We start from the raw sequence: 57,671 nt of genomic DNA, 5'->3' as shown, positions 1-57,671 counted from the left end.
CGGACTCCGAAGACAGCTTCCCCTTGCCGACGCTCGCGCCGATCCTGCACCGGGTCCGCGACGAGCTCATGCACGGCCGCGGCTTCGTCCTGATCCAAGGGGTTCCCGTGGCGGAGATGACCGAGCGGCAGTGCGCGAGGGCCGCGCTCGGCCTGGCCCGCCATGTCGGCGCCGTCGTCCCGCAACCCCCTGACGCACAGCCCCTCATGCACGTCCGCGACACGGGCGCCGACCCGTCCCGCGCGAAGAGCTACCAGCACAGCGGCCGGCTCGGCTTCCACAGCGACCCCACGGACGTGGTGGCTCTCCTGTGCGTGCGCCCGGCGAAATCCGGCGGCCTCAGCGCGATCGTCAGCTCGGTGGCGGTGCACAACGAGCTCGTCCGCACCCGCCCCGACCTGGCGGAGCTCCTCTACCAGCCGTGGTGGCACGACCGGCGCACGGGCGACGGCCCGGACAGCTTCTACACCAAGCCGATCTGCGCGGTCCGCCCCGATGGCGGGGTGTCCGTCGCGTACGGCCCCGACTACCTGCGCTCGGCCCAGCGCGGCGCCACCGTCCCGCCGTTCACACCGGCGCAGGAGGAGACCATGGACCTTCTCGACCGCCTGACCAACGACACCCGCTTCACGCTCACCATGGATCTGCGGGCGGGCGACATGCAGTTCCTCAACAACCACGTCGTCCTGCACAGCCGCACGGCTTACGAGGACCACCCGGAGCCGCACCGCCGCCGCCATCTCCTCCGGGTCTGGGTCACCACGACCTGAGGGGTCAGCGTCGTGGACGGTCGAGATCGGCAGGGTCGAAGCTGACCGGGAACGGCACCGTCAGGTTCGCGACTTCGCCTGCCTTGTAGGCGGTCGGCGGGTCATAGCTGTCGCCGTTGAGCTCGTAGGCGTAGAGAGTCGGTCCTTCCTCCGACTCGACCCGCCAATAGCCCGGGATGCCCGCTGCTGCATACGCCGCGGCCTTGAGGCCTCTGTCCCTCATCTTGGTGCTCGGGCTGACCACCTCTACCGCGAGGATGATCTCTTCCGGCGAGAACATGAGAGGGTCGGTGTGCATCGCCTCTTCGGGCACGACGACAAGGTCGGGGATGTAGAAGTCCTTGTCCGTAACCCGTAGGTTAACGGTCGAAAGAGCCACCAGCTCGGACGGTGCTGCATCTCCGAGGATGAACAACAGCCGGGTGATGGCAAGTTGGTGCAGCTTTGTGGGGGCAGGGCTCACCAGTAGGCTCCCGTTGAAGAGCTCGTAGCGGTTCCCGTCGTCAGGGAGCTTGAGCAGGTCGTCGACTGTGTACGGCGGCAGAGGAAGGACAACCTTGCGCTCCGCGGTCGGTTCGATCGTCGCCATTGCGGTCACCCACCAAGTGTCGGGAACCTTGCCCTCGCTCACATGCTACTTGCCCAGATTTCCTTACCCTAAGTTGCTGGACGGGCACGGTGCGAAATCGGGCGATGGTGAAAGTTTCACCGATTTGGAGGCCTGGGGGAAAGCCCTTTCCGCTGCTCATCCGGGACATCGGCCTGTAATCCGGCGCCGGAGGGACACGTTGACATAGCCCGTCATTTGATGCGGACTCATGTCGTCAGATACCGTCGCCCCGCGGAGCGCTCCCCACCACCGGAATCCCCCGACCGGAACACGGAGATCGCACTATGCCCAAAGGACCCCACCGCTGGGCGCGGCGCGCCCTGGCTCTGCTGCTCTCCACCGCGATGATCTTCGCCATCCCCCTGGCCGGCTCCGCGTCGGCGCACGGCTCGGTCGTCGACCCCGCTTCCCGCAACTACGGCTGCTGGCTGCGCTGGGGCAGCGACTTCCAGAACCCCGCCATGCAGCAGCAGGACCCCATGTGCTGGCAGGCATGGCAGGACAACACCAACGCCATGTGGAACTGGAACGGCCTCTACCGCAACGGGGTCGGCGGCAACCATGAGGCCGTCATTCCCAATGGCCAGCTGTGCAGCGCCGGCCTGACCGAAGGCGGCCGCTACCGCTCCATGGACACGCCGGGAGCGTGGACGATGGCGAACCTCGCCGCAACGTTCAACATCCGCCTGAACGACCAGGCCAGGCACGGCGCGGACTACATCAGGGTCTACATCACCCACCAGGGCTACAACGCCCTCACCACGCCCCTGGGGTGGAACCACCTGGAACTGGTCCGCACGACCCCCAGGTACGCGCCCGGTGACGTGTACATGATCAACAACATCAGCAAGGGCTCGCGCACCGGCCGTCACGTGATCTACACGATCTGGCAGGCCTCGCACATGGACCAGACGTTCTACTTCTGCAGCGACGTCAACTTCGGCTGAGCCGTCAGGGGCGGGGGCGGGTCGAGGCGCGGATGTTGAGCTCTATCGGGTGCACGCGCTCAGTGCCCATAGGAGCGGACCCGGACAGCAGCTCGAACAGCAGCTCCGCGCAGCTCGCCCCCGCCTCCTTCGGGCGCAGGTCGATCGCGGTGATCGGCGGGTCCGCCTGGCGGGTGGCGGCGCTGTCCACGCACGAGGCGAGCTTCACCCCGGTCCCCCGCAACAGCTGCTCGATGACGCGCTCGACGTGGTGGAGCGTACCGTCGCGGCCCTGGAGTCGCTCCACTCGCCCGCCTGGGAGCCGACCCCGGCGTCGAGGGAGAGGTTCGCCGCGCTGCTGCCTGGGGTAGTGGCTTTTCGGGTACATGTGCATACCGAGAAGAGCATGTTCAAGCTGAGCCAGGACATCGACGCCGAACGGTACGCGCGCGTCCGCGCCTCGTTCGCCACCGGAACCCCAGGCTCGCCGACCTGATGGATGGTTCATGACTTTTCCCACCTTCACGTCGTCAGAAATCGATCCCCGAGCGCGCGGCAAGGAGCTCGGCACGCACCGGCGCAAGGCGATCATCGCCAACCTCGCCGGCTACTCAGACCTGTTCACCGTGGCGGGCGCCACCGCGGCGCAGGTCCGCGCGTGGGGCGAGCAGGCATTCGAGCGCAGCGCCGACTGGGCGCCGCACCTGGCGGAGGAGATCGCCGGGATCGCGGCCGGCGCCGGCCTGAAGCCCTGGCAGGTCGCCGTCGTCAACGCGCGCACCGAGATCCTGGCCGCCATCGACGCGACCGGTGAGGGGGAGTGCTCCACCTCCGTCGTGCTGCCCGGGACGGACCTGCCGCCGCGTACGGTGCAGACCTGGGACTGGCACGACCACCTGCGCGACGCGCCCATGCTCTGGGAGCTGGAGCCGCGCCCCGGGCATGTCGTGCGCACGTTCACGGAGGCCGGGGCGCTGGCCAAGATCGGGGTGAACACGGCCGGGCTCGGCATCCACTTCAACATCCTGCGCCACGACTCCGACACCGCCGACCTCGGCGTGCCCGTGCACCTGATCGCCCGCAGGATCCTGGACGAGGCCACCACGGTCGGGGAGGCCGCCGACATCGCCCGCTCCGCCACGGTGTCGGCGTCGACCGTGATCACAGCCGTGACCTCGTCGGACGCGGCCTCGATCGAGATCTCCCCGGCCGGTGTCGCCGTCATCCCGCCGGAGCCGGACGGCGTGCTGCAGCACTGCAACCACTTCCTCGACGCCGACCTGGCGGCAGGGGAGCGGCACGCCACCGACCGGCCCAGCACGTACGCCAGGCTCCAGCACCTGCGGGCCGGCACCGAGGGCCTGAAGAGCGACGACCACACCACGCGGGCGCTGGCCATGCTCAGCCACGGCCCCGACGACGCGCCCGTCTGCGCCCACCCCGACCAGACACAGCCGATCAACCAGCGGTGGGAGACCGTCGCGACGATCGCGCTGGACCTGCCCGCCGCGCGGCTGCGGGTGCACCAGGGCGGGCCGTGCCAGGTCACCGAGGCGACCTGGCAGACGTTCTGATCAGTGGAACGCGCCGATCCCGGTGAGCGCCTTGCCCAGGACCAGGGCGTGGATCTCGGAGGTGCCCTCGTAGGTCAGCACCGACTCGAGGTTCACGGCGTGCCTGATCACCGGGTACTCCAGGGTGATGCCGCTCGCGCCGAGCAGCGTGCGGCACTTCCTGGCGATCTCCAGAGCCTCGCGCACGTTGTTCAGCTTGCCGGCGCTCACCTGCTCGGGGGTGATCGTGCCCGCCTCCTTCAGCCTGCCGAGATGCACGGCCAGCAGCAGGCCCTTGCCCAGCTCCAGCGCCATGTCGGCGAGCTTCTCCTGGGTGAGCTGGTACGAGGCCAGCGGCCTGGCGAACACCTCGCGGTCGCCCGCGTACGCGATGGCCGTCTCCAGGCAGTCGAGCGCCGCTCCCATCGCCCCGAACACGATCCCGAAGCGCGCCTCGTTCAGGCAGCCGAGCGGCCCGGACAGGCCCCTGGCGCCCGGCAGCACGGCCTCGCCCGGCAGGCGCACGCCGTCGAGCACCAGCTCGCTCGTCACGCTCGCGCGCAGCGAGATCTTGTGCTTGACGTCGTTCACGGTGAAGCCCGGCGTGCCCGCCGGGACCAGGAAGCCCCTGATCCCCTCGTCCGTACGCGCCCAGACCACGGCCACGTCCGAGACCGAGCCGTTGGTGATCCACATCTTGGTGCCGTTCAGCACCCAGCCGCCGCCTTCGCGCTTGGCCGTGGTCCGCATGCCCGCCGGGTCGGAGCCGAAGTCCGGCTCGGTCAGGCCGAAGCAGCCGATGCGCTCGCCGGCCGCCATCGCGGGCAGCCACTCCTGCTTCTGCTCCTCGCTGCCGTACTTCCAGATGGCGTACATCGCGAGCGAGCCCTGCACCGACACCAGGCTGCGCAGCCCGGAGTCCGCCGCCTCCAGCTCCAGGCAGGCCAGCCCGTACGAGACCGCGCCCATGCCGGCGCAGCCGTACCCGTCGAGGTGCATGCCGAGCACGCCGACCGAGCCGAGCGTGCGGGCCAGCTCGCGCGCCGGCAGCTCCCCGGCCTCGAACCAGGCGGCGACGTGCGGGCGGATCTCCCGGTCGCACACGCGCCTGACCGTGGTCCTGATCTCCCGCTCCTCCTCGGTCAGCAGCGTGTCCAGGGCGAACAGCGCGGTCGGGGTGACCATCCGGACTCCTCTATTTTGGATCCAATATTGAAAATCCAATATGGCACAGTTAGGGTGCGTTGACCATGGACGTTCTGAATCTCATCGGTGGTCGCTGGGTCGAGGGGGAGGGCGAGGAGTTCGCCGACACCAACCCGGCGCGGCCCGGCGAAGTGATCGCGCGGGGGCGGTTCGCCTCCGCTGCCGAGGTGGAGCGGGCGGTCGCCGCGGCGCGCGCGGCGGCGCCCGGCTGGGCGGCGACGCCCCATCATGCCCGCGCGGCCGTGCTGGTCGCGGCGGCGGACCTCATCGACGCCTCGGCCGACGAGTGGGGCGCCGAGCTGGCCCGTGAAGAGGGCAAGACGTTGCCTGAGGCGGTCGCCGAGGTGCGGGGCGCGGCCCGGATCCTGCGGTACCACGCGGGCGAGGCGGACAGGGAGAGCGGCGAGATCTTCGCCTCCCCGCGACCCGGCGAGAACGTGCTGGTGGTCCGCAAGCCCATCGGCGTGGCCGGGCTGATCACGCCGTTCAACTTCCCGATCGTCATCCCCGCCTGGAAGATCGCCCCGGCTCTGGGCTACGGCAACACCGTCGTGTGGAAGCCGTCCTCGCTGGTGCCGCTGCTGGCGTACCGGCTGGCGCAGGCGCTGACGTCGGCGGGGCTGCCGGACGGGGTGCTCAACCTCGTGTACGGCGAGGCCGAGGTCGGCTCGGCCATCGTGGACCACCCCGGCGTGGACGCGGTCTCGTTCACCGGCTCCACCGCGGTCGGGCGGGCGGTGATCGCGCGCTGCGGCGAGCTGGGCAAACCCGTGCAGACGGAGATGGGCGGCAAGAACGCCTCCATCGTGCTCGCCGACGCCGACCTCGAGCACGCGGCCGAGCAGGTCTGCCTCGGCGCGTTCCGCTCGACCGGCCAGAAGTGCACGGCCACCTCGCGGCTCATCGTGGCCTCCCAGGTGGCGGACGAGCTGCTGGAACGGGTGGCCGACCGGGCCGCGCGCCTCGTGGTCGGCGACCCGCTGGAGTCCGGCGTCGAGATGGGGCCTCTGGTGAGCTCCGCCGCTCGTGACCGGGTGACCTCTGGGGTGGCGCAGGCCGTGGAGGAAGGGGCCAAGCCGCTGGCGGGCACCTCCCCGGTGGACGGGCAGGGCTGGTTCGTGCCGCCGACCGTGCTCGACCTGCCGGGCATCGGGGTGGACTACTGGCACACCGAGCTGTTCGGGCCCGTGGTGGGGGCGGTGCGGGCCTCGGGGGTCGAGGAGGCGCTGGAGCTGGCGAACCTGAGCGAGCACGGGCTGTCGGCGGCCATCTTCACCAGGGATCTGGGGGTGGCCCTGCGGGCGGTCGAAGGGCTGGACGTCGGTGTGCTGCACATCAATTCCGAGTCGGCCGGGACCTTCCCCTATGTGCCGTTCGGCGGGGTGAAGCAGAGCGGGTTCGGGCCCAAGGAGCAGGGGCGGGCGGCCCGCGAGTTCTTCACCCACACGATGACCGTCTACCTCGGGGCTCCGGCATGACAGGTGCCTTGTCGGGGCTGGTGGTGGCGGACTTCAGCCGGGTGCTGGCGGGGCCGTACGCCACGATGCTCCTCGCCGATCTGGGGGCCGAGGTGGTCAAGGTCGAGCGGCCCGGCACCGGGGACGACACCCGGGCCTGGGGACCGCCCTATGCGGCCGGCGGCGCGGCGACGTACTTCCTCGGCGTCAACCGCAACAAACGCTCGATCGCGCTCGACCTGCGGGCCGACGTGGAGGTGGCGCGGGCGCTGGCGGCCCGGGCGGACGTGCTGGTGGAGAACTTCCGGCCCGGCACGATGGACCGGCTCGGGCTCGGCTACGCCGAGCTGCGCGCGCTCAACCCCGGGCTGGTCTACTGCTCGATCACCGGGTTCGGCTCGGGGCCGGGCGCCGGGCTGCCCGGGTACGACCTGATCGCGCAGGCCGTCGGCGGTCTGATGAGCGTCACCGGAGAGCCGGACGGGCCCGGGACGAAGGCGGGCGTGGCGCTGGTGGACGTGATCGCCGGCCTGCACGCCGGGCTGGGCATCCTGGCGGCGCTCCGCCACCGCGACCGCACCGGCGAGGGGCAGCGCATCGAGGTCTCGCTGCTCTCCTCCCTCCTCTCGGCGCTCACCAACCACGCCTCGGCCTACGCCGCCGCCGGGGTGGTGCCCCGGGCGATGGGCAACCGGCATCCCAGCATCGTCCCGTACGAGGTCTTCGGGGCCGCCGACCGCCCGCTGGTGATCGCGGCCGGGAACGACCGCCAGTTCCAGGCCCTCTGCAAGGCGTTGAACCGCGAGGACCTCGCCGAGGACCCCCGCTACGCCACGAACGCGGACCGGGTCGCGGGCAGGGACGAGCTCGTCGCGGAGCTCAACGCGGCGCTGGCCGCCCGCACGGCCGACGAGTGGTTCGAGACGCTCACCGCCGCCGGGGTGCCCTGCGGCCCGATCAACGACCTGGCCGCCGCCTTCGCCCTGGCCGAGGACCTCGGCCTGGAGCCCGCCGTTCAGCTCGACGGCGTCGGCCAGGTCGCCAACCCCCTACGGCTCAGCGCCACCCCGCCCTCCTACCGCCGTCCGCCGCCCGAGCTCGGGCAGGACGATGCGTGGGTTCGTGAGATATTGGGGCGGTGAGTTCGGACGAGGCAGGACGCAGGCCGCCGACGGCCCAGCAGTTCGTGCTGGCCGAGCTGCGCCGCGCCATCACCACCGGCCGCCTGCGCCCCGGCACCCCCATCCGGCAGGATGCGCTGGCCGAGGAGCTGCAGGTCAGCCGCGTCCCCCTGCGCGAGGCGCTCAAGACGCTCGAAGGCGAGGGCCTGGTCACCTACAAGGCGCACAAGGGCTACTGCGTCGCCACGCTCTCGCTCGACGACCTGCGCGAGGTCTACCGCATCCGCGAGCTGCTGGAGGAGGAGGCCGTCCGCCACGCCGTCGCCCGTCTCTCCGGCGATGACCTCGACCGGTTGGAGTCGGTCCAGGAGGAGGTCGAGCGGGCCGCCGCGGCAGGCGACGTGCCGGCCATGGCGGCGGCCAACCGGCTGTTCCACATGACGTTGTTCGACTGCGCGGGCATGCCCCGCCTGGCCCGCCTGATCAGGACCCTCTGGGACACGACGGACGCCTACCGCTCGATGTACTACGGCGACGCGGGCAACCGGGAGCGGGTCGTCAAGGAGCACCGCGCCACCCTCGACGCCCTGCGCCGCCGCGCCGCCGACGAGGCCGTGACGACGCTCAACGTCCACCGCGATCATGCGGTCGCCGAGCTGGAGTCCCTCCTCGCCCGCCCCTCATGAGGGGGCGCAGTGGTCGCGGCAGCCGCCGAACCGGCCGGCGTCGGGCCTGACGAAAACGGGTCAGCCGGCTGCCCATGATGACCCGCTCACGGCTGGATGGAGTCCCAGAAGGCGCAGTGGCTGGCCTCCGCGGTGTCGACCGGATGGATGCCGCCGCGGCCCGGCGCCAGGCTGAGCACGTCGCCGGAGCCGCGGAAGCGCGGCCAGCGCGGAGCCTGGGCGGCGGCCGGCCTGCCGTCGCGGGCGAACGACGTCCAGTAGCCGGCCATGGCGTCCGACAGCCGCGTCTGCTCGGCGTCGAGCAGCCCGAGCAGGCCGGGGAACAGGTAGGTCAGCTCCGTCCCGTGCTGGGCGCCCTCCTCGTAGCCGGGCACGTCGTACAGGGGTGGCGCGGTCCGGTCGGCGAACTGGTAGGCGTACACCGGGACGCCGGCCTTGGCGAACAGGCCGAACGCCTTCTGGTGGCCGCACGTGGCGAGCGGGCCGGTGGCGTGGGTCAGGACGGTGGCCACCGCGATCCGCAGGTCGGGGTAGCCGGCGGCCGGGTAGCGGGCCAGGATCTGGTCGGCGTGCGCGCCGTAGGTGTCGCGCACGAACTTCTCGTACTGTGCCGCCGTGATCGGCTGCGGGTAGATCAGGGCGGCGTACAGGCGCATCTCGTCGAGCGTGTTGCCGAGCATGACGGGCACGCGGTTGAACCGGCCGCTCTCGAACGCCTCGCGGGGCTGGACGGGCAGCACCCGGTCGCCGCCCGCCACCGGGTAGGGGCTCCGGTCCTTGAACGCCTCCATCAGCGTCTTGACCGGCAGCGCCCGCAGGCAGGCGGCGGCCTCCGCGGCGCAGCCCACGGCCCCGGCGAACCTGGCGCCGTCGGCCTCCGCCTGCGCCTCGGTGCGCATGGGGAAGGAACAGACGTAGCTCTGCGCGATGGCCTTGTGGAACAGCCCGGCGGCGGTGGGGGAGGCGAGGCCGGCGCAGGTGTCGGCGGCTCCGGCGGACTGGCCGAACAGCGTCACGTTGCCGGGGTCGCCGCCGAACGCGGCGATGTTGCGCCGCACCCAGCGCAGCGCCGCCTGCTGGTCGAGCAGGCCGTAGTTGCCGCTCTGGTAGCGCTCGCCCGCTTCGAGCGCGGGGTGCGCCAGCCAGCCGAGCACGCCGAGCCGGTAGTTGACGGAGACGACCACGACGTCGCCCCTGGTCGCCAGCTTGGCCAGGTCGTAGCCGGCGGCGTTGCCGCTGACGTTGCCGCCGCCGTGCAGCCACACCATGACCGGCAGGCCCCGGCCCTTGAGCGGGCCCTTGAGCGGGGTGGTGACGTTGAGGTAGAGGCAGTCCTCGCCGTACGTCGTCCGGCCGCCGTAGACCTCGGCGATCTGCGCGCACTGGCTGCCGAACGCCGTCGCGTCCCGCACGCCCGGCCACGGCCTGGCCGGTTGCGGCGGCCGCCAGCGCAGCGCGCCCACGGGCGGCTCGGCGTACGGGATGCCGCGGAAGGCCCGGTGGTCCTGGAGCACCTCGCCTCTGACCACGCCCTTGTCGGTGCGGACCTGGGCCGATGGGGGCGAGTCCGCGGCGGCCGGAGTGGCGAGCATGGTCACGGAGAGCACTACCGCTGCGGCACGAACGAGTCTCACGAGGTCCCCTTCCAGCGAGAGCGATTACCGTACGTGAGCGCGCGCCCCCGACCGTACACGCGGAGGGGGCGTCGTACTAGTGGCTGATCCGGTCGGCCAGTGCGACCACGGCAGCCAGGAGGTCGGGGCCGGTCAGCAGGGCCAGGTCGTTGTGGTCCGCCCCGGCCACCGCGACGGTCGTGGCCGGGCCGCCGGCCGCCTCGGCGACCGCCCTGCTGAGGCGCGGGGGCACGATCGTGTCCCGCGCGCCGTACACGACCACGACCGGTGCCCTGATCTTGGCGAGGTTCTCCGCGACCGGGAAGCGGTCCCGCAGCAGCGGCCTGACCGGCAGGAACGGGTAGTTGGCCTGCCCGGCGGCGGCCAGGTCGGTGAACGGCGAGCGCAGCACGAGGCCGTCGGGCGGGCGCTCCAGGGCGAGCCGCGTGACCACACCCGCGCCGAGGCTCTCGCCGAAGTAGATGACGCGGGAGCTCGCCACGAGGTCGCGGGCCGCCAGCGCGTCGCGGTACAGCCCCTCCTCCGTCGGCGCGCCCGGGTTGCCGCCGTAGCCGCGGTAGTCCATGAGGAACACCCCGAGGCCGTGTTCCGACAGGGCGCGGACCAGCGGCGCGCGGTCCCGCCTGTTGCCCGCGTTCCCGCCGGCGATGAGGACGGTGACGTCGCGGGTGCCGGGCACGTACCAGGCCCGGAGGCGGAGGCCGTCCGCCGTGGTGAACGAGACGTCCCTGGCGCCCGGGATGACGACGGCGGCGGGCGGCGGCGCGGTTCGGTCGGGGAGGTAGATGAGCCGCCGTTGGCACACCCACAGGAGGGCCAGCAGCAGGACCAGCACCGCGACGACCACGAGAGCGGTCCGCGTCAGAGTCGTCACCGAATTTCTCCGAGGAGGCCCTGGCCTTCGGGCCAGGGCCACTGAGCACAACGAACGGGTCATTACCGGATTAGTGCCCGCTCCTCGGCGCCCCTCTGCATGCCAGGGAGCACTTCGGCATCAGCCAAGAGCCGGGCTGAGGACCTGTCGTCTCAGCAGCCCCACTGGTCGCCGGCCCGTCAACGCGCGAAGGTCAGCTCGGCGACCTGGCCGGTCCAGCCGTAGGTGTCGCGGTCCAGGTCACCGCAGGCCATGATCCCCTTGTGCTTGCTGATCGGCCTCTTCTCGGGCGCACGTACCATCGGGTTGTTGCAGCAGGGGCCGGGGATGGTCGCTTTGGTCTCGAGGTTCTTCTCGCTGCCCGCGTCGTAGGCCATGGTTCGGACGGAGCCCGGCCGCGGCGGCAACGCGTCCACGCCGGTGAAGCCGTCGTTGGTGTTGACGAGCATGCTGACGATGCTGATTCGGTCGCCCGGCCGAACCTTGACCTGGAACGTCGCGGTCTTGCCCGGTGCGATCGGAGCGCTCGCGGCGGCGAACGCCGCACGCACGCCGGGCCGCTTGGAGACCTCCTTGATCAGTCGCGGCGCGTCGCCGTCCTCGGCCACCGCGGCGACGCCGCGACTGGCGAACCGGCCCATCTGCCAGACATGGACGCTGGGCGAGTGGACGACGACAACGGGGGGTGACAGCGGCTGGGATCCCGACGGTGTCAGATTCTGGATCTTCACCGTCCATGTCGTCGTGGGCTCCGCCTGTGCGGCGGACGGCAGGGCGACCATGCCGGCGCAGAGGGCGGCCAGTCCTGCGAACAGTTGGACAGGGCGCATGACGTGTGCTCCTTCGGGTCGATGTGATCCACAGGACGTTATGGCCGGATGCGCCGTCGAGATCTTACGTATGGCTTACCTGATGATTACGGGCCATTACGGGCGCGACGGTCCGTACGGATGCGAAGACCCGGCGGGAGCAAGCACCTTCGCGGTCGGAGCAGCGAGGTGTCATCGGCTCGTAAGATCTGGGCCTGCCACCCATGCCTATTCTCGTGACGTGGTGAGGATTCGTGTGACGGCCGCCGTCGTGGTGGCCGGACTGTTGGCGGCCGCGTGCGGCGCCTCCGATGAGGTGGTTCGCAGCGATGCGCCGGTGTCGGCGACCGTGGCGCCGGCCACCCCCGCGCCCGTACCGACGGCGTCCGAACAGGCAAGCGTTCCCGAGGCCTTGCGGTTCACCGCCACCACCTTGGGCGGGCAGCAGTTCGATGGCGCGAGCCTGGCGGGCAAGCCGGTCGTGTTCTGGTTCTGGGCGCCGTGGTGTCCCAAGTGTCAGTCGGAGGCGCCGGCCGTCAAAGCGGCCGCCGCCAAGTACCCCGATGTCGCCTTTGTGGGAATCGCCGGGCTGGACGGCGAAGCCGCGATGAAGGACTTCGTGCGGCGTACCGGGACCGGCGCCTTCGTGCAGTTGTCGGACGAGAAGGGCGCGGTGTGGACCCGGCTCGGGGTCAGCCAGCAGTCCACGTTCGTGTTCATGAAACCAGACGGATCAACCGAGAAGGCCTCCGGGCCCCTCGGCTCCGACGACCTCGATCGCCATGTCGCCAAGCTGCGCGCCGCCTAGCGCGTGCCGCCGGGGGCGAGCATGACCGGTGAGCTGCCGCTGGCGCTGGCCCTGACCGCGGGCCTGGTGGCGGCGTTCAATCCCTGCGGGTTCGCGCTGCTGCCCGCGTACCTCACGATGCTGGTCGCCGACGACCGGCCGGATGGCGGTGCCGCTCTCGCGCGCGGACCTGTGACGCGAGCGCTGCTGCTCGGGGCGGCCATGACCGCGGGATTCGTCACGGTGTTCGGGCTCTTCGGGCTGGTGGTGACGCCGCTGGCGGTGTCGGTCGGCCGATACCTCCCATGGGTGACGATCCTCATCGGCGTCGCCCTGTGCGGGCTGGGGATGTGGCTGCTGACCGGCCGCGAACTGCTGGTCCGCACGCCCCGGCTGGCCACCGGCCGGCCCGTCGCCTCGCTTCCTTCGCTGTACGGATACGGCCTCAGCTACGCGGTGGCCTCGCTGTCGTGCACCATCGGCCCGTTCCTCGCGGTGACCTCCGCCTCGCTGGCCGCCGGCGGAATCCTGGGCGGTCTGCTGGTCTTTGTCGCGTACGGGCTCGGCATGGGCCTGGTCGTGGCCGTGCTGTCGCTGGTAGTGGCGCTGGCCCGATCGGCGGTGGTGGCCCGGGCCCGGGCGATGATGCCGTACGTGTCGCGCATCAGCGGCGCCCTACTGGTGCCGGCCGGCCTGTACGTCGCCTATTACGGCTGGTACGAGCTACGCGTCTTCGCCGGCGCCGCGCCCGACGACGTGGTCATCGACGTGGCGACCGCCGTGCAGGGCACCATCGCACGGTGGCTGGAATCCCTCGGCCCGGGCTGGATCGCCCTCGCGCTCGCCGTGCTGATGGCGACCGTCCTGGTGGTCCGCCTCGTCCGGCGCCGAAGGCGTCACCGGCAAGGACAGCAAGATCACCTATAGCCGGTTCCTCTCCGACCGGGCACCGTTCGACGACCACGCCGCCGCGACGGCCGCCGCTGCGCCGCGGCGGCCGTCCTCGGGCTCGGGTTCAGGAGCAGCAGCCTGACCCGCCTGTGCGGGGTTGTCCGCTGTGGAGGTCGTCGTCGTGGCCGGCGGCGACCCGTGCCCATTGCGCGGTCGGCCGTCCGTCCTTGCGGAACTGCTGGCCGAGGGTGTCGTACGGTTGCGGCCAGCCGGGCGGGGAGTCCTCCCAGGTCTCCTGCCGCCCGTAGACCGTCATGTCGAGGATGCCGTAGGACGGGGCCATGGGCTCGACGCCGCGGCTGGTGGTCCAGTACGTCTCGTAGACGCGGTCCCCGTCGCGGAGGTAGCTCGCCTTCATTCCGAAGTGGCGGCCGGCGATGAGCCGTTCGCGGGACTCAGCGGGCACGGAGTACCAGGGCATGTCCCAGCCCATGAAGCGGCGGTAGCGGTCGGATTCCTCGTAGGGGCCCTGGCAGAAGACGGCGAAGGTGACGTCACGCTGGTGCAGATAGGACAGTTCGCGGACCTGGCCGGTGAAGAAGGTGCAGCCCTCGCACTGGTCGGCGGCGGTGTGGCCGTCGTGCCACATGTGATACGACACGAACAACTGGGTGCGGCCCTCGAAGACGTCGATCAGCGGGACGCGCCCCTTGCCTCCGACGAGCGGGGCCGACGGGTCCACCTCGGTCATGGGCAGCCGTCGCCGGGCGGCGGCGATCGCGTCGCCCTCTCGGGTGTGCGCCTTTTCCCGGGCGCGCAGGGTGTCGATCGCGGCCAGCCACTCCTGGCGGGGAACGACTGGCGGCTTGTTCACAACGGTCATGCCCGTACTGACCCGGCAGCCCGCAAGAACTCATCGGCTGAGCCCAAGGCGGGCCGGCGCGCCGGGCGGCTTTCGAAACATCGCTCATCAGCGACGATTTCATCCCGCGGCGGAAGTCTTACCCTTCGATCGTCCTTACCGACCTGACACGAGGACTCCTGTGACCAACCGCAAAAGGCCGTCCGACATGACCGATCCGGAACCGAAAGCAAGGAGCAGTCACGCGGCCGACATCTGGCCGCTGGTGCACGCCGAGCGAGCGGCCCTGGCGGCCGACCTGGCGGATCTGACCGACGAGCAGTGGGCCACGCCGTCGCTGTGCACCGGGTTGACCGTGCGCGAGGTGCTGGCGCACCTCACCGCAGGGGCGAGCCTCAACAGCGTGCGGTGGCTGGCGGGCGTGATCCGCTGCCGCTTCGACTTCGACAAGCAGGTCGCCATGCGGCTGGCCGAGCAGTTGGGCGCGACCGCAGCCGAGACGCATGACAGGTTCCGCCACGTCATCACGAGCACCACCAAACCACCTCTCCCGGTCATGGCGCTGCTGGGCGAGACGATCGTGCATGCCGAGGACATCCGGCGACCGCTGGGCATTCGCCACAACTATCCGATCGAGACCCTCACCCGGGTAGCCGGGTACTACCAGGGCTCCGACCTCGTCGTCGCCGCCAAGAGACGGATCGTCAACCTGCGACTCGTCGCCAACGACGGCCCTTTCACCACTGGCTCCGGGCCGCTGGTGTCCGGCAGCACCCTGGCACTGGTGATGGCAACGACTGGGCGCTCGGTGTACTGCGACGAACTTGACGGCGACGGCGTCGAAATCTTGCGCGATCGGCGCGACATGACGTGATCCCAGGGCTTGAAGCCCTTCGCCCAGTCGGACCGACAACCCTTCGCTCTGTGACGATGACCTCGTCGGTGTCGTTTGATCGCCGTTACTCGTCGTCGAGGACGCAATCAGCAACGGGGTCCTTAAATCGGGGGAGCAGTCAATTTGCCGCCTTGGACGACGTGACGGATGCGGGCGGGGTCGGCGAGGACGTCGATGTCGGTCAGCGGGTCGCCGTCGAGCACCAGCAGGTCGGCGTGCGCGCCCACGGCCAGCGTGCCGAGCTCGCCCGCCATCCCCACCAGCTCCGCCGCCCCGACTGTGGCGGCCCGCAGCACGTCGATCGGCTGCTGCACCTCGCGCCGCAGCCGGAACTCGTGGTTCTGGTGCCGGTGCATGCCCCCGAGCAGGTCCGTCCCGTACGCCAGCCGCACCCCGCCCCGGGCGGCGCGCTCCAGCGCGACCAGGCCCGCTTCGAGCACCTCGTCCACTTTGCGCCAGCTCCGCTCGGGCAGCCCGAAGGCCGGACCCTCCTGCTTGAGCGCCCAGTACGTCACCAGCGTCGGCACCAGGAAGGCGTCGTGCCGCAGGAAGAGCTCGACGCTCGTGTCGTCGATCAGGTTCCCGTGCTCGATGGAGCGCACGCCCGCCTCGAGCGCCCGGTTGACGGCCCTGGCGGTGTAGGCGTGGGCGGCGACGTACCGGTTGGCGGCCTCGGCCTCCTCGACCGCCGCGCGCAGCTCGTCCATGGAGTACTGGGTCGAGTCGATGCGGTCGGTCGGGGAGGCCACGCCGCCGGAGGCCATGACCTTGATGTGGTACGCGCCCTTGCGCAGCTCGTCGCGGGCCGCGGCGCGTACCGCGTCGACACCGTCGGCGACGCGGCCGACGCCGGCGCAGCACGGGTGCTCGTCGTGCAGGTGCTCGCCCCGGCCGCGGAAGTCGGCGTGGCCGCCGGTCTGGCTCAGCCCCTTGCCGCAGAACAGCAGCCGCGGCCCCCGGATCAGCCCTTCCGCCTGGGCGTCGGCCAGTCCGAAGTCGGCGCCGGACGCGTCGCGGACCGTGGTGAAGCCGCGGTCGAGCATGTCGCCCATGATCCGGGCGCTGTGGGCGGCGACGTACGAGGGTGACATGGAGCCGAGCGAGCCGAGGTTCGCGGTGGAGGCGGTGACGTGCACGTGCGCGTCGATCAGCCCGGGCACCACGTGGGCGCCCGCGACGTCGATCACCCGCGTGCCCTCCGGGGCGCTCAGCCGGGGCCCCGCCTCGACGACGCGGCCGTCCGCGCAGCGCAGGTCGCCTTCGGCGTACTCGCCGCTCGCGACGTCGAGGACCAGGGCGTTACGCAGCAGCAGGCCGCTCACTCCGCACCTCCACGCAGCGCCGGTACGGCGAGCGGGGCCAGCGACCGGGCCGCCGCCACCGAGAAGATCTCCCGCACGGCGGCCCGGTCCCTGCCGAAGTACGGCTCGCGGTCCTCGATGCACCGCGCCAGCCAGCCCTGGGCGACCTCCACGGTCTTCTCCCCGCCCACCGGGTACTGCTCGGGATGGCTGCTGTGGACGCGGCGCAGCGCGCGCCGTTCCGGAACCCAGGCCAGGACGGTGAACAGCCGCGCTCCCACCTCCCGCCGCACCTTCTCCTCGAGCTCGGTCAGCACGGTCATCGGTTCGCCTCCTTGGCCGGTTCCGTCAGTTCCTCCAGCGATCGCCCGGCCGTGGCCAGGCCGAACACGACCACGCACACCACCCCGGCCACGAGCACCGCCGTCGTCAGGCCGAACACGCCGCCGAAGCCCAGGCTCGCCGCCGACAATCCGATGATCGTCGGGGCCAGGATGCTGCCGATCCGCCCGAACGCGCTCGACAGGCCGGTGCCGGTGGCGCGGATCCAGGTGGGGAAGACCTCGGGGGTGTAGGAGTAGACGCCCGCGTACGTGCCGTTCAGGAAGAACGACAGCACCGCGCCCGCGAGCGTGATCGTGGCGGGCGTGTCCATCTGCGACAGCCAGAACGCGCTGACCGCCGAGCCCGACAGGTAGATCGCGATGGTGTTCTTGCGGTCGAGCCGCTCCGACAACCAGGCGGCCGAGAAGTAGCCGGGCACCTGCGCCAGATAGATGATGATCGAGAACTCGAAGCTCTTGGTCACCGTGATGCCGCGCTGCACGAGCAGGGTGGGGATCCAGGAGAAGAACCCGTAGTACGAGAACGTGATCACGAACCAGACCAGCCAGGTCACCGCCGTCCGCCTGGCCATCACCGGGCTCCACAGGAAGCGGAGCGCGCTGAGCAGGTTGACCTTGGCCGTGCTCGTGGCGGGCTCGACCGCGGACTCGGGCACCGGCGGGAGCGGCCGGCCCGTGGCCCGTTCGACGCGGCGTTCGAGGTCGGCGACCACCGCCTCGGCCTCGTCCACACGGCCGTGCTGCAGCAGGAAGCGCGGCGACTCGGGCAGCGAGCGGCGCCACCACAGCAGCATCACGATCGGCAGCGCGGTGATCACCTGCGCGATCCGCCAGCCGTCGTCCATCGTCGGCACCACGAACCGCCCGATCAGCGCGGCGGCCACGAACCCGAACGAGAAGAACCCGGCCAGCGCGCCGATGAACCAGCCGCGCCGCTTGGCCGGCACGAACTCCGACAGGAACGGCGCGATGATCGCGCTCTCCGCGCCCGCCCCGGCCCCGGCCAGCACCCGGGACGCCAGGAACACCTCGTAGTTCGGGGCGAACGCGGCGACCACGGAGAAGGCGGCGTAGAAGGCGAGCGCGTACATCATCACCTTCTTGCGGCCGATGCGGTCGCCCAGCAGGCCCGCGACGGTCGCGCCGAAGAGGAAGCCGAACGGGGTGGCCGACCCGATCAGGCCGAGCTGCCCGTTGGACAGGCCCCAGGCGTCCTGCGCGCTCGGGAGCAGGAACGCGACCACGGCCGAGTCCATGCCGTCGAAGGTGTAGCCGAGGCCGCCGATGAGGAGGAGTAGGTAGTGGGGACGGCTCAGCGGGAGCCGGTCCAGACGGGCCAGCAAGGTCATCGAACAACACCTTTCCCCAGGTCGTGGCCCTTCAAAGCAATTGCGCAGCAACATATAGTGCGAAATGCTGGAAATGCAATGGTCTTTGCAAGTTGGGGGTGTTACGACCGCGTAGCATGTCCGCCGGGACGCATGGAGAGGGACACGTGACAGAGCTCGCCACGGACAGCTTCGAGGACTGGTTGCGGGCCCGCGTGCCCGCGCGCGGCCTGCGCGGCAAGGCGGCCGCCGTGCTCGAGGTCCTGCTCTCGCAGCCGCGCCGGGCGTCGTTCGGGTCGGCAGGGGAGCTGGCGCAGCTCGCCGGGGTGAACGTGGCGACGGTGACGCGCACGGCTCAGGCGCTCGGGTTCGCGGGGTGGCCGGCACTCCAGCAGGAGCTGCGCGCCCGCTACCTGTCCTCGCTGAGCGCCGGGCAGGTCGCCGCCGAGCACCGGGGCACCGGCTCACCCAGCTCCCGCTCGCTCCGCCGCGACCTCGACAGCCTGGCGCTGCTGAACCGGCGCCTGGACGAGGGGGTGCTGCTGACGATCGCCGAGGCCGTCGCCGCGGCCCGCCGTACCGTGATCGTGGCCGACGGCAGCTACGCGGCCGTCGGGCTCGCGCTCGCGCACAACGCCCGCCTGGCGGGCTACCCGGTCACGGCCGTGACCAACGGTGACGCCGAGCTGGCCAACATCGTGGCCGCCATCGGGGCGGGTGACGTGCTGGTGGCGATCAGCTTCTGGCGGCTCTACGAGAGCACGGTCCTGGCCGCCAACGTGGCCCGCTCGCGCGGGGTGCGGGTGTTCGCCCTGACGGACGCGGCCAGCCCCGCGCTGGCCGACGCTGCGGAGGAGGTGGTGATCGTGCCGGCGGAGGGCGAGGCGTTCTTCCCGTCGCTGACGGCGGGCATGGCGGTCGCCCAGGCCCTGGTCACGCAGCTCGCCGCCGTGGACCCGGCCCGCACGGGGGCCTCGATCGAGGCGGCCGAGTCCATGTGGACCCGCTTCGGCCTCCTGCACCGTCGCCCCACCGCTCCCCATCCGCCGCCGCAGGCGTGAGCGGTCATTCGGTGGGCTAGAGCCAGCTGGCCCGGACGCTGTCGCTCGACGGCGTGTCGCTCGGCGGGGTGGCCAGGGCGCCGGAGCGGACGTCGTCGAGCAGGCGGCTGACGGTGTCGACGATCTCCGGGGCGCGCTCGCGCAGGCCCGTCACGTCCGCCGGGCTGACCTCGCCGCGGTCCACCCCGGCCTCGTCGAGCACGCCTTCGAGGTCGGCCAGCCGCTCGCCCAGCCACTTCAGCGGCTCGCCGGAGAGCCGTTCGTCGAACACCCGCTCGCCCGGCTCCCAGTCGTGCAGCGTGGGGTGATGGTGGGTACGGTCGAAGCTCCCCGGCGTGCCGGTGACCGACTCCAGCAGGTCCACCCGCCACAGGGGCTGATCGACGGTGATGGGCCGCGCCGAGTAGATCGACCCCTTCAGCTCGCCCGGCTCAAGCTTGCGCAGCTCCAGGCGCACGCCTCGCTCGGCTCCCTCCTGGCCCGCGTTCGGGTTGGGGTCGACGAAGTAGATGTCGCTCACAGCCACGCCGATGCGCTCGAAACCGAAGAGGTAGAGCACGGAGAACCACTTCCTTCACGCGTCGCGGTCGGGGGGTCGGGGTGAACGTACCCACCCTGTGCCCGAGCTGATCGTGCTTTCAGCGGCCGGCCGTGACCTCGGGGGAGCCGGCGCCCGGTCCCAACCGCGGAGCCTGGGCGGACATCCCCCGGCCCAGCAGCAGCGTGCCCAGCCAGATGAGCGCCATGCCCACGGTGGCCAGGGCCGACTCCTTGCCGGTCTGGTACATCCCGACGGCCAGCACCACCATGCCGAGGGTCGTCACAGCCGCGCTCACGACCGTGACCCGCTGGAGCGCGGCCAGGATGACCGCCAGCGCGACCAAAGCGCCGAAGAACACCTGCGCCTCGGTGCCGTAGACGATCGCCTCGAACTCCCGCACCTGCTCGCCACCGAACCCCTGGTAGAGGTCGATCACCAGCCGCACGACGGCGGCGGCCAGGCTCAGCAGCGCGACACCCACCGCCCCCTCCACCGCCACCCGCCGCCCGCCCGTCACCGGCCCGGCCATGCCGCGCAGCCCCAGCGTCATGACGCCGAACATGAGGAACCCGGCCAGGCAGGCCACGTGCGCGGCCGTCCACCACGGGCCGCCCACGACGTCGGCGCCGGTGGGGCGCATGAGGAGCCAGCCGCCGAGCAGCGCGGCGGGCGCGGCGGTGAAGGAGATCTGGGTGAGGCGGTTCATGGGACCACGATGCCTCCTCGCGCGGAAGGCCCTCATCGGTGATCGTCCCTGACTTCCCCCTGATCCGCCCCCGTGGCCTGGTGGAGCCGTATTTCCCGGAACCGCCTCAGGTGGTCACCCGGCGGCCGTTGATCCACACGTTGCGCAGGACCAGGTCCGTCACGTCGCGCACGACGTCGTCCTCGGCCATCTCCTCGAACACGCTGTCCGTCACCCGTACGCCCCTGATGGGGTTGGCCGGGTTGCCGATGAGGTAGAACGCCCGGGGCGCGCGTCCGGCCCGCAGGCGGCGGATGTCGATGGCGCCCACGTCGGGGTAGTAGGGGCCGGTGTCCTTGTTCTCGTAGTTCAGTGCCACCTCGATCACCGAGTCGGCCGCCTGCGCCACCGTGATGTCCCTGAAGTAGACGTCCCTGACGTAGCCGCCGCGGTCGGGGTTGGTCTTGACGCGGACCGCGCGTTCCAGGTTGGGGCTGCTCATCGTGCAGTTCCAGGCGAAGACCCAGCGCACGCCGCCGGTGGTCTCGCTGCCGATGGTCACGCCGCCGTTGCCGTCGCGCATCACGCAGGAGTCGACGAGCACGTTCATGGCGGGCGCGTTCACCCGGCGGCCGTCGGCGTTCTTGCCCGCCTTGATCGCCACGCAGTCGTCGCCGGTGTTGAACTCGCATCGCTCGATGAGCACGTCCACGCACGACTCGGGGTCGCAGCCGTCGTTGTTGGGGCCGTTCGGGCTGTCCACGGTGACCTCGCGGATGGTCACGTTGGTGCACAGGACCGGGTGGATGTTCCACATGGGGGAGTCCTTGACCGTCACGCCCTCGATGAGGACGTTGCGGCACCGGTAGAGCTGGATCAGGTTCGGGCGTAGGTAGTGGCCCGCGCCGAACACCCGCTCCGCCACCGGCACGCCCTGCTCGGCCATGGCCGCGAGCAGGGCCTTGTCGGGTTTCTCGGCCGGCGGCGGGTCGCCCGACCAGTCCCACCAGTGCGTGGCGTCGGCCTGGCCGTCGATCGTGCCGCTGCCGGTGATGGCGACGTTCGTCCGGTCGTAGGCGTAGACGAACGGGGAGTAGTTCATCAGCTCGACACCCTCGTAGCGGGTGTACACGACTGGAAGGTAGTCGGCCGGGTTCCGGCTGAACTTGATCGTCGCGCCCGCCTCCAGGTGCAGCTCGACGTTGTCGGCCAGGTGGATCGCACCGGTGAGGTACGTTCCCGCGGGCACCAGGACCCGCCCGCCGCCCGCCGTGGCGCAGGCCGCGATCGCCTGCCGGAAGGCGTCGGTGCACATCGTGGCGCCGTCGCCGACCGCCCCGTGGTCGGTGACGGGGAAGGTGCGGCGGGGGAAGCGGGGCGGCCGGATGCGCCGCCTGATCTGCGGCACCCTGGCCCAGGCGCCGGGCTCGTGCGTGGCGGGCTCATAGGTGCCGGGCTCATAGGCGGCGGCCGCCTCAGCCCGGCCGATCAGCTGGGGCGCCAGCGCGGCCCCGGCGGCCGCGGCCAGGAACCTCCTGCGGGACCGGTTCATCGTGTCCTCCTATCCGTGCGCCATGGAGATGCCGCGCCGCTCGACCAGCGTGTGCTCGCCCACCTGGTACGGCTCGACCCGGCGCACCGCCGTGTAGAAGTGGTGGGGGCGGCCGTCGCGGGAGACGAGCGCGGGCTTGTGCGCGTAGGTGTCGTCGGCCGAGCCGGGCGGCCCCACGTCGATGAGGATCTCGCCGCTCTTGTGCCAGGTCCGCAGGTCGCGGGAGACCGCATAGCTCTCGCGGGCGTGCCCGTCGAAGGAGAGCCCGAAGTAGAACATCACCCACCAGTCGCCGTCCCGCAGCACGCACGGGTCGGAGGCGAAGCGCTCGTCGAAGTCGCCCTCGCCGCCGTGCGGCACGGCCGGTCCCGGGTCCGGGCGCTCCCAGTGCTCGAGGTCGGGTGAGACGGCGTAGCCGATCTGCTCGCGCCAGCCGTCGTAGGTGCGGTTCTTGGCGTTGTAGAAGCAGTAGTAGAGGCCGTCGTGGCGGAGCAGCCACGACTTGTAGAGGCCGCCGCGCTCCCACGCGCCGCCGTCCTGGGGGCGCAGCACCGACCCGGTGTCCTCCCAGGTACGCAGGTCGTCGCTGACGCAGAACCCGATGATCGCCGCGCCCATCTCCATGCCCGGCTCCGGATAGGCGTGGTACGTGCCGACCGCCCGGCCGTCCAGCCAGGTCACCTGGCCGGGGGAGTCGAGGCGGTTGTCCCGGACGATCGAGGTGAGCGCCGCGTTGTAGCCCCGGTACGGGTGGCCGGGGTCGCGCGGCAGGATCACCTCGCCGGGAGTCCACGACACCAGGTCGGCCGAGCGGCTCAGCGCGGTCTGGTAGCCGGTCCCGTCGAAGCCGACGTACGTCATGAGGTACTCGCCGCCGTCGGAGCAGACGAAAGGGCAGTCCACGAAGAGGCTGTCGAACCTGCCCGGCTCCCGCGACGGCCCGACCAGCAGCCGCCCGGCCTTGTGCGGCGTCCTGACGCGCGCGGCGTCGTACACGTCGATCACCGGCCCGCCCTGAACGTCCACCGCCCGGCCTGCACCTCATAGGCGCGCTCTCCCAGCGGCACCGCCTCCTCCGGGACGGCGTGCCGGGCGAGCCCCAGGTCAGGCAGGCGCACCTCGGCCGACGAGCCCGGCGGGACCGCCACCTCGAGCGCGAACTCCCCGTCCCCGCGCGTCCATGACACCGAGACCTGCCCGTACGGCGTCCCGGTGCTCGCCCGCACCGACTCCAGGTCGCCTGGTGTGGCGGGCTCGATCAGCAGCCTGCGGAAGCCGTTCGACCCGGGCGCCTGGCCGATGCCGCCGAGCCCGCGGTAGAACCAGGCGTCGATCGCGCCCAGCATGTAGTGGTTCTGCGACAGCCCTCGCGTCGGCCCGTCCCAGGCCTCCGTGAGCGCGGTGGCGCCGTGCCGCACCTGGTAGCCGTAGCTGGGGTGGTTCGTCGAGGTGGCGAACTCCCACAGCGCGTCGTGCCGTCCGGCGCGGCCGAGCACCCGGAACAGCGCGGGCAGCGCGATCTCGCCGACCGTGATGCCGCCGCCCGCCACCGCCCCGGCGATCCGGTCGAGCGCGGGTTCGTCGGTGATGACGCCCATGTCGAGCGCGAGGATCTCCGACGCCTGGCTGCGGCTGCCGGGCAGGATGCCGGCGAAGGCGGCGGTGATCTGGTCGGTCAGGGCGCGGTAGCGCTTGGCGTCGTCGTCGCGGCCCAGCACCCCGGCCACGCGGGCCATCGTGCGCGCGGCCCGCCAGTAGCCCCAGGTGGAGACCAGCGGTACGGGTGTCGAGGTGTCCAGGCCGATCCAGTCGCCCAGCCCGTAGTCCAGGACGCCGTCCTCGGCCTTGCCCGTGAGGTAGTCGACGTAGCGGCGCATCGCGTCGTAGTGCGTCTCCATCGCCGACGGGTCGCCGTACCAGCGGTAGAGCTGCCAGGGGATGCGGACGATCGCGCCGCCCCAGTTGGGGTCGTCCCTGAACGGGGGGTCGAACACCAGGAACTCCGGCGCGATGTCCGGCACCAGCCCGTTCCCGGTCTGCGCCTCGGCGATGGTGACCAGCAGCTCGCGGTAGTAGGCGGCGACGTCGTAGTTGTAGGCCACGACGTCGAAGAGCAGGTGGGTCTGCTCCAGCCAGCCCAGCTTCTCCCGGTGCGGGCAGTCGGTGAGCACGCTGTACATGTTGCCCCTGACCGCCCTGTCGATGATCTTGTGGACGTCGTTGACCAGGGGGTTCGAGGTCTCGAAGGCGCCGGCGGGGGTGTTGTCGGCGCGCAGCACGAGCGCCGTCACGGCCTCCTCGCCGACCTGCTCCGGCAGGCCCTGGACCTCGACGTAGCGGAAGCCGTCGTAACGGAAGCGCGGGTGCCAGGTCTGCGGCCCGTCCTTGGTCACGTACGTGTTGAAGATCGGCGCGCCGGTCGTGGGCTTGGACTGCACCACGCGGCCGTACGCGTCGAGCTGGTCGCCCGGCACGAGCCGCAGGTAGCGCCCGGCCGGGAGGTCCAGGCTCAGCTCGGCCCAGCCCGCGACCACCGTGCCGACGTCGAAGACCGGCGTGCCGTCGGTGGCGACGAGCTTGGCGGTCGCGGGCAGCCGCTCGGTGACCCTGATGGGCGGGCAGGACCGCGAGCGCAGAATGTCTTTCGCGGCGGGTATCACGGTCACGGGACGCCACTCGGCGGCGGTGCGGCGGGCGTCGTGGTCCTCGCCGCCGTACCAGTGCGAGCGCACGGTCGGGCCGTCGGCGGCCCGCCAGTCCGGGCCCGTGACGAACCGGCTGAACGAGCCGTCGGCGTAGCCCAGCTCGAGCTGCGCGATGGCGCGCGGGGCCACCTTGGAGCCGAAGAACTTCATGTACCGGTCCTGGTGCGGGAAGACGTGCGCGATCCCCGGGCCGAGCTCGACGCCGAGCGTGTTCCGGCCCGCACGCAGCAGCTCCGTCACGTCGTGCGTGGAGTACACGACCCTGCTGGTGAAGTCCGTGTAGGGCGGTTCGAGCACGGCGTCGGTCACCGGCGCGCCGTTCACCGTCGCGGTGTAGACGCCCAGGCCCGCGACGTGGAGCCGGGCGCGGGTGACCTGCTTGGCCAGGACGAACTCGCCTTTCAGCAGCGGGAGCGGCCTGCCCTTGCCGACCCGCGGGTTGCCCTCGTCGTACCAGTCGGGGTGGGTGATCCACGCGGCCGTCCAGTCGTCGGGGCTCAGCAGCCCCAGCTCGAAGCGCGCGGGCGGGCTCCAATCGGACCATTCGCCGTTCGCGTCGCGGATCCGCACGCGCCAGCGCGCGGCCGTGCGGCTGGTCAGCGGCCGCCCGCCGTACACCACCCGTTGCTCGGCACCGCTGACCTCGCCGGTGTCCCACAAGCCCGGCTCGACCTGTACGTGGTAACCGGTCTGCGTCGTGGTGCCGGTCAACTGCCAGCTGAGCGCCGGCCGGGTGATCTCGATGCCTAGGGGGTCGGTCAGGTCGCACGTTCGCAGGTTCGTCACCATGGCGCGGGCTCCAAGTCAGGAGATCTTGATCATGTACGCGCCCTTCGTGGGCGGGTCCGGGGGCAGGTCGGCGTAGAGCGCCTCCTCGGTCAGCCGCCAGCCGAGCGGGCCGTGGCCGAGGAGCTCGACCGTGGCCGGGCGGCCTTTCAGCAGTCCGTCGCGGGTGCCCAGGCTGGTGATCGCGGCGGTCCGGGTTTCCGGCCAGGCGAGCAGGGTGGCGTACACCGTGTCGCCATGTCTGGTGAAGCGGATGTCGCTCGGCAGGTAGGCGCGGTCGGCCTCGTTGTAGCCCTCGTAGCCCTTGGTCTCGCCCATGCCTGTCGCGCCCTCGGCGGGACGCAGCCAGGGCGTCGTGCCGTACACGCCCTCGCCGCACACCCTCAGCCAGTCGCCCACCTCGCCCAGCAGGGCGCGGGCCTGGGCGTCCACGGTGCCGTCGGCGCGCTGGGGGACGTTGAGCAGCAGGCAGCCGTTCTTGCTGACCACGTCGATCAGCGTGTGGACGATCTGCTGTGAGCTCTTGCGCGGGTGGAACATCGGGCCGTCGTCGGAGCAGTCGAACCACTCGCCGTCGCTGGTGTCGAACTGCCACGGGTAGGGCTGGGCGGCGTCGAGCTGGCGGCGCTCGCAGTCGAGGACGACGGCTGTGCGGTCGGCGTCGGGGACCTCCTTGACGGTCACGAGTCCGCCGGTCGGGCACGTGTTGTAGTAGTGGGCGAGCAGCTCGAGCCCTCGCGTGCTGACCGGCTCCGACTCGACCACGCTGCCCGCGTCGAACGGCAGGCGGCCGTCGTCGAGGTAGACCAGGTCGGGGCGGTAGCGGTCGAGCGCCTCGCGGACGCGGTCGTAGAACCGGTCCGCCACCTGCGGCGGGGGCTTGGCTCCCGTCGCGTGCCTGGCCGGGTAGAGCTCGGCCGGGTCCAGGCCCTCCCACCAGGTGCCCGTGCCGTCGTGCCTGGTCAGCGCCCCGTCGTACGGCTCGCCGGTGGCCGGGTCCGCGCCGTGGGCGACGTCGAGCCAGCGCCACGTCCAGTTGTGGTGGAAGCTCAGCCCGAACGGCAGCCCGGCCGCGCGGGCCGCCCGCTCCCATGCGCCGACGATGTCGCGCCGCGGGCCGATGCGGGCGGCGTTCCAGGCGTGCCGCCTCGAGTCCCACAGGTCGAAGTTGTCGCAGTGGGCGGCCAGGGCGACGAAGTAGCGGGCACCGCTGGAGACGTACAGGTCGATCAGCTCTTGGGGGTCGAAGCGCTCGGCGCGCCAGCGCGGGAAGAGGTCCTTCGTGCCGCCGCGGCCGAAGTGCGCGCGGTGGTGGGCGTGCTGGCGCTCGGCCCTTCGCCGCTCCCAGGGCTCGGACCAGGGCTGCATGCCGTACAGATGGCGGGCGTACCAGTCGCCGGAGCTCGCCACGGACTGCGGCCCCCAGTGCGACCAGATGCCGAACTTGGCCTCCCCGAACCACTCGGGGATGCGGTGGCGGCGTAACGACTCCCAATCCGGCAGAAACCCGCTCAATGGGCGCACCTACCTTATTGAAACGATTTATGCATCGTATATTTATTCAACCTCGGATGTCAATGCATATTTCGGAACCTTTCGAGGGTAAGGAAGGATGGGTAGAGGGATGGTCACCGCGGATCCGGGCGTCTAGAGTTAAAACGTTTTGGTCTCGGAGGGACAGTTCGGAATGCTCGATTTCCACGAAGACCCCGGGCCGGGCTCCGGGCGGCGGGCGGCGCGCGCGGACTTCCTCTCCGACGCGCCACGCCTGTCGCTCAACGGCCGGTGGCGCTTCCGCCTCTCGGACACCGCCGAGGGCACCGGCCCCTCACTGCCCGACCCGGCACTCGACGACACCGGCTGGGACACGATCCGCGTGCCGTCGCACTGGGTGCTGGAGGGGTACGACCGGCCGCTCTACACCAACACCGCCTACCCGTTCCCCATCGACCCGCCGCGACTGCCCGACGGCAACCCCACGGGCGACTACCGGCTCGGCTTCGACCTGCCCGACGCCTGGCCCGAGGGCCGGACCGTGCTGCGTTTCCAGGGGGTGGACTCCTGCGGCACGGCGTGGCTGAACGGCTCGTTGCTGGGCCACTCCAAGGGGAGCAGGCTGCCGTTCGAGTTCGACGTCACCGGGCTCGTCCGGCCGCGCGGCAACCTGCTCGCCGTACGCGTGCAGCGCTGGTCGTCGGGCAGCTACCTCGAGGACCAGGACATGTGGTGGCTGCCGGGCATCTTCCGCGACGTGGAGCTGCTGGCCCGCCCTTCGGACGGCATCGACGACTTCACCGTCCGCGCCTCCTACGACGCCCCGAACCGCTCCGGCACCCTCCGCGTCACCGCCGACGCCCCCGGCCTGGTCGAGATCCCTGAGCTGGGACTGTCCGTCGCCACGGGGGAGGAGGTCACCGTCCCGGGCGTCGAGCCGTGGAGCGCGGAGCACCCGCGCCTCTACCGCGGCACTCTGCGGGCCGCCGGCGAGACGATCGACCTGCCGATCGGCTTCAGGACCGTCGAGATCGCCGGTGGGCGGCTGCTCGTCAACGGGGCGCCGGTGCTGTTCCGCGGCGTCAACCGGCACGAGCACCACCCCGAGCGCGGCCGCGCGCTCGACCGCGACACCATGATCCGCGACATCGAGCTGATGAAGCAGCACAATGTCAACGCCGTCCGCACCGCCCACTACCCGCCGCACCCGGAGTTCCTGCGGCTCTGCGACGAGTACGGCCTGTGGGTGGTGGACGAGTGCGACATCGAGACCCACGGGTTCATCTACGCGGGCTGGGAGGGCAACCCGCCGGCCGAGCCGATGTGGCGCGACGCGCTCCTCGACCGCGCCCGGCGCATGGTGCAGCGCGACAAGAACCATCCCAGCGTGGTGATCTGGTCCCTGGGCAACGAGAGCGGCAGCGGGCCGGCGTTCGGCGACATCGAGCGGTGGCTGCGGGAGCACAATCCCAGCAGGCCGCTGCACTACGAGCGCGACCCGAGCTACCGCCACTCCGACTTCTACAGCCTGATGTACCCGTCGCTGGACGACCTGGAGCGCATCGGGGAGCGGAAGGAGGACCCGCCTGAGGGGGTGGCGCCGGAGTCGCCCGACGACGTGCGCCGTCGCGGGCTGCCGTTCCTGCTGTGCGAGTACGCCCACGCCATGGGCAACGGGCCGGGCTCGCTGGCCGACTACCAGGCGATCCTGGAGTCGCACGAGCGGTTCTGCGGGGCGTTCGTGTGGGAGTGGATCGACCACGGGCTGGCGGGACACGACTCGCTCGGCCGTCCGTACTTCCGGCACGGCGGCGACATCGACTACCAGCCGAACGGCGGCCGGTACTGCCTGGACGGCCTGCTCTTCCCCGACCGCACGCCGTCGCCAGGCCTGGCGGAGCTGCGCAAGGCGATCGAGCCGGTCGGGATCGCGGTGGACGCGGCGGCCGGGGAGGTCGTCATCGTCAACAAGCACGACCTGATCGGCCTCGGCCACCTGGAGTTCCGCTGGCGGGTGGAGGTGGACGGCTCGCGGGCGGGCAAGGCTCAGGTGGCGGGCGGCGCGCCGCCGGGAAGCGGGCCGTTGCCCGTCCCGCCCTGCGGCCCACGCCAGACGGTGCGGGTGCCGTTGCCGGAGGTCGCGGTCGCGGCGGAGGGTGAGACGTGGATCACGATCGAAGCCGCGCTCGCCACCGCGACCTGCTGGGCGCCGGCCGGTCACGTCGTCGCCTTCGGCCAGGCCAGGCTCGGCGACGGCACCCACCGCCGCCGCCCGCTGCCCGCGGCGAGCGAGTCGGCCGGCGGAGGGTTGCGGCCGGGCGGGGCGTCTGGAGGAGGGTTGCGGCTGGGCGGGGCGGTGTTCGACCTGAGGACCGGGCGGCTGACCCGGCTCCACGGCGTCGAACTGGACGGGCCGGTGCTCGACGTGTGGCGCGCCCCGACGGAGAACGACCGCGGCCAGGGCCCGAGGAACGCGCTGGCCGCCGACTGGGAGGCCGTGGGTCTCGACCGGTTCCTCCACCGGACCGGCGGCATCGACCGGCCCGACGACCGCACGCTCGTCGTCCACGGCCGCAGCGGCCCGGCCACCCGGACCCTCGGCTTCCGCACCACGTACACCTGGCAATGGCAGGACGGCGCGCTGCGCCTGCGGATCGAGGCCGAGCCCGTCGGCGACTGGCACGACACCGCGTACGGCCACCTCGATGTGAGCCCGCCGCGCATGGGAGCCAGGTTCGCCCTGCCCGGCGGCTACACCGACGTCGAGTGGTTCGGCCGCGGCCCGGGCGAGTCGTACGCCGACAGCCGGTCCGCCGCCCGGGTGGGCCGGTTCGCGCTGCCGATCGACGCGCTCCAGACCCCGTACGTCGTGCCGCAGGAGAACGGCAACCACGTCGAGACCCGCTGGCTGGAGCTGTCGGGCACGGGGCTGCCCACCTTGCGCGTGGATGGCGAGCCGCACCTGGACTTCACCGCCCGCCGATGGACGAGCGAGGCGCTGCAGGCCGCCCACCGCCCCCACGACCTGCGCGACTCCGGCCGCGTCTGGCTGAACCTGGACCACGGCCAGCAGGGCATCGGCAGCGCCTCCTGCGGCCCCGCCCTGCCTGGGCGGTACCGCCTGCCGGTCCGGCGCTACTCCTGGTCGATGACGTTGACCGCCTGAGAGGATTTTGATCGCATGACGGAACCGACCAAGTTCGACTTCTGCCCGTGGCTGTTCTGGGACCACGCCACCGAGGAGGACCGCCTCGCCCAGGAGCGCCACCTGGATGCGCTGCGGGCGAGCATCGACATCGACGCGGCGGGCAAGGTGTTCGTCTCGCCGCTGGCGGCCGTGTACGCCGACAGCCTGCGCATGGGCGACCACTGCTACATCGCCGCCCACGCGTACGTCACCCACGACATCGTCATGGGCGACGACTGCACCATCAACCCGTACGCCGTGGTGCGGGGGAACGTCGTGCTCGGGAACGCGGTGCGGGTGGGCGCGCACACGTCCCTGCTCGGCTTCAACCACAGCACGGCGCCGGACCGCCCGGTCTTCCGCCAGGCGACCACGTCGAAGGGCATCCGGATCGGCGACGACGTGTGGATCGGCTCGAACGTGGTCGTGCTCGACGGGGTGACGATCGGCGACCACGCCATCGTCGGCGCGGGCGCGGTCGTCACCAAGGACGTGCCCGCCTGGGCCATGGTCGCGGGCAACCCGGCCCGCCGCATCCGCGACCGCCGCGCCTCGCGCCCCGCTCCGGCCGCCGGGCAGGACCTCGAACGGCTGCTCGCCGACTTCGCCGCCCGCGCCAGGGAGCAGGCGGAGGCGGTGCTCGGCCGGTGCTGGACGGGCGAGCGGTACGTGGACCGCCCGGACGCCCCGCCGACCGTCCGCGCCTGGTGCGACGCGGTGGAGATCGCCGACCTGCTGCTGGACGGCCCGCCGCCGACACCCGCGCGGGAGGAGATCGTCGCGTTCCTCCGCGACCGCCAGGACCCGGTCACCGGCCTGGTCCCGGAGATCGGCGCCCCCGGCTCACCGGAGACCGGCGCTCAGGGCTCGCCGGAGACCAGTGGTTCCGGCTCGCCGGAGCTGGACGGAGCCGCCGCGTATCACGTGCTCTGCGTCGGCTACGCCCTCGACCTGCTCGGCACCCGGTTCCAGCACCCCGTCCACGCCGTCGCGAACCTCGGCTCGCAGGACCTGCTCGCCACGCTCGACTCCCTCGACTGGGCCCGCAACGCCTGGACGGCGGGCTCGTGGGTGGACGCGTTCGGCACGGGCCTCCACCGCAACCTCGCCGATTTCGGCGCGCGCGGCGAGCTCGAGACCCTGTACGGGTGGCTGCTGACCCGCTGCAGCCAGGCCCACGGGATGTGGGGCGAGCCGGATCCCGACGCGGGCTGGCTGCAGGTGGTCAACGGCTTCTACCGGCTGACGCGGGGGACGTTCGCGCAGTTCGGCGTGCCGTTGCCGTACCCCGAGCGGGCCGTCGACACCGTGCTCGCCCAGGCCGCCGACCCCCGTTACTTCGGCCCCGACACCGGCAACGCCTGCAACGTGCTCGACGTCATCCACCCGCTGTGGCTGCTGGGCAGGCAGACCCGGCACCGCCGCGGGGAGGGGGAGGCGTGGGCGCGCGAACACCTCCTCCGGGCGGTGGGCGGCTGGCACGACGGCGCGGGCCTCAGCTTCGCCCTGACCCGGGGGAGCGGCGCGGCCCGCACGCCGGGGCTGCAGGGGACCGAGATGTGGCTGGCCATCATCTGGCTGCTCGCCGACCACCTCGGCGTCTCGGACGCCCTCGGCTACCGCCCGCGGGGCATCCACCGCCCTGAACCGGCGACCCGGCTCCCCGGCCCCGGCCGCTGACCGGTCCGCGTTCCCCCGACCCCGCCGCGCTTCGGCGGGGTCCCTTCGGGGAACAGGGGGCGCGGCAGGGCGCGGGGCGGCGCGCGGTGCACAGCCCCGCTCGAGAATCCCACCGCAAGCCGGGCGCTGTTACTTCTCAGCGACGCTGCCTTCCGGCGGAAACGACCGCTTTCGCGTTCCCGTCGCTGCGCATCGGGCTTAGCCTGCATGGATGCAGCGCATCCTCGTAGTGGGTATCAGTGGGGCGGGTAAGTCCACCATGGCGCGAGCCTTGAGCAGCCGACTCGCGGTGCCCTATCACGAGATGGACGCCCTGTACTTCGCCGGTCCCGGCTGGGCCGTGAGCGAGCGGTTTCCCGATCAGGTCGCAGAGATCGCCAGTTCACCATCCTGGGTCATCGACTCGTTCGGCTACCCGGCAGTCCGTGACTTGCTGTGGGAGCGTGCTGACACCGTCGTATGGCTGGACTACCCGCGGCGGGTCATCATGCCTCGGATCCTGCGGCGGTCACTGCGCAGGACACTTCTACGCGAGTCGATCTTCAACGGGAACCGTGAGACAGTGGCGGAATGGTTCCGACGGGATCACCCCGCATGGTGGGCGTGGTCCCAGCATGCGGCGCGACGAGCGGACATACAGCAGCGCATCCATGATCCTCGCTTCACTCCCTTATCTGTGATTCGCCTCACTACCGTGCAATCGTCTGCGTCTTGGCTTGGTTCCATCGGGCATCGGTGACACGACGTGGCTTGATGGCATCGCCCGGCTCGTGCGGCAAAGGGCTGGGTTTGGCGCGGCGAGCTCATGGGACGGGGGAGCGATCGGTGGCCTGAGCCCGATCTGGGCCGATCAGCTGCGCTGATTCGACGGCGGCCGCCATCGCCTGGTGGCCCGCCGCGCTCGGGTGGAGGTGGTCGCCGCAGTCGTACCGGGGCAGCAGGCGGCTCGGGTCCGAGGGGTCGCGGAGCGCCGCGTCGAAATCCGCGAGCCCGTCGAAGGCGCCGCCGTCCTGCACGAACGCGTTCACCGCCACCCTGGCCAGCTCCCCCTCGGGAGTGTGGTACTCGGCGCCCCCGAACGGGGCCAACGTGCCGCCGATCACGCGTACCCCGGCGGCATGCGCCTTGGCGACGATGCGGCGGTAGGCGGCGATGAGGGCGTCCGCCCGCGCGCCCGCCCCGAGGTCGTTGATCCCGGCCAGCAGGATCACCGCGCCGATCCCCGGCTTGGTCAGCACCTCGGCGATCAGCCGCTCCTCGGCGGGGCGTCCGGTCCCGGCGGCCAGCACCCGCCCGCCGGACACCCCCTCGTTGACGACGGCGAGCGGCCACGACTCCCGCAGTGCCCGGTCGGCGAGGAGGTCCGCCCAGCCGTGGCCCGTCTCGGACCCCACGCCGGTCGTGATCGAGTCCCCGAGCACCGCCACTGCCGACACCTGGCCGGGCGCGATGACGGACACTGCGTCCAGCCAGTGCCAGATCGCCATCTCCTCGGTGTACGCGGCTCCGCTCTCGTCGGCGGCGTGGTCACCGGGGAGAGACCGGTAGGCGGGCGAGGCCGCACCTTGCCCGGACGTGGTGCCCGATCGCGGTGGGTAGGGCGGGGCCGTGGCGCGGTTGCGGCCGGTCAGGGTGCCGCCGTCGCCCCGGAGGTGGAGGCTGACGGCGAGGCGCTGCCGGGGCGCCACGTGGCCGGGCAGCGGGTCGCTGAGCGCCGTCGTGCCCGGCGCCAGCGTCACCTCCGGGATCCCACCGAACGTGAGCATCCGGTTCGACCCAGGCGCCAGCGCCGCCCCTGAGGCCGGGACGCCCACGTAGACGTGCCCGAACGTCACCGGCCGGTCCCCGAAGGCGTTGGTGAGCCGCACCCGCAAGCCGGTCCCGCCCGCGCTGGTCCGCACGATGTTGCGCACGGTGAGGTCCCGCAGCCCACCCCCGGCCCGCTCGGCGGCGGCCGCCCAGGTGGTCACCGGACGGCCGCCTCCCGTCATCGCTCCCACGCCGCGGTGAACTCGTACCGGCCGGACGCCACCCGGCACACCAGCGCCGCCCCGCTCACGCCCACCACCTGCACGGGTGGCGAGTCAGCGGTGCCCACCTGCACGAGCGTCGAGTCGGTGGCGCTCACCGCCTGCCCGGGTGGCGAGTCGGCGGTGTCCGGCGGCGGCTCGCTCGCAGGTCGGGTGGGCTCGTGTGCGGGCGTCGTCCCGGGGAGGGGCATGCCGGACTCCCGGACCGAGGACGGGTCGGTCGTCGGCACGTGCACGGTGGCCACCGCGCCCGGCGGGATGCGGACGTCCAGCCGCAGCGCGCCGCCGTCCGCCTCCCACCGGCTGCTCAGCCGGCCCAGCGGCGTGTCGTACGAGGCCGAGGCCCACTTCAGCCGCCCTCCGGGCAACGGCCGGATGAGCGGTCGCCGGCGGCAGGTCGACCACCCGCCGGAAGTACCGGGGGGCGGGCAGGTGCGCGGTGCGGGGGCTGCGCGATTCGCGGTCGTCGGTGGGTGGCTCGAACGGCGGCTCGGTCTCGGGATCGTGGCCGATCCACGCCGCCCGCCACTCGTCCTGGTGCATCACCCCGGTGTCGAACCACGACTCGGCCGCCCCGCCGTGGCGCATCTGGGCTGAACCGCCGCCGCGTACCTCCACCCGCCAGGTGTAGCGGGTGAACGACGCCAGCGGCGCGCCCCCGTAGTCGGCGCTGACGTCCTGGCCCTCGACCCAGCCGCTGTCCCAGACGAGGGCGCCGCGCGCATGGACCCGGACCCGGTACGCGTGCTGCGCGTCGCCGCGCCGGTCCGAGGCCAGCCGCCAGCTCAGCCGGGGCACGGGTGTGCCGATCCCGAGCGGCGTGGCGCGGTGCTCGCAGCGCAGGTCGTACGGCCTCAACGGGTCGCCGTCGGGCACCTCGGGGAGTGACCAGCTCACCACGCCCACTCCTTCGCCGGGCGGGTCAGCGGGTAGTCGCGCCGGGGCGCGGTCGGATGGACCTTGCGCCCGCTGTACATCGGCCGGGCGGTCCCCTCGGGGCTGATGCCGATCACGTCGTCACCCCGCCACCGCACGCGGTACTCCCGCCCCGCCGCCACCTCGGTGGAGGTCGTCTCCGGCACGGGGAACGTCACCGTGACCCGCTCGCCCCGCCGCGGCGCGGGGATCGACAGGTAGCCGTCCGGCGCCCACGCCCCGGCCTGCGTCCCGTCGAAGCCGCCGCCCCCGTCGGCCGGTCCGCCGTCGCGGGTCACGCGGACCTTGGCGTACCCCGCCCAGTCGGGCACGCGCAGCCGCAGCTCCGGCAGGTCCTCGTGGATGTCCAGGTCGACCCGGCCCTCGTGGGGGAGGTGGCTGAGCACGGTGACCTGCCGGGTGGCCCGGGTGAGCAGCAGGTTGACCCGGAGGGCGCGGGAGTCGGCGGTGACGATGGAGTTCCAGCCCCAGAACAGGCCGCGTACGCCCGAGCCGACGCAGCACGCCTGCACGTCGGCCGTGTGCCCGCGGCCCAGCTCGACGTCGCAGACGAAGTCGTTGGGCGCGCCGTACCCGGCGAACGCGCCGCGGACCCGCTCGCCCACCCGCACGTGCGTCACCCAGCCCGGCTCGTCGCCCGAGGTGTCGGGCGCGGACTCGACCCAGCTCAGGTCGAGCAGCTGCGACTCCACGAGGTGGTTGCGCAGGAACCGCTCCACCACGCCCCAGTACGCGGTGTGGCCGGACTTCGCCAGCGTGGTGCCGGCGCCGATCAGGTCGACCAGGGAGCAGCTCTCGTGCTCGTACCGCTGGTCCGCGAGGTCGCCGGGGGTCCAGCCGAACGCGGTGGCCTGGCCGAGCGCCCAGTCGTAGGCGCGGCGGACGTAGGCGGTGAGCTCGTGGTCGCCGGTGAAGCGGGCGTAGCGGGCGAGCCCCTCCAGGGTGCCGATGCGGGTGTGGAAGTGGCCGCTGCGGTACGCGCGGGCGGAATTGAAGCTCCCGTCCTCGCCGAACACCCCGCTCTTGTGCACGATCAGCCGCGCGAACCAGCCGCACAGCTCCAGCGCGTCCCCGTTGCCGGTGGCCTGGTGGTAGCGAAGCAGCGGCATGATCAGCCGCCCGCTGAACGAGGCCGGGTCGGGGGCGAGGCGGAGCGCGATGGCGTTCGGGGACGGCCAGCCGTCCGGGGTGTACTCGGAGGCAGGGTAGAACCACACGTCCCGCTCCTTGATCGCGATCCGCTTGAGCGCGGCCACGTGCCGGTCGACCAGCTTCTGCGCTTCGGGGTCGCCGTCGGACACGTACCACGTGGTGAGCGACAGGAGCACGGCGCGCTGGTCGACGAGGTTGGCGTTCGCGGGCCAGCCCACCTCTGGGCGCGCCAGCCGGTAGCTCAGTCCGTCCTCGCCGAAGAAGCCGATCAGCCGCCGCCTGAACCCCTCCTCGACCTCCCGCCACGTGTCCTTGCCCGTCATGTGCCTGGCGATCAGGCAGGCGTCGAGGAGCCGTCCGTGGCTGGAGCCGTAGTCCCAGTCGCCGTGGCGCAGGGCCGCCGGGCGGGCCAGCAGGTCGGCACTGAAGTACGGAATGCCGTCCATGTCCTGGTCGGGCAGTCCGGCCACCGCGTTCATCGCCAGCTCGGCCCGTTCTTCGAGCAACACCGTGTCGGGAATCTCGGGCATGGGGGTCCCTTCGCCTGAAACAACGCGTCCGTTGTCCCATGCCCCTACCTCGGCATAAATATTCGTATCTTGTTAGATATGGAAGGCTGAAGCAGGATGGCGATATGAGTGATGATCGGATGTCTTCGGTCGTGCGGCCCCGGCCCGACGCCGCGGTGGCCCTCCGGCCCGTGGCGGGCGGGCGGATCCGAGGAGGGTTCTGGGGCGCGCGGCAGCGCGTGAACCGCGAGGTGACGATCCCGCTGGGCGGCGAGCGGGTACGCGAGTCCGGCGCGTTCGACAACCTCAGGCTGGCGGGCGAGCATCGCGGCAAGGTGTTCGCGGACTCCGATGTCTACAAGTGGCTGGAGGCGCTCGCCTGGGAGCGCGGCAGGGCCGAGGACGACGACCTGGCGAGGTCGTACAAGGAGGCCGCCGAGCTCGTCGCGGGCGCGCAGTGCACCGACGGCTACCTGCACACCCACACCCAGCTCACCGGCCGCGAGCGCTACTCCGACCTGGCCTCCAGCCACGAGCTCTACTGCGCGGGCCACCTCATGCAGGCCGCGGTCGCGGGCGGCCGCGCGGTCGGCGACCGCACGCTGCTGCAGGTCGCCACCCGTTTCGCCGACCACCTGGTCGAGACGCTGCCCGAGGACGCGCTCGACGGCCACCCCGAGGTCGAGATGGCCCTGGCCGAGCTGCACAGGGAGACCGGCACGCGCTCGTACCTGGACCTCGCCGCCCGGCTCATCGCCACCCGCGGCCACTCCCTCCTCCCGCTCAAGGGCCACCACGGGCCCGGCATCCGCCAGGACCGGGTGCCGGTGCGCGAGGCGACCACCGTCGAGGGACACGCGGTGCGCGCCATGTACCTGGCCGCGGGCGCGGCCGACGTCGCCGTCGAGACCTCCGACCTCGCACTGCTCGACGCCCTGGAACGGCAGTGGCTGGACATGGTGGCGACCAAGACGTACCTGACGGGGGGACTCGGCTCGGTCTGGTACGGCGAGCAGTTCGGCGGCCCCCACGAGCTGGCCTCCGAGACCGCGTACTGCGAGACCTGCGCGGCCGTCGGCAGCATTCAGTGGTCGTGGCGCATGCTGCTGGCCACCGGCAGGGCCGCCTTCGCGGACCTGATCGAGCGCACCCTCTACAACGCCGTCCTGCCCGGCGTCTCCCTCGGCGGCGACCGCTTCTTCTACGTCAACGCGCTGCGCGTGCGCGCGGGCGCGAACCCCGACGACTTCCGCGCGCCCGCCCGCGGCCGCCAGGACTGGTACGGCACCGCCTGCTGCCCGCCCAACGTGATGCGCCTGCTCTCCTCCCTCGACCACTACCTGGCCACCCAGGACGGCGACGGCGTCCAGCTCCACCTGTACGCCCCCGGCACGATCCGGGCCGGCGACGTGCTGCTGGAAGTGGCGACCGACTACCCGTGGAGCGGCCGGGTGGAGATCGTCGTGCGCGAGACCCCTGACCGGCCGTGGACGTTCTCAGCGCGCATCCCGGCGTGGGCCGACCAGGCGGCACTGGCCATATCCGGCGCGTCTGGCGCATTCGGCGAGACTAGTGCGGACGACCGGCCCGTCGAGCCGGGCTCCTACCACCGCGTCCGGCGCACCTGGCGGCCGGGCGACCGGATCACCCTGGACCTCGCCATCCGCCCCCGCCTCACCGCGGCCGTACCCCAGCTCGACGTGGCCCGCGGCCAGGTCGCCGTCGAGCGCGGCCCCCTCGTGTACTGCCTGGAGCAGGCCGACCACCCCGGCGTCATCGTGGACGACCTGTGCGTGGCCGGGGCGGACCTGCGCGACGGGACGGCGGTCGCCGGCCTGCCCGCCGACGTGGTGCCGGTCACCGCACGCGGCCGGGCCCACGTGCACCTGGAGGAGGACGGCGGCTTCCCCTACCGCACCGCCGCCGCCCCCCGGGAACCGGAGCACGGGGGCCCGGTCGATCTCACGTTCGTGCCGTACTACGCCTGGGCCAACCGAGGCGCCGGCCCGATGACGGTCTGGGCACCTATGCATCGCTGACGTATGATCTCCGGGCGCCGCGGCCTGACCAAGGACGTCGCCGTGCGCGCCCGGCCATACCCCCCATGCATGGAGGCACCCGCCCCGTGAGGACGCTGCTGGTCGAACGAACCCGCCTGTTACACCTGTCGCTCCAAGACCGGAAAGCCGCCGCCGGCCTGGTGCTCGTGCACGCCGGAGGGGCGCTGGCCCCCGCCGCCACCGCCCTGTCCACCGGCTGGCTGGTCGCCGCACTCACCGGCGCCGCCGGCGGGCGGGAGCCCGGCACCGCGATCGTGTGGCCGCTGGTCACGATGGCGACCCTGCTGGCGGTCACCGAGGTGCTCCAGGCGCTCGGCGGCGCGCTGGAGCAGTTCGTGGCCGGCCGCGTCGACGCCCGCGTGATGCGGAAGGTCCGCCGGCTCGCGCTCGCGCCCGCCGACATGGCGCACCTGGAGGATCCGGCGTTCGCCGACGACGCCTCCCGCGCCTCAGATCCGGGCGGCGGCCGGGTCCGCTCCCCGGGCACGGCCGCCGTCGGTCAGCTCCGGCTGGTCTTCAGGATGCTGGGCGCAGCAGGCTCCGCGGCCGTGGTGGCGGTGGAGTTCTCGCCGCTGCTGGCCGTCTTCCTCCTGGCCACGGCGCTGACCCAGCGCGCGCTCATCCGCCGCTGGTGGGTCGGCCTGGCGACGGCGGCGGACACCCGTGAGGACCTTCGCCGCCGGGGCGAGCACTGGTCGGACGTCGCCTCGACCGCTCCGGCCGCTAAGGAGATCCGCCTGTTCGGGCTGCAGGAGTGGGTGGTGCGCCGCCGTAACCGGGAAGTGCTGGCCTGGGCAAGGCCCATCTGGGCGTACCGGCGCGGCATCCTGCGGCAGCAGTGGCTGACGGCCGTGCTGGCGGTGGTGTCGGCCGGGGCCGCCCTGCTGTTCCCCGGCCTGGCCGCCGTGAACGGCACGCTCTCCCCGGCCGACCTGGTGACCGTGCTGGTGTCCGCGTTCGGCCTCTTCTCCATCAGCTCCATGGGCTACGAGGCGTTCGACATCGAGTTCGGGCTCGGCGCCGTCCACGCGCTCGACCGGCTGAGCAAGCAGTACGGGTCGCGTGCCCGGTCCGGGGGCGCGCCGCGCGGAACGTCCGCTCCGGCGGAGATCCGCCTGGAGGACCTGGTCTTCCGCTACCCCGGCACGGACCGCGACGTCGTCGCCGGGGTGAACCTGACCGTCCACCCCGGCGAGGTGCTGGCCCTGGTGGGACAGAACGGCGTCGGCAAGACCACGCTGATCAAACTGCTCGCCGGCCTGTTCCCGCCCACCGCCGGGCGGGTGCTGGTGGACGGCGGGCCGCTCGGCCCCGGCGACCTGCCGGAGTGGCGCCGCCGCGTGGCCGCGGTGTTCCAGGACTTCAACCGCTACCCGCTCTCCGTCGCCGACAACATCGCGATGGCCGCGCCGGAACACCGTTCCGACCTCGACGGGATCCGCGCCGCCGCCCGCCGCGCCGGCATCGACGGCGTGATCGAGGCGCTGCCGGACGGCTACGGGACCCCTCTCGCACGCGAGCGCGCCGACGGCACCGACCTTTCCGGCGGGCAGTGGCAGCGCGTCGCCATCGCCAGGGCCATCTTCGCCGTCGAGCACGGCCGTGACGTGCTCATCCTGGACGAGCCGACGGCGCACCTGGACGTCGAGGCCGAGGCGAGCTTCTACCGGCAGGTCGTCGCCGAGGTGCCGGGGACCACGGTGCTGCTGATCTCCCACCGCCTCTCCACCGTGCGCAACGCCGACCGGATCGTGCTGCTGGAGAGCGGCCAGGTGGCCGAGCAGGGAAGCCACGCGAGCCTGCTGGCGGAAGGGGGCGCCTACGCGCGGCTCTTCCGCCTGCAGGCGGCCCGGTTCACCGACACGGGAGCGACGAGCCGATGAGCGAGAACATCCGACTGGTCCGCCACATGTTCGCCCTCGCCTGGCGAGCCGACCGCGCCGTCTTCGCGATGATCACCTTGCTGTCCGTCGGCCAGGCCGCCGCGACCGCCCTCACCGCCCTCGGCCAGCGCTGGGTCGTGGACGCCGCGGGCCTGCACGCCGCCGGCGCCCTCGTCGTGGCCGTCGTCGTCGGCACCCTGGCTCACACCATCCTGGCCGCCGGCAACCGCACGCGCTACAACTACCAGGACGACCTGATCAACCGGGTGGACATCGCGGTCAGCGGCGAGATCCTCGACGTCACCGCCGCCATCCCCACCCTCGAGCACCTCGAACGCACCGACTACCTCGATCGGCTGAGCCTGCTGCGCCGCAACACCCGCGCCCTGGCCGGTTCCTGCTGGGCGCTGTCCGACACGGCCATCTCGGTGGTCAGCGTCGGGTTGTCGTTGTGGCTGCTGGCCTCGGTGCACCCGGCGCTGTCCGCGCTGGCCGTGCTCGCCCTTCCGCCGCTGTGGGCGGCCGGGCGCGCCCGCCGGCGGCTGGCCGACGCCCACGTCGCCACCGCCGAGCAGTCCCGCCTGGAACAGCGCCTGCACCGGATGTGCATCGAGCCGGAGACCGGCAAGGAGATCTATGTCTCGGGCGCCGGCCCCGTCCTGGACACCGCGGCCGACGCCGCCCGCCACTCCGTGATCGACGCCGTCCTGCGGGCCCGCATCGGCGCGATCGGCTGGGAGCTGGCCGGCTGGCTCTGTTACGCCGCCGGGTTCGTCGCCGCGCTGGTGCTGATGACCAGGATGGTCGGCCGCGGCGAGGCCACCCTGGGTGACCTGATGCTGGTCATCAGCCTCGGCACCCAGCTCCGCTTCCAGGTGTACGGCACCGTGCAGGGCTTCTCCCAGATCGCCGACGCCGGGCACTCCACCCGCCACTACCTCTGGCTGCTCGACTACGCGCGCCGCCACCGCTCCACCGGCGCCCGGCCCGCCCCGGACGAGCTCCGGCACGGCATCGAGCTCCACGGCGTCGCCTTCACCTACCCGGGCTCGGCGGAGCCGGTGCTGTCCGGCGTGGACCTGACGCTGCGCGCCGGCTCCACGGTCGCCCTGGTGGGCAGCAACGGGGCCGGGAAGACCACCCTGGTCAAGCTGCTCAGCGGCATGTACGCGCCCACCGCGGGCCACATCACGGCCGACCGCGTACCACTCGCCGAGCTGGACCTGCAGTCCTGGCGGCTGCGGTTGACCGGCGTCTTCCAGGACTTCGTGAAGTTCCAGCTCCCGCTCCGGCAGGCGGTTGGCGCAGGCTGGCTGCCGTCGGCCGACGACACCGCCGCGGTGACGAAGGCCCTGGACAAGGCCGGCGCCGCGCCGATCGCCGAGCAGCTCCCCGACGGGATCGACACCCAGCTCGGCCGGCTCTACGCGGGCGCCGAGCTGTCGCACGGCCAGTGGCAGCGGCTGGCCCTGGCCCGCTCCCTGATGCGGCCGCACCCGCTGCTGCTGGTGCTGGACGAGCCCACCGCCGCGCTCGACCCGCAGGCCGAGCACGAGCTGTACGAGCACTTCCTGCGCCACGCGGCCACCGGGCGCGGCCGGATCACGCTGCTGGTCTCGCACCGCTTCTCCACCGTCCGCAGCGCGGACCACATCGTCGTCCTGGAGGAGGGCCGGGTCACGGAGCAGGGGTCCCACGAGGAGCTGATGGCGCTGGGCGGCCGGTACGCCACCCTGTACAGCGCGCAGGCCGAGGCCTACTCGTGATGCTACGCAGAGGCTTTCTCCGGGGTGCGCAGGCTCGCGGCGGCGACCGCGACGAGGGCGCAGATCCCCAGCATGGTCGCCCAGACCCCCTGGTACGCGCCGATCGAGCCGAGCCGGTTGCCCGACAGGACCAGGACGAGCGCCGAGACGCCGATGACCGCGCCGCAGGCCCGCGTGGTGACCGACAGGGCAGTGCCGGTGGCGAGCCGTGCGGGCGGGATCTCGGCCACGGCCGCGCCGCTCAGTGAGGTGACCAGCATGGCGACGGCGGCCCCGGCCAGGACGACCCCGGGGAGGACCACCGTGAGATACGCCCGGTCGGGGCCTGCCGTGAACGCCAGATAGGCCGTGGCGAAGGCCAGCAGCGCGACCCCGCACAGTGCCAGTGTCCGGTGGCCGGTCCGCGCTGCCAGCCGCCCCGCGAGCGGCGCGGTCAACACCTGGGCGAGCGCTCCGGGGGTGACGGCGAGCCCCGCCGCGGCATCGGAGTATCCCCAGATCCTGGTGAGGAACAGGATGTTGGCCAGCGGCAGCGCGAACATCACCAGGCCGAGGAGGAACATCGCGATGTTGGCCCGCTGAGTGCCGCGCGCCCGCAGGGCGTTCAGGTCCACGATGGGGGCGGGGTGCGTCCGCGCGCGCCGGATGAACAGGACGCCCACGACGACGCCCGCGACGAGCGCGGTGATCGTGCCGGGGCTGCCGGGGCCCCACGCGTCACTCTGCACGATGGCCAGCGAGGGCAGGCCGATGGCCCCCACCAGCAGGAGCAGGCCGGTGACGTCCGGCAACCTGGACGTGGCGGCCTTGGCCACGCCCGGGGTCACGATGCGCCACGCGCCCGCCAGGACGACGAGCCCGACCGGCAGGTGGAGGAAGAACACCGTTCGCCAGTCCCAGACGCCGACGAGCAGGCCGCCCAGCGACGGCCCGGACGCCATCGCCACCGACTGCGCCGCGCTCCACAGGCCGATCGCCGTGCCACGGCGTTCTGGCGGGTAGTACGGCAGGATCAGGGCGAGCGTCAGCGGGGTGATCACCCCGCCGCCGACGCCCTGCACGACCCGGGCGGCGATCAGCACGCCGGCCGACGGGGCGAGCGCGCACAACGTGGAGCCGAGCACGAACACCGCCAGCCCGGTGAGGAAGACCCGGCGGTAGCCGAACCGGTCGGCCAGTCCGCCCGCCGGCAGCAGTGCCGCGGTGAACACGATCGCGTAGCCGTTGAACACCCACGACAGCTCGGGCAGGCTGCTGCCGGGGAAGCTGCGCAGGATGTCGGGGAAGGCGATGTTCGCCAGTTGCACGTCGATCGCGCCGAGGAAGGCGCTCCCGCACAGGACGGCCAGCGGGAGCGCCCGTGATCCGGCCACCTCAGTCCGACGCCGCGCCGAACCGCTCCCGCAGCTCGACCTTGCGGATCTTGCCGGTGACGGTCCGCGGCATCGCGTCGACCAATTCGAGCCGTTCGGGCCAGAACCACTCGTTCACCCCGGCGTCCTTCATGTAGGTCCGCAGGTCCTCGAGCGTGGGCGGTTCGCCCGTCGGCGTCACCACGGCGCACACCAGCTCGACCAGCGACGGGTCCGGAATGCCGATGAGCGCGATGTCGCGGATGGCGGGATGCCTGCCGAGCAGCGCCTCGAGGTCGCTCACCGGCAGCTTGAAGCACATCTTCGCGACGATGACGTCCTTGGTCCTGCCGGAGATGCGGATGCCGCCGTACCCGTCGTCGCGGGCCAGGTCCCCGGTGTCGAACCAGCCGTCCGGCGTGATCGACTTGGCGTAGATCTCGTCGCGCAGGTAGTAGCCGAGGCACTGCGCCGCGCCGCGTACCTGCAGAGCGCCGATCTCGCCCGCCGGGACAGGCCGGTTCTCCTCGTCGACGATGCGGACCTCCATGCCGGACACGACGGTGCCGTCGCTCTCTCCGGCCCGCTCCGGCGGGTCCTCGGGCCGGGTCATGGTGACGCCGCCGTTCTCGGTCATGCCCCACAGCGCGTACACCCGTACGCCGAGCGTCTCGCTCACCTGCTCCACGAGGTGCGGCGGGACGGGTGCCGAGCCCGACACGAAGATGCGCAGGCTGGACAGGTCGCGCGGGCTGACCTCCTGCGTCTCGCTGATCTCCCTGGCGAACGGGGGCGTGGCGTAGTACATCGTGACGTCGTGCTCGGCCGCGAGGTCGAGGTAGAGGCCGGGGTTCCAGACGTCGGCGGTGACCGCGGTGCCGCCCAGCGTCAGCGCCGTCAGGTACGTCATCACCAGGCCCACGTAGTGCATGGACGTCTGGGAGGTCATGATGACCAGGTCGTCGTCCAGGTCGTAGGCCTCCCGGTAGCCGTTGATGGCGGCATAGAGGGTGTTCTGGCTGTGCAGCGCGCCCTTGGACTCTCCCGTCGTGCCCGAGGTGAACAGGATGAGGAAGGGATCGTCCGGGCCCAGCGCCCGGCCGGCGAGCTCCTCGGGATCGCCGGGCTCCGGGTCGAGCAGGTGCTCGTCGAAGTCGAGCGCTCCGGGCGGGCCGTCGCCGCCGACGATGACCACGTGCTCCAGGGTCGGGATCTCCTCCGCGAGCGTCATGGCCGTCTCCGCCGTCGGCAGATCACCGATCCGGTTCACGGTGATGAACACGCGCGCTTCGGTCAGCCGGATCATGAAGTCCAGCTCGCGGTGCCGGTAGAGCGGCATCTGCGGCGCGATGCGCGCACCGATCTTGATGCAGGCCAGGGTCAGGGGGAGCGTTTCCCTGCGATTGGGCAACTGGACCGCGACGAAGTCACCCGGCCGCACGCCCAGCCGGATCAGGCCGTGGGCGATCCGGTCGGTCAGCCGGTCGAGCTCCGCATACGTGATGACATCGGTGAGACCGTCGGCGACTCGTCGACTGATAAGTACGGATTTCTCGGGAAATGTCGCCACGTGATGTCGAAGGTCGTCCAGGAAGGTCGCGCTTCGCCACCAACCGTTGCGCCGATATTCCTCGCGTGCGTCTGACACGGTCACCGCCTTTCGTTGGTTTTTGTTGTAGTTGATTGCTATCCAGCTGGAAATATGCTGTTTCTCTCGGCAGGGGTGACCAGGTAGAACAGGCCCGGCAGATGCACTGCGACCCCCTCGTACACCTCGGCGCAGACGGCCACGCCCGGCCGGGCGAACGTGCCGGGCGGAGGCTCGGCCGCGCGGATCACCGAGCGGCGCGCGTCGAGCAGCCTGGCCGCCACGGAGATGTCGCCGACCAGGGCGTCTCCCTGGCCGATCCACCGGTTGCGGCTGACCTTCATGCCGTTGCCCGCCGCCAGCTCCGCCAGCAGCCCGCTCCGGCCCACGAGCCGGTGGTAGTAGTCGTGGGGGTTGACGATCATCGCGTGCGGGGTCGCGCCCGACTGTTCCACCTCGTCGCAAGCCGCCAGGACGCCGGCGACGTAGTCGGTGTCGTACGGCAGGCGGGCGATCTCCGGGTGGCCGAGCAGGGCTGTCGTCAGGGCGAGGTTCTCCGCGGTGGCGAGCCGTACCAGGAGCCGGTAGTCGAGGAAGGTGGCGAGCGCGTCCAGGTCGTCGGTCAGCCCGTCGGGGATCTGCACCCAGGCCCGGATCGGCTGGACCTTGGCCTCGGCCATCCCGAACCTGAACGCCGCCTCACGACGGACGCCGGAGTCGCGCACCGCCTGCCGCTCCTCGTCGCTGGGCGGGGACTCCGTCCAGAACCTGGCCCCGTCGCCCTCGACGGGGATGACCCTGAGCAGGTTGCGCACGGTCAGGCGCGGCCTGTCCTTGGTCGGCTCGTGCGCCTCGGTGATGGTGTAGTCGAAGGTCACCTCCGCGCGTTCGGGGTCGTCGGCGAAGGCTTGCGCGAACAACCGGCCCGGAGACTGCTTTATGGCTGTTGACATGGGTTCTCCCTCTCGTGCTGGAGGAGCCGCTGGTAGAAGGGGAGATGGTGGTCGTAGAAGGCCCTCAGGACGGGGTGGTTGTCCACGGTGGCCGGATAGGTGTTGCGGCGCTCCTCGAATCCGGCGCTGCCGCTCGCGTCCTGGTGCCATCGGCGGGTCCGCCGCCACTCAGGCCGGTCCTCGGCGGCCCAGGTGAGCGCTTCGGGGCGGAAGGCCAGCCCCGTGTACGCGCAGAAGGTTTCGACCACCTTCGCGGGCTCCCGCACCAGCCGCTCCGTGCGGATGACGAGCGGCTCGCGCCCCGTGGCCTCCCAGGCCAGCTCGAACAGCCGCGCGAGGCGCTCGTAGCCGATCTCCTCGCAGGTCACCGCCGGTTTGATCGCGTAGTGCGAGCTGATGGTCGGCCTCGGGTCGCGGACGATGAACGTGTGTACGAGGCCGGCCAGGTCCTCGGGGTGCTTGAAGAGGTGCGGGTACTCGTAGTCGAGCACCTCCTTGACGAACACCGGCCGCACCCGGGCCAGCTCCGCGAGGCGGGTGAGCAGCTCCTTCTCGGAGCGCGCCGTCGCCTGCCCGCCGTCCGGCGACGGGAGCTCGAGCGCGCCCTCCTCGGTCAGAGCCAGGAACGGCTCGTGCAGGACGGTCACGTCGCCCCGCTCGATCATCATGCGCAGGAACGCCGTCGAGGCCGAGCGCGAGTGCGCCCACATGACGATCGGCGGCGGGTTCACCCGGACCACCAGGCGGGAACACGGTCCCATCGGTGCTGCCGCAGATCGCGCAGCAGGGCGTCGTCGAGCGGTCTCCCGTCGCTGGCGGCGAGGTTCGCCCGTACGTGGGCGGGCTTGCGCATGCCCGGGATCACCGTGCTGACCGCCGGGTGGTGGAGGATGAACCGCAGGGCGACCTCGGGGAGCGAGACGCCGTCGGGGACAGCCGCTTTGAGCCGTTCGGCCCGTTCGACGCTGGGCAGGAGGTTCTCCTGGCCGAAGTAGGTGCTGCGCCAGTCCCCCTCCGGCCAGGTGCTGCCGGCCGTCAGCGTGCCGGTGAGCGTGCCCTCGTCGAACGGGACGCGGGCGATGATCCCGATGCCGTCACGCATCGCGCGGTCGAACAGTTCGTCCTCAGGCGCCTGGTCGAAGATGTTGTAGATCACCTGGATGACGTCGATGAGGCCGGTGTCGAGCGCGGCGAAGCAGTTGGCCGGCTCCCACCGGTTGACGCTGATGCCGACCGCGTCGATCACCCCCTCGCTCTTGAGCCCCGCGATGGCCTCCTGCCACCGCTCGTCGCCGGCCCACCGGTCCTCCCAGGTGTGGAACTGCATGAGGTCGATGCGCGAGACCCCGAGGTTGTCCAGGCTGCGGTAGGTGGACTCCCTGATGTGGTCCGCGGGGTAGGCATCGTCGAGGGTGTCGCCCGGTTTGGGGGGCCATTCCCGGTTCTTCGGGGGGATCTTCGTGGCCACGTACAACTTCCTGCCGGGGTGGCGGCGCAGCAGCGCGCCCAGCAGCTGCTCGCTGACCCCCCGCCCGTACACCCAGGCCGTGTCGAAGAAGGTGCAGCCCAGTTCGACGGCCTCGTCGAGACAGCGTGGGGCGACGTCGTAGTCCCAGCCGGTGAAGCCGCCGGGGCCGCCGCCGATGCCCCACATGCCGTATCCGACCTCGCTGACCTCCCAGCCGAGGTTTCCCATCTTGCGGTAGCGCATCCCTAAGCCCCTCTGTCGTGTGATCAACCGGTCGGGACCCGATTCGCGGTGAGGGCGTCGCCGTCCCTGCTCGCCAGCCGGGCGTGGTAGGCGGCGATAGGGCCGTCCAGGGTGCCGTCGTCGAGCCGCCATCGCTGTTCGAGCCGGTGGCACTCGTCCTTGCGGAACAGCGCGGGGTTGTCGGTCAGCAGCCCGCTGAAGGCCCGCCGCAGCTCGTTCTCGTCCCGCATGGCGGGCAGGAGCGAGGCGAGCGTGGTCAGCTCGCGGTCGGCGCTCGCCCGCCCGGTCTCGCGCACGAGCGTCACGAAGTCCCCGCACGGGATGGGCGCGATGGCCGCGCCCGCGCGTACCAGGACGTCGTCGAAGCAGACGCTCTCCGCGCGGAAGACGTGCAGGTTGCCGCCCCAGACGCCGTCGTCGCAGACCGCGGCCGCGACGCGGGAGGCCACGTAGTCGACCGGGGTGTAGTCGGCGCGCGCGGAGACGTCGGGCCGGACACCCAGTCGCAGGAACGCCGAGAGCAGCAGGTGGGTGAGGGCGAGCGGGTTGGGGTAGCCGTTGTCGGCGCTCGGCATGACTTCGCCGAGCCTGAGCACGGTGATGAGCGCGCCCCTGCGCCGGGCCTCGGCGAGGTAGCGTTCGGCGATCCACTTGGAGCGGCTGTAGCCGCCGACGGGTGTCCTGGCGAGGGAGGGGTCGTAGTCCTCGGGGACGCGCTCGCCGCGGTGGAACGCCTCCTCCTGGAGCGCGGCGAGCGTCGAGACGTAGTGCAACGGGACGGGCCGGTACGCCATCGCGAGCCGTAACAGCTCGATGGTGCCACGGACGTTGGCCTGGCGGTGGGCGCGGTAGTCGAACAGGAAGTTGACCATCGCGCCGTTGTGCAGCACCAGATCACAGGTGCGTGCCAGGTGCTCCCAGGTCCTGGTGTCCAGGCCGAGGCCGGGTGAGGCCAGGTCGCCCGCGTACCCCTCCAGCCGGTCGGCGAAGCGCCGCTCCCAGAGTCCCCGCTCGGCGAGCGCGGTCACGACCCGCGCGGTCGCGTCGCCGTCGGCCGCCCGTACGAGGCAGCGCACCCGCAGGCCGGTACGGGTCAGTAGTTCGTGGACCAGGCGGCTGCCGACGAAGCCGGTCGCCCCCGTGACCAGCACGGTCTGCAACCTGCCTGACCTGGTCACGTGCCTGATGGGCTCGCCTTCGGGCACCGCCGCGTCGCGTGCCATCAGCACGGACTCCTCCTCGACGGCCGCGCCGTCGCGCCGGCGGCGCTCGATCAGCCGGGTCAGCGCGTCGGCGCTCGGATGGTCGTACAGGTCTTTGACGTCGACCCGCACCCCGGACTCCGCGGTGATCATGTGCACTACGGACAGGGCCTGGATGGAGTCGCCGCCCGACTCCGCGAAGTGCATGCCCGCCGTCAGGCCCGGCCAGCCGAGCGCCGAGCGCATCGCCCGCAGGACCTGGTCGGCCAGGCTCGTGGTCGGCGTGCTCTCGGCCAGCAGCGCGGTGTCCTCGGCGAGCCTGCCGTCGAGGATCTCCTGGAGCCGCCCCCGGTCGACCTTGCCGTTGTCGTGCAGCGGCATCTCCGGAAGGAGGAAGAAGTAGCGGGGCATGCTGGTTCTGGGCAGGGTGCGGCGCAGTTCCTCGCTCAGCGCGGCCTTGGTCAGCCCGCCGCCGGAGGCGAACAGCGCGAGTACTTTCGTGCCCGCCTGCTCGGCCACCAGGACCTCCGCCTGCCGCACGCCAGGGCACCTCTGCGCCGCCGCCTCGATCTCGCCCAGCTCGATCCGCACGCCGTGGATCTTGACCTGGGAGTCCTTTCGCCCGGAGAAGAACAACCGGCCCTCATCGTCCAGGTGCCCGAGATCGCCGGTGAGGTAGAGCCGGTCTCCGGGGATCGCCTCCGGGTACGGGTTGCGGACGAACGCCCTGGCCGTGGCCTCGGGGTCACCCAGGTATCCCGCGCCGAGGCAGGCACCGCCGATGACGATCTCGCCGGTGGCTCCTGGTGGCAGCGGGCGCAGGTCGTCGTCGACCACCACGGCGTAGCAGTTGTCGATCGGGTGGCCCAGCGGGATCCGGTCGCCGTCGGCCGCGGACACGGGGTGGAAGACCATCCCGATGGACGCCTCCGTCGGCCCGTAGCCGTTGGTGACGCTGAGTCCGGGCAGCAGGGTCATCAGCCGGTGGACCGCCTGCGGGTTGACCGCTTCGCTGCCGACGACGAGCCGGCGCAGGGACGACAGCCTCCCCAAGGCCGTCTCGTCACCGTCCACGATCGCCACCAGCCCGTTGAAGACGCTCGACACGAAGTCGGCGGTGGTGATGCCGTACTGGGCGATCAGGTCGATGGTGTGCCGGAGATTGAGGAACTCGCCCTGCACGGGCAGCACGGTGCGCCCGCCCATGGTCAGGGGCCAGAAGAGCTGCCAGATCGCGGAGTCGGAGGTGTGCCGGCTGTTCTGCAGCACCACGTCGTCGCCGGTCGCGGCGAAGTACCGGGTCATGAAGCGGAACCGGTTGGTCAGCCCCCTGTGCCGGTTCATCGCACATTTCGGCGTCCCCGTGGTGCCGGAGGTGAAGTAGCCGTACACGAGGTCGTCGGGGTCGATGCCGATCGCCGGGCGGCGGGCTGTCGGGACGATCCCGTCGATGTCGACGGTGACCGCTCGCTGACGTGACTCCTGCGGCAAGGCGCCGTCGCCCGCACAGAGGATCGGCCCGTCCGGCAGCACCTCCAGCGTGCCGCGGATCCGCTCCCGCGGCCATGACGGGTCGAGCGGCACGAACGCCGCGCCCAGCTTCATCAGCGCCAGGTACGTGACCGGCAGCTCCAGGGAGTTGACCAGCAGGACCGCGACCACGTCGCCCCTGGTCACACCGTGCTCGGCCAGCCTGGCCGCCAGGCCGTTCACCAGGTCGTCCAGTTGCCGGTAGGAGAGCGTCCTGCCGTCGTACGTGACCGCCGGGCGCTCGGGACATCGGTCCGTCTGCTCTTCGATCATTGCCGAGATCGGACGGAACGGACCGAAGTCGACCGCTCGGCCGGAGAATCCAGGGGGGTTGCCGGTCATCTGCACCTCTCCGTCAGGAATGTTCAAATGGCGACCGGTCCCTTTGCCCTGCACGCCCCCGTCGCCTTGCTCATGGACGTTCCATGCCGTTCCACATGCGTTGTGCCGAGTACGCCGCGTCGGGCGGCGTGCCCGTCGCCGCCGCGGCGGCGATCCTGCCGACCGCGGGCGACGCCTGTACCCCGTAGCCGCCGAGCGCGGCCAGCCAGACGAAGCCCGGCGCGTCCGGCGCCTCGCCGATCACTGGCAGCTCGTCCGCCACTGAGCTGCGCAGCCCCGCCCACGCGTGCCTGACGCTGCGGATCTCCAGCGTGGTGGCCTCCTGGACCCGCTGCACGCCGATCGCGACGTCGACGTCGTGGGGACGGACGTCCCCGGGCGGCACGAGCGTCGCGTCGGCGGGCGAGACGAGCAGCCGGCCCGACTCGGGCTTGACGTAGAACGTGTCCGCCACGTCGGTGACCATCGGCCAGGAGGCGGCGTCCACGCCGTCGGGCAGGTCGGCAAGGAACGCGGTGCGGCGCAGCGGCCTCAGCCCGACGGGCCGCACCCCCGCCAGCCCGGCCACTTCGTCGGCCCATGCCCCGGCCGCGTTGACCACGGTCGCCGCGGTGTGCTCGCCCGCGTCGGTGACGGCCCTCCAGACCCCGCTCCTCCTCGACAGCTCCCGCACCCGCGCCGACGTGATCACCTGCCCGCCTCGGGCCCGGATGCCGCGCAGAAACCCCTGGTGGAGTGCGTCCACGTCGATGTCCATCGCCGCGGGTTTCAGCATCGCGCGGCTGCACCAGTCCAGGCGCACGATCGGGCAGTACTGCTCGACCTCGCCGGCGTCGATCTCCACGGCCGGGGTCGGGGCCTCCTGCCCCTCGGCCAGCACCTCGTCGAACAGCTTCTCCCCGCCCGCCGGACACAACGCCAGCACGCCGCGCGGCGTCAGCAGCGGGCCGTCAGTGAAGCCGGATGGTGGTGCGGCGAGGAAGGATCGGCTCGCCGCTGTGAGAGCTCGCACGGTACGGTTGCCGAAATACTCTGAGAAGAGCGCGGCCGACCGGCCGGTCGAGTGATAGCCGGGGGCGTGCTCCATTTCGAGCAGGGTCACAGCGCCGCACTCCGCCAAGAAGTACCCCGCACTGGCGCCTGCCACCCCGCCGCCGACTATGAGAAAGTCTCTCACGTTCGTAATTGATCACATCGCCCGCGCTCCCGTAAATACATTTCAAAGCATGACAAATATGACATGTCCGTAAACAGCAATAGATCCGATCTGTAAACCCGCATCGTCGCCGAGTGGCCTGGAGGCGTCCCCATGTCCGCACCGAAGAGTCCTTTTGCCGGTCGGCTCGGCCGGGCCGACAGTTCGCCCGTCCGGGATCTGCTCGCGCTCATCGATCAGCCCGAGATCATCTCGTTCGCGGGCGGTCTGCCGTCGGCCGAGTTCTTCGACGTCGACGGCCTGCGCGGCGCCTACGACCACGTGCTGTCGTCCGCGGGGCGCCGGGCCCTGCAGTACTCCTCGACGGAGGGGGATCCCGAGCTCCGAAACGTCCTGGCGCGGCGGCTGACCGGCCGCGGGCTCGCGACGGCGGGCGACGACCTGCTGGTGACGACCGGATCGCAGCAGGCCATCTTCCTGGTGGCGACCGCCCTCCTCGATCCGGGCGACGTCGTGCTGGTCGAGGAGCCTACGTACCTGGCCGCATTACAGTGCTTCAGGCTCGCCGGCGCCAGGGTGGTGCCCGTCCGCGGCGATGAGGACGGCCTGGACCCGGACGCTCTGCGCGAGGCCGTCGAGCGGGAGCGCCCGGTGCTGCTCTACGCGGTGCCCACCTTCGCCAACCCGACCGGGCGCACGCTCACCGACCAGCGGCGCCGCGCCATCGCCGGGCTCGCCGCCGCCCACGGCTTCTGGATCCTCGAGGACGACCCCTATGGCGAGCTGCGCTACCGGGGCGAAGTCCTGCCGCCGCTCAGCTCCTACCCGGGCGCCGAAGAGGCATCCATCTACCTGGGCAGCTTCTCCAAGATCGGCGCCCCCGGACTGCGCGTGGGCTGGCTCCGCGCCCCCGCGGCCCTCCTGCGCGTGCTCGCCGTCGCCAAGCAGGCAACCGACCTGCACACCTCCACCCTCGACCAGGCTGCGGTGGCCCGCTATCTGACCACCGCGGATCTCGACGGGCACATCCGTACGCTCCGCGACGTCTACGGGCCCCGCCGCGACGCCATGATCGAGGCCCTGGCCCGGATCGCCCCGCCCGGATCCCGCTGGAGCGATCCCGACGGCGGCATGTTCATCTGGCTCCGGCTGCCCGGCGACCCGGACACGGGGCTGCTCCTGCGCCGGGCACTCCGCCACGATGTCGCCTTCGTCCCGGGCGCACCCTTCTATCCGGCGGAACCGGACCGGGCGACCCTGCGCCTGTCCTTCACTGCCTACCGCCCCGACGAGATCGCCGAGGGCATGCGCAGGCTTGGTGCGGCGCTGACCGGTTAGCGGCTCACCGTGACGCCTGTGATGGACAGATCCTCGACGTCCCCGACCACGTCGGCCCGCCGCACCCCGGAGAACGTGCTGTCCCTGATCGTGATCTCCCGTAGCGGCTGCTCCGGATAGCCCCGCAGCAGGTACGCACTGCGCGTCCGGTCACTTCGCATCCCCGCGACGTGGATGTTGCGGATGACCGGCGCCTCGTCGCCGTTGTGCCCGTCGCCGTGGTAGAGGTCGATCGAGACGGCCTCCTTGGTCAGCCCGTCGATCTCGATGTCCTTGACGTAGACGTTCTCCACGAAGCCGCCCCGCGCCGAGTTCGTCTTGATGTAGAGCCCGAAGTACAGCCCTTCGCCGCCCCAGCGGCAGCGGCGCACGAACACGTTGCGGATCCCGCCGGTCGTGTCGGTGCCGATCGCGACCGAGCCGTACCGGTAGCGCATGTCGCAGTCCTCGATCAGCACGTCCTCGCACGGCACCCCCACCCGCCGCCCGTCCGGGCCCCGGCCCGCCTTGATGGCGATGCAGTCGTCCCCGACGTCGAACACGCAGCCCGAGATCACCACCGACCGGCACGACTCGGGGTCGCAGCCGTCGTTGTTGGGGCCGCGTGAGTGGATCGACACGTTCCTGACCAGGACGTTCTCGCACCGCACCGGGTGGATCTCCCACATGGGGGAGCGGACGACGCGGACGCCCTCGACGAGCACGTTGCGGCACAGGTACGGCTGGATCAGGTTGGGCCGCAGGAAGTGGCCCGCGCCGAACACGCGCTCCTCGACGGGCACGTTCTCCGCGGCCATCCGCTGCAACGAAGCCCAGTCCCCGGCCTCGTGCGGCGTGCCCGGCCGCCAGCCGAACTCCGGCGTGCCCACCCATGGCCACCAGTGCTCGGGCCCCGCCCCGCCGTCCAGCGTCCCGGCGCCGGTGATCGCGATGTTCTCCTGGCCGTAGGCATAGATGAAGGGGGAGTAGTTGTAGCACTCGATGGCCGAGAAGCGGGTGTAGACGGCCGGGAGGTAGTCGGCCGGGTCGGTGCTGAACAGGATCGTCGCGCCCTGCTCCACGTGCAGGTCCACGTTGCTGAGCAGGTGGATGGCGCCGGTGAGGTACGTCCCCGGGGGCACCCGGACGTGGCCGCCGCCCGCTCCATGGCATGCCTCGACGGCGCCGCGGAACGCCTGCGTTCCCGAGCCGAACTCGGTGACGTCGAACCAGCGGTCGGGGAACTCGGGCGGGCGTACCCGGTCCCGGAGCTCGTCCGCGTAGCGCCAGGCCTCTTCCTCCGTCATGTCACCTTCCTCATGCGGAGCGCGTGATAGAGGGGCAGGGCGACCACCCAGGACGGGTTCCAGGTGTTCGCCTCGCCCTTGCGCTGCCAGTTGGTCTGGAAGAACCCCTCGCCCTGCTCGCCGGGCACGTCGAAGCCCCAGTCGCCGGGCTGCTGGCAGATGCCCTGGCCCATGGCGTGCAGGATCGTCTCGGCTCTGGCCGCGTACCGGGGCTTGCCGGTGGCCAGGCCGAACTCCATCAGCTCGGACGTCGGGAAGAACACGTCGAGGTGGTGGTTCTGCACGCTCACCGACGGCCAGCCGCATGCCTGGAAGCCGCGCCGGTCGAAGGTGCTGCCCGCGTCGAACTCCGGCGACCACACGTAGACGAAGGTGAGCAGCCAGTCCGCCGCCGCCTCGGCCCACTGCGCGTAGAGTTCGCGCCCGGTGAGCCGGTACAGCTCGAAGGCGGCCAGGAAGTAGTACATCCCGGCCTCCTTGTCCTCGCCGGACGCGTCCAGCGTGGCGTGCGCGAACGGCCGCTCGAACGTGGCCGCGTGCAGCCGGTGGTAGCGGCCCAGCACCTCCTCGGCCCGCCGCAGCCAGACGTGCTCGCCGCTGAGCCGGTACGCGCCCAGCATGGCCTGCACGCATGCGATGCCCGCCGCGCTGACCATCGCCGAGAACGGCCGGCCGTCCGGCGTCCAGCCGATCGGGACGATGCCCTCCTTCAGCCTGGTCCGCCAGAAGAAGGCGGCGGCGTCCGCCACGGCCTCCTCCCAGGCGGGCGGTACCGGCAGGCCCGCCTCCCTGAAGTGGAGGGCGATCGCGGCCAGATCGGCGACCGTCTCGCCGTGGGCCCGGCTGGAGACGAAGTCCGTGCCGTCCTTGCGGAACATCTCCCATCTGCCGTCGTCGAGCAGGTACCGGCCGTACCGCAGGCCCTTCGTCGAGGTGCCGCTGCCCTCGACGTAGAAGTCCGCGGCGCGGCGGGCCCGCTCCGTGCGGCCCAGCAGGGCGTCGCAAAGGGCGAGCTTGAGGCATTGCCCGGTCCAGCCGTACAGGTACGACCTGGGCCTGCCGTGGCGGGTGCCCGTGTAGGCCAGGTAGCCCTGGCCCGTCCAGCGCGTGTCCATGGCGTTGGTCTTGAGCCGGACGATGTCCTCGCGCTCCAGCGGGCGGGCGCCGCCGTTCTCCTGGTAGAGCCCGGTGTGCACGAGCTTCCTGAAGCCGAGGCCGCGCGGCTCGACCGGGCCCCAGTCGAGGGTGTGCCTGGTGCTGATCGTCTCGCCCGGCGCGAGCGTGCGGTAGCCGATCGGGTGGTCGGCCACCTCGGCCTTGCTGACGTAGCAGACGTCGGGTTTCCCGTCGAACATGATCACGCCGGTCATGGCGGCCACGGTCAGGCCCGGCAGGACTCCCAGGGAGTCGTAGGTGACCGTGCCGTCCGCGGCGCGGCGGGCCGTCGGGTGGGCGAACAGGCTGACGTACCGGTCGTCCCAGGCGGCGTTGACGGCGGGGACGGGCAGGCGGTCCTCCTCGCAGACGAACCCTCCGCCCGGCTCGATGCGGGGCACTCTCCGGCGCGGGTCGGAGGATGGGTTGCCGTTGTAGAGGACGCCGGGCATGGTGACGTTGGCGTCGGCGGTGGGGAGGGGGATCAGGAGGCCCGCCGCGACGTCGGTGACCTCATGCCCGGAGTCGTTGTGCCAGGTCGCGCCCAGGGTGAGCAGCCCGTCGGGGGTGAAGGCCAGCTCCAGGCGCGCGCTCAGCGGCCCGGTCCTGGCCGTCACCACCACGGCCTCGTCCGTGCCGGCCACCTCGACGGAGCCGGCGGGCTCGACGCGCCACGGGCGGCCGGTGGAGGCGGTGAGCATCCCGTGGAGCGGCGCCCGGAGGTGCGGGGCGGACGCGTCGCGATGACGCAGCCGCATCTCCGGGCCGTCCGCGCCCGCCACGACCTCGACGACCTTCCCGCCCGGCTCGGCGATGGCGGCGGTACCCCTCACGGGTGCCGCCGCAGCCGGACGGCCTGGCCCACCGCCACCGGCAGCGGTACGGTCACCGTCCCGCCCTCCTGCACCCCCAGCGGCGTGACGGTCATCTCCCACGTGTCGATCACTTCGACCTCGTATCGCCCGGCGGGCACCTCGTACTCCCGCTGCGGGAACCGGTGCTCCCCGCAGAACTCCAGGTAGAACTGCCCGGGCAGCTCCAGCATCGGCGCGTCCCTGTCGCGGTAGCGCGCCTGCGGTGGTGTCTCGGCGATCACCTCCCGCAGCAGTCCGAGCCGGGGCACGGCCGTGCCTGCCAGCGTGCCACCGGCCTCCGACCAGGTCAGCCCGTCGTCGTCGGCGTAGGACTCGCCATGGGTGAGGTAGCGGCGCCGCACCGCACCGTCCCACGCCTGGGACACGACCTGCTCGGCCGTCAGGCTCAGCCACGGATCGTCCGAGTCCCCCTCGTACCCGCACATGTCCATGAGCACCGGCTTGTGATGGTCGCGCGTCTGCATCCAGGCGTCCCGGGGGCTGGGCGCGCGCACGCTCCCATGAGTGAAGGCACGCCGCCACAACAGCGGCGACCCCGCCTCCACAGTGATCGACAGCGGATGGTGACCGGGGTCCTCCTCGGCCACCAGATCGGCCAGGCGCACCCAGTCGTGCTCCGACAGGAACGGGAAGGCGGCGGGATCGGCGGCCAGCGACCACCACACGTTCGCGTGGGGAGCCAGCCGCGGGACCACCTCCGCCAGATAGCGGACCGCCGCGCCCAGGTCGGCGATGCCGTCACCGGGATGCAGCAGCACCAGCTCAGCGGCCACGCCGATCGCCGCCAGCTCCGCCACCCGCTCTTCCAGCTCGTCGAGCGTGCACCTGGTGGCGCACGCCGCCATCCGCACCCGGTCGAAGGGCGAGGACTCCAGCGTGGCGAGCGTCTGGGCGCGCCGCTTCTCACCGTGCAGGTGCCAGCCGAGCGCGGTGGTCGCCATCGGGCCAGCAATGGTCATCGGCCTCACACCCTTGTCATTCGCAGCGCCAGGTACGGCCGGCGCGGCAGCCCGACCCGCACCCGATCCCGGTGCGTCCCGTCCACCGGGATGATCGTCATGTCCCAGGCGTCGATCAGCTCGGCCTCGTATTCGCCGTCCGG

General features: G+C 71.8%; 47 protein-coding genes and 1 pseudogene (2 of these 48 running past the window's edge). 17 read left to right on the top strand and 31 right to left on the bottom strand.

What is annotated here, in order from left to right; translation table 11 throughout:
- Positions 1-770 carry the 3' portion of a TauD/TfdA family dioxygenase gene (locus ABN273_RS24640; protein WP_349451350.1) on the top strand. It extends 205 nt beyond the left edge of the window, so only the last 770 of its 975 coding nucleotides appear in the window; the start codon falls outside the window, past its left edge; it ends in the stop codon at positions 768-770.
- Between the two features lie 4 nt (positions 771-774).
- Here the strand turns inward: ABN273_RS24640 and ABN273_RS24635 are convergent, their stop codons facing one another.
- Positions 775-1,359 (bottom strand): Uma2 family endonuclease, encoded by a 585-nt coding sequence (locus ABN273_RS24635; protein ID WP_349451349.1) that lies wholly within the window; start codon positions 1,357-1,359, stop codon positions 775-777.
- 305 nt (positions 1,360-1,664) lie between these two features.
- Here ABN273_RS24635 and ABN273_RS24630 point away from each other — a divergent pair, with 305 nt between their 5' ends.
- Complete coding sequence (locus tag ABN273_RS24630) at positions 1,665-2,327, top strand: lytic polysaccharide monooxygenase auxiliary activity family 9 protein (RefSeq protein ID WP_349451348.1); 663 nt, start codon at positions 1,665-1,667, stop codon at positions 2,325-2,327.
- Positions 2,328-2,331: 4 nt separating this feature from the next.
- Here the strand turns inward: ABN273_RS24630 and ABN273_RS24625 are convergent, their stop codons facing one another.
- Positions 2,332-2,613, bottom strand: coding sequence for a substrate-binding domain-containing protein (locus ABN273_RS24625; RefSeq protein WP_349451347.1), 282 nt, complete (start codon positions 2,611-2,613; stop codon positions 2,332-2,334).
- Between the two features lie 199 nt (positions 2,614-2,812).
- On the opposite strand from ABN273_RS24625, the gene ABN273_RS24620 reads away from it, so the two are divergent.
- Positions 2,813-3,880: a C45 family autoproteolytic acyltransferase/hydrolase gene (locus ABN273_RS24620; protein WP_349451346.1), complete on the top strand. Its 1,068-nt coding sequence runs from the start codon at positions 2,813-2,815 to the stop codon at positions 3,878-3,880.
- Here the strand turns inward: ABN273_RS24620 and ABN273_RS24615 are convergent, their stop codons facing one another.
- The gene (locus tag ABN273_RS24615; protein ID WP_349451345.1) at positions 3,881-5,044 is read right to left on the bottom strand and encodes an acyl-CoA dehydrogenase family protein; all 1,164 of its coding nucleotides are present in this window, start codon (positions 5,042-5,044) and stop codon (positions 3,881-3,883) included. It lies immediately after the preceding gene.
- 65 nt (positions 5,045-5,109) lie between these two features.
- Here ABN273_RS24615 and ABN273_RS24610 point away from each other — a divergent pair, with 65 nt between their 5' ends.
- Genes ABN273_RS24610 through ABN273_RS24600 form a run of 3 tightly spaced genes read left to right on the top strand, consistent with a single transcriptional unit; the run spans position 5,110 to position 8,329 of the window.
- Positions 5,110-6,543 (top strand): aldehyde dehydrogenase family protein, encoded by a 1,434-nt coding sequence (locus ABN273_RS24610; RefSeq protein ID WP_349451344.1) that lies wholly within the window; start codon positions 5,110-5,112, stop codon positions 6,541-6,543.
- Positions 6,540-7,664 (top strand): CaiB/BaiF CoA transferase family protein, encoded by a 1,125-nt coding sequence (locus ABN273_RS24605; protein WP_349451343.1) that lies wholly within the window; start codon positions 6,540-6,542, stop codon positions 7,662-7,664. Before ABN273_RS24610 ends, ABN273_RS24605 begins: the two co-directional genes overlap by 4 nt.
- A complete protein-coding gene (locus ABN273_RS24600) occupies positions 7,661-8,329 on the top strand; it encodes a GntR family transcriptional regulator (protein ID WP_349451342.1) in 669 nt (222 codons plus the stop codon). Before ABN273_RS24605 ends, ABN273_RS24600 begins: the two co-directional genes overlap by 4 nt.
- A gap of 86 nt (positions 8,330-8,415) precedes the next feature.
- On the opposite strand, the gene ABN273_RS24595 is transcribed toward ABN273_RS24600, so the two are convergent.
- The 3 genes from ABN273_RS24595 to ABN273_RS24585 form a co-directional block, all read right to left on the bottom strand.
- Positions 8,416-9,963: a carboxylesterase/lipase family protein gene (locus ABN273_RS24595; RefSeq protein ID WP_349451341.1), complete on the bottom strand. Its 1,548-nt coding sequence runs from the start codon at positions 9,961-9,963 to the stop codon at positions 8,416-8,418.
- A 76-nt stretch (positions 9,964-10,039) separates the two neighbouring features.
- Entirely contained in the window at positions 10,040-10,837 is a 798-nt protein-coding gene (locus ABN273_RS24590) for an alpha/beta hydrolase (RefSeq protein WP_349451340.1), read from the bottom strand.
- A gap of 179 nt (positions 10,838-11,016) precedes the next feature.
- A complete protein-coding gene (locus ABN273_RS24585; protein ID WP_349451339.1) occupies positions 11,017-11,667 on the bottom strand; it encodes a spondin domain-containing protein in 651 nt (216 codons plus the stop codon).
- A gap of 235 nt (positions 11,668-11,902) precedes the next feature.
- Between ABN273_RS24585 and ABN273_RS24580 the strand changes: the two genes are divergently transcribed.
- Positions 11,903-12,454, top strand: coding sequence for a redoxin domain-containing protein (locus ABN273_RS24580; protein ID WP_349451338.1), 552 nt, complete (start codon positions 11,903-11,905; stop codon positions 12,452-12,454).
- 21 nt (positions 12,455-12,475) lie between these two features.
- The gene (locus ABN273_RS24575) at positions 12,476-13,360 is read left to right on the top strand and encodes a cytochrome c biogenesis CcdA family protein (RefSeq protein WP_349451337.1); all 885 of its coding nucleotides are present in this window, start codon (positions 12,476-12,478) and stop codon (positions 13,358-13,360) included.
- An 88-nt stretch (positions 13,361-13,448) separates the two neighbouring features.
- Here the strand turns inward: ABN273_RS24575 and ABN273_RS24570 are convergent, their stop codons facing one another.
- Positions 13,449-14,207, bottom strand: coding sequence for a DUF899 family protein (locus ABN273_RS24570; RefSeq protein ID WP_349451336.1), 759 nt, complete (start codon positions 14,205-14,207; stop codon positions 13,449-13,451).
- Positions 14,208-14,394: 187 nt separating this feature from the next.
- On the opposite strand from ABN273_RS24570, the gene ABN273_RS24565 reads away from it, so the two are divergent.
- Positions 14,395-15,060 carry a maleylpyruvate isomerase family mycothiol-dependent enzyme gene (locus ABN273_RS24565; protein WP_349451335.1) on the top strand — a complete coding sequence of 222 codons (666 nt, stop codon included), beginning with the start codon at positions 14,395-14,397 and terminating at the stop codon, positions 15,058-15,060.
- Positions 15,061-15,182: 122 nt separating this feature from the next.
- On the opposite strand, the gene ABN273_RS24560 is transcribed toward ABN273_RS24565, so the two are convergent.
- Genes ABN273_RS24560 through ABN273_RS24550 form a run of 3 tightly spaced genes read right to left on the bottom strand, consistent with a single transcriptional unit; the run spans position 15,183 to position 18,075 of the window.
- A complete protein-coding gene (locus ABN273_RS24560; RefSeq protein ID WP_349451334.1) occupies positions 15,183-16,403 on the bottom strand; it encodes a metal-dependent hydrolase family protein in 1,221 nt (406 codons plus the stop codon).
- Entirely contained in the window at positions 16,400-16,705 is a 306-nt protein-coding gene (locus ABN273_RS24555; RefSeq protein WP_349451333.1) for a hypothetical protein, read from the bottom strand. Before ABN273_RS24555 ends, ABN273_RS24560 begins: the two co-directional genes overlap by 4 nt.
- Entirely contained in the window at positions 16,702-18,075 is a 1,374-nt protein-coding gene (locus ABN273_RS24550; RefSeq protein WP_349451332.1) for an MFS transporter, read from the bottom strand. Before ABN273_RS24550 ends, ABN273_RS24555 begins: the two co-directional genes overlap by 4 nt.
- 146 nt (positions 18,076-18,221) lie before the next feature.
- On the opposite strand from ABN273_RS24550, the gene ABN273_RS24545 reads away from it, so the two are divergent.
- Positions 18,222-19,115, top strand: coding sequence for a MurR/RpiR family transcriptional regulator (locus ABN273_RS24545; protein ID WP_349451331.1), 894 nt, complete (start codon positions 18,222-18,224; stop codon positions 19,113-19,115).
- A 16-nt stretch (positions 19,116-19,131) separates the two neighbouring features.
- On the opposite strand, the gene ABN273_RS24540 is transcribed toward ABN273_RS24545, so the two are convergent.
- The 6 genes from ABN273_RS24540 to ABN273_RS24515 all read right to left on the bottom strand — a co-directional run bounded on the left by ABN273_RS24540 (position 19,132) and on the right by ABN273_RS24515 (position 26,899).
- A complete protein-coding gene (locus ABN273_RS24540) occupies positions 19,132-19,674 on the bottom strand; it encodes a hypothetical protein (protein ID WP_349451330.1) in 543 nt (180 codons plus the stop codon).
- Between the two features lie 79 nt (positions 19,675-19,753).
- Positions 19,754-20,362, bottom strand: a complete 609-nt coding sequence (locus ABN273_RS24535) for a hypothetical protein (RefSeq protein WP_349451329.1) — start codon at positions 20,360-20,362, stop codon at positions 19,754-19,756.
- A gap of 106 nt (positions 20,363-20,468) precedes the next feature.
- The gene (locus ABN273_RS24530; protein ID WP_349451328.1) at positions 20,469-21,893 is read right to left on the bottom strand and encodes a glycoside hydrolase family 28 protein; all 1,425 of its coding nucleotides are present in this window, start codon (positions 21,891-21,893) and stop codon (positions 20,469-20,471) included.
- A gap of 9 nt (positions 21,894-21,902) precedes the next feature.
- A complete protein-coding gene (locus ABN273_RS24525) occupies positions 21,903-22,919 on the bottom strand; it encodes a glycoside hydrolase family protein (protein WP_349451327.1) in 1,017 nt (338 codons plus the stop codon).
- A complete protein-coding gene (locus ABN273_RS24520) occupies positions 22,895-25,387 on the bottom strand; it encodes a family 78 glycoside hydrolase catalytic domain (protein ID WP_349451325.1) in 2,493 nt (830 codons plus the stop codon). Before ABN273_RS24520 ends, ABN273_RS24525 begins: the two co-directional genes overlap by 25 nt.
- A 15-nt stretch (positions 25,388-25,402) precedes the next feature.
- Positions 25,403-26,899, bottom strand: coding sequence for an alpha-L-fucosidase (locus ABN273_RS24515; RefSeq protein WP_349451324.1), 1,497 nt, complete (start codon positions 26,897-26,899; stop codon positions 25,403-25,405).
- A gap of 172 nt (positions 26,900-27,071) precedes the next feature.
- On the opposite strand from ABN273_RS24515, the gene ABN273_RS24510 reads away from it, so the two are divergent.
- The 3 genes from ABN273_RS24510 (at position 27,072) to ABN273_RS24500 (ending at position 32,484) form a co-directional block, all read left to right on the top strand.
- On the top strand, positions 27,072-30,044 hold the full coding sequence (locus ABN273_RS24510; RefSeq protein ID WP_349451323.1) for a glycoside hydrolase family 2 TIM barrel-domain containing protein: 2,973 nt from the start codon (positions 27,072-27,074) through the stop codon (positions 30,042-30,044).
- 15 nt (positions 30,045-30,059) lie between these two features.
- The gene (locus tag ABN273_RS24505; protein ID WP_349451322.1) at positions 30,060-31,745 is read left to right on the top strand and encodes an acyltransferase; all 1,686 of its coding nucleotides are present in this window, start codon (positions 30,060-30,062) and stop codon (positions 31,743-31,745) included.
- 211 nt (positions 31,746-31,956) lie between these two features.
- Positions 31,957-32,484 carry a P-loop NTPase family protein gene (locus ABN273_RS24500; RefSeq protein WP_349451320.1) on the top strand — a complete coding sequence of 176 codons (528 nt, stop codon included), beginning with the start codon at positions 31,957-31,959 and terminating at the stop codon, positions 32,482-32,484.
- A 64-nt stretch (positions 32,485-32,548) separates the two neighbouring features.
- Here the strand turns inward: ABN273_RS24500 and ABN273_RS24495 are convergent, their stop codons facing one another.
- The 4 genes and pseudogenes from ABN273_RS24495 to ABN273_RS24485 all read right to left on the bottom strand — a co-directional run bounded on the left by ABN273_RS24495 (position 32,549) and on the right by ABN273_RS24485 (position 36,393).
- A complete protein-coding gene (locus ABN273_RS24495; protein WP_349451319.1) occupies positions 32,549-33,715 on the bottom strand; it encodes a GDSL-type esterase/lipase family protein in 1,167 nt (388 codons plus the stop codon).
- 17 nt (positions 33,716-33,732) lie between these two features.
- On the bottom strand, positions 33,733-34,143 hold the full coding sequence (locus ABN273_RS59595) for an alpha-L-rhamnosidase C-terminal domain-containing protein (RefSeq protein WP_502911127.1): 411 nt from the start codon (positions 34,141-34,143) through the stop codon (positions 33,733-33,735).
- A gap of 181 nt (positions 34,144-34,324) precedes the next feature.
- A pseudogene (locus ABN273_RS59590) lies at positions 34,325-34,651 on the bottom strand (glycoside hydrolase family 78 protein); the annotation flags it as partial.
- Between the two features lie 17 nt (positions 34,652-34,668).
- Positions 34,669-36,393: a glycoside hydrolase family protein gene (locus ABN273_RS24485; protein WP_349451317.1), complete on the bottom strand. Its 1,725-nt coding sequence runs from the start codon at positions 36,391-36,393 to the stop codon at positions 34,669-34,671.
- Between the two features lie 104 nt (positions 36,394-36,497).
- Here ABN273_RS24485 and ABN273_RS24480 point away from each other — a divergent pair, with 104 nt between their 5' ends.
- The 3 genes from ABN273_RS24480 (at position 36,498) to ABN273_RS24470 (ending at position 42,081) form a co-directional block, all read left to right on the top strand.
- Entirely contained in the window at positions 36,498-38,411 is a 1,914-nt protein-coding gene (locus tag ABN273_RS24480) for a glycoside hydrolase family 127 protein (protein WP_349451316.1), read from the top strand.
- A gap of 86 nt (positions 38,412-38,497) precedes the next feature.
- Entirely contained in the window at positions 38,498-40,315 is a 1,818-nt protein-coding gene (locus ABN273_RS24475; RefSeq protein ID WP_349451315.1) for an ABC transporter ATP-binding protein, read from the top strand.
- Positions 40,312-42,081: an ABC transporter ATP-binding protein gene (locus ABN273_RS24470; RefSeq protein ID WP_349451314.1), complete on the top strand. Its 1,770-nt coding sequence runs from the start codon at positions 40,312-40,314 to the stop codon at positions 42,079-42,081. The genes ABN273_RS24475 and ABN273_RS24470 overlap by 4 nt, the downstream gene beginning before the upstream one ends.
- A 2-nt stretch (positions 42,082-42,083) precedes the next feature.
- Here the strand turns inward: ABN273_RS24470 and ABN273_RS24465 are convergent, their stop codons facing one another.
- The 7 genes from ABN273_RS24465 to ABN273_RS24435 all read right to left on the bottom strand — a co-directional run bounded on the left by ABN273_RS24465 (position 42,084) and on the right by ABN273_RS24435 (position 51,936).
- A complete protein-coding gene (locus ABN273_RS24465; RefSeq protein ID WP_349451313.1) occupies positions 42,084-43,454 on the bottom strand; it encodes a DHA2 family efflux MFS transporter permease subunit in 1,371 nt (456 codons plus the stop codon).
- A gap of 1 nt (position 43,455) precedes the next feature.
- Positions 43,456-45,081, bottom strand: coding sequence for an AMP-binding protein (locus ABN273_RS24460; RefSeq protein ID WP_349451312.1), 1,626 nt, complete (start codon positions 45,079-45,081; stop codon positions 43,456-43,458).
- Between the two features lie 38 nt (positions 45,082-45,119).
- The gene (locus tag ABN273_RS24455) at positions 45,120-45,974 is read right to left on the bottom strand and encodes a family 3 encapsulin nanocompartment shell protein (RefSeq protein ID WP_349451311.1); all 855 of its coding nucleotides are present in this window, start codon (positions 45,972-45,974) and stop codon (positions 45,120-45,122) included.
- The gene (locus tag ABN273_RS24450) at positions 45,959-46,705 is read right to left on the bottom strand and encodes a sulfotransferase-like domain-containing protein (RefSeq protein WP_349451310.1); all 747 of its coding nucleotides are present in this window, start codon (positions 46,703-46,705) and stop codon (positions 45,959-45,961) included. Before ABN273_RS24450 ends, ABN273_RS24455 begins: the two co-directional genes overlap by 16 nt.
- The gene (locus tag ABN273_RS24445; RefSeq protein WP_349451309.1) at positions 46,702-47,685 is read right to left on the bottom strand and encodes an aldo/keto reductase; all 984 of its coding nucleotides are present in this window, start codon (positions 47,683-47,685) and stop codon (positions 46,702-46,704) included. Before ABN273_RS24445 ends, ABN273_RS24450 begins: the two co-directional genes overlap by 4 nt.
- Before the next feature lie 23 nt (positions 47,686-47,708).
- Entirely contained in the window at positions 47,709-50,690 is a 2,982-nt protein-coding gene (locus ABN273_RS24440; RefSeq protein WP_349451308.1) for an amino acid adenylation domain-containing protein, read from the bottom strand.
- Between the two features lie 139 nt (positions 50,691-50,829).
- Positions 50,830-51,936, bottom strand: a complete 1,107-nt coding sequence (locus ABN273_RS24435; RefSeq protein ID WP_349451307.1) for an NAD(P)/FAD-dependent oxidoreductase — start codon at positions 51,934-51,936, stop codon at positions 50,830-50,832.
- Positions 51,937-52,068: 132 nt separating this feature from the next.
- On the opposite strand from ABN273_RS24435, the gene ABN273_RS24430 reads away from it, so the two are divergent.
- Complete coding sequence (locus tag ABN273_RS24430; protein WP_349451306.1) at positions 52,069-53,253, top strand: aminotransferase-like domain-containing protein; 1,185 nt, start codon at positions 52,069-52,071, stop codon at positions 53,251-53,253.
- On the opposite strand, the gene ABN273_RS24425 is transcribed toward ABN273_RS24430, so the two are convergent.
- The 4 genes in view from ABN273_RS24425 to ABN273_RS24410 are tightly spaced (at most 5 nt apart) and all read right to left on the bottom strand, a layout consistent with a single transcriptional unit that may run on beyond the window.
- Complete coding sequence (locus ABN273_RS24425; protein ID WP_349451305.1) at positions 53,250-54,539, bottom strand: glycoside hydrolase family 28 protein; 1,290 nt, start codon at positions 54,537-54,539, stop codon at positions 53,250-53,252. The two genes, ABN273_RS24430 and ABN273_RS24425, sit on opposite strands and share 4 nt — an antisense overlap.
- On the bottom strand, positions 54,536-56,527 hold the full coding sequence (locus ABN273_RS24420) for an AGE family epimerase/isomerase (RefSeq protein WP_349451304.1): 1,992 nt from the start codon (positions 56,525-56,527) through the stop codon (positions 54,536-54,538). The genes ABN273_RS24425 and ABN273_RS24420 overlap by 4 nt, the downstream gene beginning before the upstream one ends.
- Positions 56,524-57,528, bottom strand: a complete 1,005-nt coding sequence (locus tag ABN273_RS24415; RefSeq protein ID WP_349451303.1) for a DUF5605 domain-containing protein — start codon at positions 57,526-57,528, stop codon at positions 56,524-56,526. The genes ABN273_RS24420 and ABN273_RS24415 overlap by 4 nt, the downstream gene beginning before the upstream one ends.
- A gap of 5 nt (positions 57,529-57,533) precedes the next feature.
- Positions 57,534-57,671, bottom strand: partial view of a DUF5060 domain-containing protein gene (locus tag ABN273_RS24410; RefSeq protein WP_349451437.1) — the 3' portion only. The gene runs 1,236 nt beyond the window's last position; only the last 138 of its 1,374 coding nucleotides appear in the window; its start codon lies off the right edge, out of view — the gene reads right to left on this strand; it ends in the stop codon at positions 57,534-57,536.

The organism is Nonomuraea sp. B19D2, assembly GCF_040137845.1.
Lineage (GTDB): Bacteria > Actinomycetota > Actinomycetes > Streptosporangiales > Streptosporangiaceae > Nonomuraea.
This window is presented reverse-complemented; position numbering and strand designations above follow the sequence as displayed.

Bases quoted from the DNA above. Each gene is read 5' to 3' on its own strand.
- ABN273_RS24440 (WP_349451308.1), bottom strand. From the start codon at position 50,690: ATGATCGAAGAGCAGACGGACCGATGTCCCGAGCGCCCGGCGGTCACG.
- ABN273_RS24605 (WP_349451343.1), top strand. From the start codon at position 6,540: ATGACAGGTGCCTTGTCGGGGCTGGTGGTGGCGGACTTCAGCCGGGTG.
- ABN273_RS24505 (WP_349451322.1), top strand. From the start codon at position 30,060: ATGACGGAACCGACCAAGTTCGACTTCTGCCCGTGGCTGTTCTGGGAC.
- ABN273_RS24430 (WP_349451306.1), top strand. From the start codon at position 52,069: ATGTCCGCACCGAAGAGTCCTTTTGCCGGTCGGCTCGGCCGGGCCGAC.
- ABN273_RS24510 (WP_349451323.1), top strand. From the start codon at position 27,072: ATGCTCGATTTCCACGAAGACCCCGGGCCGGGCTCCGGGCGGCGGGCG.
- ABN273_RS24500 (WP_349451320.1), top strand. From the start codon at position 31,957: ATGCAGCGCATCCTCGTAGTGGGTATCAGTGGGGCGGGTAAGTCCACC.
- ABN273_RS24615 (WP_349451345.1), bottom strand. From the start codon at position 5,044: ATGGTCACCCCGACCGCGCTGTTCGCCCTGGACACGCTGCTGACCGAG.
- ABN273_RS24550 (WP_349451332.1), bottom strand. From the start codon at position 18,075: ATGACCTTGCTGGCCCGTCTGGACCGGCTCCCGCTGAGCCGTCCCCAC.
- ABN273_RS24630 (WP_349451348.1), top strand. From the start codon at position 1,665: ATGCCCAAAGGACCCCACCGCTGGGCGCGGCGCGCCCTGGCTCTGCTG.
- ABN273_RS24520 (WP_349451325.1), bottom strand. From the start codon at position 25,387: ATGGTGACGAACCTGCGAACGTGCGACCTGACCGACCCCCTAGGCATC.
- ABN273_RS24445 (WP_349451309.1), bottom strand. From the start codon at position 47,685: ATGCGCTACCGCAAGATGGGAAACCTCGGCTGGGAGGTCAGCGAGGTC.
- ABN273_RS24535 (WP_349451329.1), bottom strand. From the start codon at position 20,362: ATGAACCGCCTCACCCAGATCTCCTTCACCGCCGCGCCCGCCGCGCTG.
- ABN273_RS24610 (WP_349451344.1), top strand. From the start codon at position 5,110: ATGGACGTTCTGAATCTCATCGGTGGTCGCTGGGTCGAGGGGGAGGGC.
- ABN273_RS24415 (WP_349451303.1), bottom strand. From the start codon at position 57,528: ATGACCATTGCTGGCCCGATGGCGACCACCGCGCTCGGCTGGCACCTG.
- ABN273_RS24565 (WP_349451335.1), top strand. From the start codon at position 14,395: ATGACCGATCCGGAACCGAAAGCAAGGAGCAGTCACGCGGCCGACATC.
- ABN273_RS24455 (WP_349451311.1), bottom strand. From the start codon at position 45,974: ATGTCAACAGCCATAAAGCAGTCTCCGGGCCGGTTGTTCGCGCAAGCC.
- ABN273_RS24635 (WP_349451349.1), bottom strand. From the start codon at position 1,359: ATGGCGACGATCGAACCGACCGCGGAGCGCAAGGTTGTCCTTCCTCTG.
- ABN273_RS24555 (WP_349451333.1), bottom strand. From the start codon at position 16,705: ATGACCGTGCTGACCGAGCTCGAGGAGAAGGTGCGGCGGGAGGTGGGA.
- ABN273_RS24485 (WP_349451317.1), bottom strand. From the start codon at position 36,393: ATGCCCGAGATTCCCGACACGGTGTTGCTCGAAGAACGGGCCGAGCTG.
- ABN273_RS24575 (WP_349451337.1), top strand. From the start codon at position 12,476: ATGACCGGTGAGCTGCCGCTGGCGCTGGCCCTGACCGCGGGCCTGGTG.
- ABN273_RS24425 (WP_349451305.1), bottom strand. From the start codon at position 54,539: ATGACGGAGGAAGAGGCCTGGCGCTACGCGGACGAGCTCCGGGACCGG.
- ABN273_RS24585 (WP_349451339.1), bottom strand. From the start codon at position 11,667: ATGCGCCCTGTCCAACTGTTCGCAGGACTGGCCGCCCTCTGCGCCGGC.
- ABN273_RS24530 (WP_349451328.1), bottom strand. From the start codon at position 21,893: ATGAACCGGTCCCGCAGGAGGTTCCTGGCCGCGGCCGCCGGGGCCGCG.
- ABN273_RS24470 (WP_349451314.1), top strand. From the start codon at position 40,312: ATGAGCGAGAACATCCGACTGGTCCGCCACATGTTCGCCCTCGCCTGG.
- ABN273_RS24480 (WP_349451316.1), top strand. From the start codon at position 36,498: ATGAGTGATGATCGGATGTCTTCGGTCGTGCGGCCCCGGCCCGACGCC.
- ABN273_RS24620 (WP_349451346.1), top strand. From the start codon at position 2,813: ATGACTTTTCCCACCTTCACGTCGTCAGAAATCGATCCCCGAGCGCGC.
- ABN273_RS24570 (WP_349451336.1), bottom strand. From the start codon at position 14,207: ATGACCGTTGTGAACAAGCCGCCAGTCGTTCCCCGCCAGGAGTGGCTG.